Below are 57,671 nucleotides of genomic sequence, written 5' to 3' on the forward strand. Positions count from 1 at the left end.
CTGCGAAGGTTACATGATATCAGCCAGACTTGGAAACTATCTCATCAAATTAGTCCCCCCATAGAACCCCCTTGAGCCATCTTGCACACTTTTCTCTTTTTGTCAAATTTTATGTTAAGAAAGATGTGACTAATGGATAGCCTTATCAAGGGGGGCAGGGGGGATCGAACCTAAAATCCATTTTTAATTTATTAATTATAACCAGCTACTTATCATGAAAAATATCACAGTCTGACAAACTACCTTTAATCATACCATAGCCTTGATCAATAAACCTTTTGAGAATACCAAATCATCAGACCTCTTGTAAAAATCAACAATTGTCTTAGTTGGTTAGGAGGCAGGAGTCAGTAGTCAGGAGAATTAAGAATGAATAAGAATCAATTAAATGGTCTATTTAGATATTTTATGCCATTTAATCCTTATTTTTGACGTTTTTGAACCCTCAACAATTAACTATGCAAGAGATATTATCTAAATTACTTGTTAATACTGCACACTTAAAACTCAAATATGATAACTGATAACTGATAACTGATAACTGTTTTACTCAGCTTTTACCAAACCCTGAGAGCGAATACAGGCCTGTTCCCAGCGACAATCGGGATTAACTTCCACCGGTTTGAGCTGCGCCCAGATTTCGCCTTGATCATCGGCATAAAAACTATCGATAATAGCAGGAATACGAGTACCGAAAGGTTCGGTAATCAGGACAGAATCGGTCAGATTAAATACTTCGCCATTAGCTCCCGTCGCTTTTTCGATGACGGGAATTTCTGCTTTGGGAATCGGTTTTCGGAATGGAGGAGCCGAATCGAAACGGGGACGGAGAGGAGATTTTATCTCACTACTGACTGATTTTACCGTTTCCTCGGCTGGTTTTTCCTCAATTATTTCTGGAGGGGTTTCTGGGGGTTTGGGGGGTACTGCAGCCCTAGAACCCTTTTTAATAATTTGTAGAGGTTGTAGGGGAGGAGTGGTTTTAATTGGCTCTTCGGGAGGTTCAGGGGTGCTAGGGGTTTTCTTCGGGGGACGTGGCATAGTAGGACAAGGAAAATAAAAACTATAGGATTATTGAAGCATATCGAGCCGCTAACCCGCTCGACCAGTGCTTGTGTCAATTTTGCTGTGGCTAATTCTTCCCTGGCCCCGGGCCAGATACCCCGCACTATAACTATCTGGGAATTAGTCGATTCCCCTCTCCTCTCCAACTTATTGAAAAAACTTCTCATTAAGTATTGACAAAAATTCCTAATAAGCTTATGGTTATTTATAGTGTTCTCCTCTTAAGGATCGGCAGTGGAACCGCGCGGCAGTCTCTAACAATGCGGTTCCCATTTTTTTTTGGAACGATAGAAGGCTTTTAACGTCTCTAAACTTCTAGGTTTCCTCATCCTTTGGCTTTTATGAACGATAATTCCGACCTGTACCTCGATCATCTCACCCATGCGGATACTGTCATCACTGCTGAAATTGTCGAGCATGAGAGTCAATCAACAGATGAGACAGATTGGGCAGCTCTATCCTCTCATTTACGTCAACAAAATCAAGAATTACAAGCGGAGATCTGGCGACGGGAGCAAGCTCTCGCCGAACTGCGATCGCGGTTAGCCGAGCAACATCGTCGCTGGCAAAGTTGCGATACCCTAATCCAGCAGCAAAACGAGGAACTGCAATACGAAAAGCAACAATTACAGCGAGCTTTAGGGGAAATTGAACAGTATCGTCAAGCAGAACAACGGCAACCGATGATTATTGCCAATTTGACCGCAGAATTGACCCGCACGCGCCAACAATTAGCCCGTTTAGAGCGAGAATGTGCCTTAATTCAGGAAAGTTATCAGGAAAAAAGCCAAAAACTGTGCAACTATGACCAGCAATTGCAGGAATTACGCACCCGTCTCCAACGTCAGCAGCGCTACACCCTCCAGTATAAAGCGGCCTTGGCCCAGTATTTCCAGCGCGGTAGCGATCGCAATTCTCCCCCAGATTTAGCCATTGTCGCCAAGTCAGCTGCGATCGAGCCTTGGTCTCAGACAGAGAATCAAGAAAGCGATGAAGTGGCTCCCATCGATGAGTTTGTAGCGGAATTAGAGACAATTGAGCCAGTAGAATCCTTAAATAAGAAAGACAGGGATTGGCCCGCACCTATCATCTCTACTTCCCCGAAATATTCCTCTTTTCGGGTTGATTTGCCCACTTTTATTAAATATCGCCAAGAAAAAAATAATTCCTGAACAACAGAAAGAGAGCCGGCGACTGTCCATGTTTCGTCTCGGCTCTCTATTCTGGTTCGCTCCTCACACTAATTAAAATCTATCATAAGCTGGTGATTTTATCTACTAAATTCACAAAAGTTGATATTTTTATAGTTCCGTCATCGGCAGCAGTTGCCATTTTTGACGGAGAAGACGGTTAAGTAGTTTTTGACTGACGCTAATCAGGATTAATCTCGATCGCTGAATTGGGGCTGATTCTCCGATAATGCGACAGTTACGCTCAAAATTGAGCATCGCTTCGCACAAATTCGCAGTTAGGGGATAGAGTTTCTGGCCTTCCCAACAATCGCAAACGGTTAAAATTTGCAGGATTAAGGCTATTTCGGCGGGATGATGCCATGATAATAGTTCAGACTCGGTTAATCTAATTTTTTCCCGATTGAGCAGTTGTAACAAACTAGAATAGCGAGCGTGGGTATATTGAAATAAAAAGAAAAATTCTCCTTCGGGATGGAGAGGAAGCTGATCGGAGAAAAATTTATCAATTAAATCGTTTAGTTTCAGTAACCAAAAGGACAAAAATTGCTGATCTAATAATAATTCTAGCCATCCTTCCCTAAGCTGAATTTGTGGAAAAAGGGCGATTAAATGGTTAAATATGGTTTGACATTGAGCGGGTGTAAAATAATAAAACAGAGGTGAACGATAGAGGATACTATCAGTTTTTTGGCAACGATAGAAAGTTAATTTATGGTTGTTTTCTGGAAAAAGATTAATTAATTGTTGTTTTAAACAATGCTCGATCGAGGGGTGATTGCAGATAAAATTCATACTCAGAAGGGTAAACGTAGTTGCGTACGCCCAAAACGTCCTCTAGATATTTCCACCAAATTGAGATGCACCCAAATTATCCCTATTCTTCTTCCTTCCACACAAACACCAGAAGAGCCCTCTCCATAGAAAATTACTTAAATGGCTTTCTAAGTAGGTAGGTGTTAAAAGTTCTCAGAAACCCCCCTTATCAAGGGGGGCAGGGGGGATCGAACCCACAATCCATCTTTAATTTAATTATAACCAGCTACTTATCTAGGGTTAGCTGAATAAATCTACTTTTCTTGCACAGGAGAATTACGGTCAGGAAATTCTAGCAAATATACTCCATCCCCGTCTATTAAGAAATATTACAAAAAACATGAGTAGATTAAGAAAGGTTAATGGGTGTATCCATTGATAGATAGGGGGTTCTGGTTTTTGTAGTATATATGCACTAAGCAAATTCAGACATATAGAAAAACTGGCGATTACGATTCACGACGGTTATAGTAATGTATAATGTAATGTATATAATTAAACTGGCTATGGTCAGCAAAATCCGCAAGCAAATTTATATCGAAGCCGAGCAGAATAATTTACTGAAAGAGAAAGCCCGACAGACGGGACTGAGCGAGGCCGAGATCATCCGACAGGCGATCGACCAACACATAATTTCCGTCAACGTTGACCCTGAGCGAAGCCGAAGGGTCAACTCTCCCACCCCGAACTTGAGCGCTTGGGAGCGAGAAAAGGCCTTTATCGCCAGTCTCGAAAACCGCCCATCACAACCGGGTAAAAGGGATTGGCAAAGGGAGGATCTCTATGAACGATAGAGTCCTGCTCGATACCAATATTCTGGTCTATCTCTACGATATCGCCGAGAAAAGCAAACGGGAACGGGCATTAACCGTTGTCGATGACCTGATCCGCACCACCCGCGCCGTCATCAGCCCGCAGGTGATGGGAGAATTCTTTCAGGCCGTCACCAGCAGCCGTCGCCCCCTGCTAACCCAGGAAGAAGCTCTGGCCTGCATCCGTCAATATCTAATAGCCTGTGAGGTAGTTCCGATTACCGAGTTGATCGTTCTGGAAGCCACCCGTGGAGTAGAAAGTTACCAGTTTTCCTACTGGGATGCCCAGATCTGGGCGACCGCTCGCTTAAATCAAATCACCACGGTCTATAGCGAGGATTTTAATTCCGGGGCTACCATTGAGGGAATTCATTTCGTCAACCCCCTGAACGATGGCGGCAGACTTTCTTTTGGGTAAGATAGCTGTAGTTTCGCCAAGATTCCCAAGAAGGCGAGGGCGGCGGCTTCTTAACGAAGGCAGGAGGCGGTCGGCCGTTTTTGTAACGGGGATTTATGCCCCGCTCCCAAAACTTTTCGCCTTGTTGCTGTGCCAAATCCTTTAGCCATAAACAATCACCCTCAAGATAACAAATCGATGGCAATTGTCGATGATAGCTGAGATTCTATCACTTGATGACCGAGATTAACTGGTCGAGCATTTCCCTCTACCGGCGCGCAATAACGGGGAATTGGACTAGAAACGAGGCTAATATGACGGTCACTCACCGCTAATCCATGGGTGGGATCATAGCCCTTCCAGCCGCCCCCCGGCAAATACACCTCTACCCAAGCGTGTAAATGTCTTTCTCCTTGGTCTAAATCTCCTTCTTGATAGCCACTGACAAAACGGGAAGCTAATCCCACACAGCGACACACATCCATAAATAAAACCACAAAATCGCGACAGGAACCCTGCTTATTTTTCCAAGTGTTTCCGGGTAGATAGGGTTCTCCAGTAAGACGAATAATTTGCTGACAATTGCGGTAAATTTTGTCATTAAGATTAAACAGGAAAGATAGCACCTGTCCCTCAGTTTCCTGCATAATTTCTTGGGCTAATGCTGCCATATCAGGGTCATTATTTAACCCATAGAATTGTCTGTAGGGTTGTAATTGACTGTGGAGAGAAATAGGATAATCAAAGGGTAAACAGGTCGCCCAAGGTTCCAACAAATACTGAAAAGGATTAACCCCATGGGTTTCCACTTCACTGACCACATCAATCAATAATTCTTCCGTCGGTTGATTAAACCAAATTTGTAAACAAGAATTACCATCGAGGTCAATAATATTAGTTATCGTTAAAGGTTCCGGGTTAATTTTGAGTGTGAACTCTCGCAAAGTTTGCCCACCATCGGATTTTGGTCGCAAGCGCAGCAGATGGGGTGATAAAATCACGGGTTGATTATAGAAATAGTTAGTTTGATGCCGAATGTGATAACGCATTAAGTTGTTAATTGGGATTGATATTGAAAGTTATTTACTGGCAGAGGTGAGGCAAGTTCGGGATTAAAAACAAAGAAAGTTTCTGTCATTTTTATTCCCACATCATTAACTCTTTTTTGAATATGGTCGAGGAATTCATGCAATCCCATTTCAATAACATCCTCGATAGTTAGATAACTCATTTCGGCACAAAGTCGCCCTAAACTTCTTTCTACTGAATTGCCCCAAGTTCCTATAGGAGTCCCTGTAACTTGATGTAAACAGTGGTCTAATTCCCGCAGACAAAAGTGAATTGAGCGAGGAAATTCTCGATTAAGAATTAAAAATTCGGCCACGTCACTAGGAGTAATCCGTCGTTGACATTTACGATACATTTCGTAGGCACTCACCGACCGCAGTAAAGCAATCCATTGAATTTGGTCTAGAGAAGTTCCTACCCATTGAGCGGAAGGTAAGAGATAATAGTATTTAACATCAAGAATTCTGGCGGTTTTATCGGCGCGTTCCTGTAATCTTCCCATAACGCCAAAATGCCAACCTTCATTATGAGTCATCGTTGCATCCATTACCCCCGCAAAACGGTGACTAGCCAATTTAACTTGGGTAAAAAAGTTCGGTAAAGTAGTTTGAGGATGGTAAGAGGAAGCATCTTTTACCATCAAGAAAAAACCATTAACCTGTTCCCACATTTCCGAAGAAATAATCTCGCGAACTGACCGAGCATTTTCTCTGGCCCAGCGCAAACAAGAGATAATTGAGTTACTATATTCCGTGTCAAATGTCAAGAAATTGATCACATTTTCTGCGGTGGCTGTGCCGTAACGTTTCTTGAATTGTTCTAAATCTCCCGTGGTTAAAACCAAAGGTTCCCACTGTTGCAAAACGCTGGTAGGTACATCTAACATTAAATTAAGATTAACATCCATAAACCGGGCGACATTTTCTGCCCGTTCAATATAGCGATTTAACCAATAAATTGAATCAGCAACTCTACTAAGCATAATTAACTGGGAAAAAGTGAAAAGGAAAAAGAAAAGGGTAGGGTGGGTTAGTAACCCACCAAAATTTTGATTATTGTCCTGATTACTTGGTTAAAACCCAAGTGTCTTTACTGCCACCACCTTGAGAGGAATTAACCACTAAAGAACCCTTTTTCAAAGCTACGCGAGTTAACCCCCCTGGATGCACATAAATTTCATCACCCCGATGGAGAATATAGGGACGTAAATCCACATGACGACCTTCAACTTCCGTGTCAATTAAAGTGGGAACCCTAGAAAGACTTAACACCGGTTGAGCGATATAATTGCGGGGATTAGCAGCAATGCGTGGGGCAAATTCTGCCCTTTGTTCGGGGGTAGCTTGAGAACCGACTAACATCCCATAACCTCCCGACTCATTAGCGGCTTTCACAACTAATTTATCGAGATTATTTAAGACATAATCTAAGTCCTTTTCTCGCCAACAAAGATAGGTAGGAACGTTATTTAAAATCGCTTCTTCTCCCAGATAATAACGAATCATATCGGGGACAAAAGCATAAATAACCTTATCATCGGCGACTCCTGTACCCGGGGCATTAGCTAAAGCGACGCGACCTTCCTGGAAAACTTTTAATAATCCGGGTACACCTAACATCGAATCGGGACGAAAAACCGCCGGATCTAAAAAGTCATCATCGAGGCGACGATAGACCACATCTACCCGTCTTAATCCCTTGGTGGTTTTCATTTGTAGATAACCATCAAAGACAACTAAATCACGCCCTTCCACTAATTCTACCCCCATTTGTTGGGCAATAAAAGAATGTTCAAAGTAGGCAGAATTATAGGTTCCGGGGGTTAAAACCACCACGGTGGGATTAGGTAATTGGGCTGGGGCTAAATTGAGGAGAGTTTCCAACAGATGGGAAGGATAATCATCCACCGGTTTAACATTCATTGTCTGGAAAATATCGGGGAAAGTGCTTTTCATTACCCGACGATTTTCGAGGACATAGGAAATACCGGAAGGAACCCGCAAATTATCCTCTAAAACGTACCATTGACCATCTTTATCGCGGACTAAATCGGTTCCCGTGATGTGACACCAGATACCTCCGGCGGGTTTCAGTCCCACACAGGGTTTCAGAAATCCCGTCGCCGAGGCGATTAATTCGGGGGGAATAATGCCATCTTTAATGATTAACTGGTCATTGTAGATATCGGAGAGAAAAAGATTGAGAGCTTTGATGCGTTGTTTCAGTCCTCTTTCTAAATAATCCCAGTCCTCAGCCGAGACAATTCGGGGAATAATATCAAAAGGAAAGATTTTTTCCACCCCTTGATTGTCGCTATAGACATTGAAAGTCACCCCCAATTCAAACAGGGCCGACTGAGCCGTTTCCCGGTGTTGTTGAAGTTCTCGGGGCGGCAGATTCTGCAACCATTTGATTAAAGGGGACGAGTGGGGACGAGGTTGACCATCATCTAAGAATAGTTCGTCGTAGAAGCCTTCGGGATCGTAGGTATTTAATAGCACGCTGACCTCATTTCATACCTTACCTATTCCCAGTGTCGGACAATTGGCCTGATTTTTTGTAGTCTAGGAGACATTTTAAGGGAAATTTTAGGAAGTTAGCCGTTTTTCGTCCCTAGCGATCGCCAATCGATCCCCACCGGTGGAGAAACCTGACCGGAGCGAGAATTAGACCTGAAAACTGTGTTACATTTTTTAAAGGTCACACATTAAATCTTTCATTTTTCTTACTGGTTACGCGATGTTTACCAAACAAGTAACGGATTCTAAAGCCTATCAATGGTTTGAGGAACGCTTAGAAATTCAAGGGATCGCTGATGATATCAGCACCAAATACGTTCCCCCTCACGTCAATATCTTCTACTGTCTGGGTGGCATCACCCTTGTGTGCTTCGTGATCCAGTTTGCCACTGGTTTCGCCATGACCTTCTACTACAAACCCACTGTAGCAGAGGCCCTCTCCTCCGTACAGTACATCATGAACGAAGTTAACTTTGGCTGGTTAATTCGTTCTATCCATCGCTGGTCCGCCAGTATGATGGTCTTAATGATGATCCTGCACGTTTTCCGCGTTTACCTGACCGGTGGATTCAAAAAACCTCGCGAATTAACCTGGGTAACTGGGGTTGTCCTGGCCGTAATCACCGTTAGCTTCGGTGTCACCGGTTACTCCTTACCCTGGGATCAGGTGGGTTACTGGGCGGTTAAAATCGTTTCTGGTGTACCTGCTGCTATTCCCGTCGTCGGTGATCAACTCGTCACCCTGATGCGCGGTAGCGAAAGCGTCGGTCAAGCAACTTTAACCCGTTTCTACAGCTTACATACCTTTGTACTACCCTGGTCGATCGCGGTCTTCATGTTGCTACATTTCTTGATGATCCGTAAACAAGGCATTTCTGGGCCTCTATAATTCAGAAAAATATCTCTGTCGATCCGAAATCATTTTTAGGAGACATTATCCATGTCCACATTAAAAAAGCCCGATCTCAGCGATCCCGCTCTGCGCGCTAAGTTGGCTAAAGGGATGGGTCACAACTACTACGGTGAACCCGCTTGGCCTAACGATCTGCTCTATGTCTTCCCGGTGGTTATCTTTGGTACGATCGGACTCTGCACCGGTTTAGCGATTATGGATCCCACCATGATCGGTGAACCTGCCGATCCTTTCGCTACTCCCTTAGAAATTCTGCCAGAGTGGTATCTTTATCCCGTTTTCCAAATTCTCCGTATTCTTCCTAACAAACTCTTAGGTATCGCTTGCATGGCCGGCGTTCCCCTAGGCTTGATGTTAGTTCCTTTTATTGAAAGCGTCAATAAATTCCAAAATCCCTTCCGTCGTCCCGTCGCTACCGCTATCTTCCTATTTGGTACTGTGGTCACGATTTGGTTAGGTATTGGTGCCACTTTCCCCATCGATATATCTTTAACTCTCGGTTTGTTCTAAGTTACTGAACTTCACCGGTTTTTTGCCCACGCTTGTGATTCCTGACTTTGGAAGAGCGATCGTGGGCAATTTTAATTGGGGTTTGCGGCAAAAAGTTTTTCTTGGGGGCAGGGTGTGGGGTGTGGGGTGTAGGGTTTTACCGATTTTCAGGTGGTCAACTACCTAATTTTCAGGGAAAAAGTCCAGGAATTTTCCCCCTGATCACTCCCAGTCCGGTACTTTTTGATTGACAAAAAGTCTAAAAGTCTTACCCAACAAGGTTTTTAGATTTATTCAGCCAACCCTAATTGTGATTTCCTCTAACGGGTAATTTGTTGTACCAAAGCGATGACATCGCTGCGGCTGAGTTTTTCCTTACCTAACGCTAGGACTTCGAGAGTGCCATGGGCTAAAGCGAGGGGAATCTTACAAAAATCGAGTGCCGGCCCTTTCGGCAGCGATTGAGTGTAATAATCGGCTAATTTCAGATTACGACGGGCATAATTATGAATATCACTAATTGTCCAACCCTGGGGCAGAAAACTTACCCCCCGGCGCAGATCCTCGCCATGGTTGCGGGCAATATTAACCGCTTGTAAACCCCGACCAAAACCGATGGCATAACTGCGATTAGTTTGAGTGCCGTCGTACCAATTCCAGAGGTCAGACAGCAATAAACCCACAGCACCGGCCACACTAAAGGTATATTGATCTAATTCCACTTCTGTGCGAATATCCCAGTTATTCCCGGCCCAGTAGGCCATGCGATCGGCCATGGCCGCCGTGGCATCCCAAACCCGGGGGGCGATCGAATCCGGTGCTAACATTGCCCATTCGCCAATTCTCAGGGTGACTTCCGGCAAAATCTCCCGATGGACTAAGCCAAAAGTAAAATCCTCTTTGGTAGAATTTTGGGTACCTGCTTGTAAATTCAGGCTAATTTGTCTTAATATCTGGGCTTTACTGAAGTTATCTAGGTCTGGATGGTCTTCTACTTCATCGATCGCCCTCATACAGAGATAAGCTGAGGCTACTGCCTCGAGCAGACGATCCGGTAAACGACTTATGGGAATATAAAAAGTTCGACTCGTTTCTTGCAGAATCGTTAAAGCATTATCGCGCAAATTCATTCAGTCCACTCCTCACGCCAACTTAGGTAACTACGAGTTAAACCAATCAGATAGATCGGTTTAGGTGATTCCGATGTTCCTAAGACAAAGTTGCTGTCTATTGTAGTATGATTATTCAAAATTTCCCGATTATTCTCGAAAAAATCAACCATTAGGGTCTTCTTGACAATTTTTCTTTCTCGTATAGCTGAGGGACAATTACGGCAATTTTTCGAGATTACAGGCTTAAAAAGCGGTTTTTGCCCGTTTTTAAACGGTATTTTGCGGCTTCATGGCAGGGATTGAAAGGAGGTCACTTGTAAAATTGGCCCGATCATGGCCAGAGTCATCACATCCGAGCGAATTTGACCTATAACTGTCACTTTTGCCCTTGTTTGAATTAATTCGGCGGTCGGTTCCATTAATTCGTAGGTTTGACCGTTATCGGCAATTAATGCCCAAGTTCCCGTGCCTATTTCGATTCTTTTTACCTGACCGGTTACACTAACACTCATGCTTTAATTTCCCCGATCGAGGCGATCGCAATTGCCGCCCCTGTTACAAGCATTGTATCGATATCTTTCCTCGGCATTGATTGCCAATTTTGCCAGACTTTAACCCCGTAAATCAGTTTTTTTTATCTAAAAAGCGATCGCTACTTCCGCCACCACCGCTAAGAGGGAGGCCACAGCCGCTAAAATCATTATTTCTCGATCGGATTGTCTCATAGCTATCTGAGTATAAATTACTAATCCTAGTCTATACCACATCTAACCTAGAGTTAAATTGATCTAAATTATTTTATCCATAGATAAAAAGCTATAAAAGTTATCGGCAAGAAGGGCGAAATCTTTTTCTGAATTACCCTGTATTATTTGTTCAGGAACCCTAATTAAGCCTAACTGTTAATAGCGTAATCATAGGCAATAACATTAGACTCCATAGGTATAAACCAATGGGAAATATTTTCTAGTTTTTGACGGATTTGATCGAGATGATCCTGCACGGGTTGCAGGAAAGTTTGGTACTGTTGTATCTGAGTTTTTAAACGCACTAATGCCAGATTAGCATCGCGCCATTGTCGCTCCTGTTCTTCAAATTCACGAGTTTTTTGCTCTAAATCTGACCATTGCTCGTCAATAGTATCTCTGTTTTTTTGTAAATCCTCTTGTATTCGCTTGATTTCTGCTGCTAAACGTTGACTTTCTTGGAGATTATTTTGATAACTATCCTCCAGGAGAATTAACACTGGTTCAAAGCTACATTTTTGGGCATCTTCTGGGGATAAAATTCCCTGTCTCCGGTGCAGAATTTTCCGATGTTGAGAGCGAATAGCTTGCCTTTCTCGAAGATTACGTCTCTGTCCGATCAAGGTTTCCGCCAGCATTCCTTTTCTCTCCTGTTCCTCGGCTAATTCTTCTGCTAAATTAGCTCGCTGGGATTCATCTATTGTGGTCATTCTTGCTTCTAATTCTTCCACGGTTTGGGATTGGAGAGTTAATTCTTCCTCTTGGTCGTTGACAAAAATTTCCAAGCGATCGAGGTCTGTTTGTAGATTGTTAACTAAGCTCTCCAATTCTTCCAAAGGCATTTTTTCAAGAGCTTCTAGATCGATTTTACCATCAAAATCTAGGTCTGCTGCTTGGGCGAGACGAAAAAGCATTTGTCGAGTAGAATCAGTGGTTTGTAGGGTGAGGTTAAGGCGATCAAATAATTCCTGTTTTTGACTCAGAACAGTTTCTTGTATTTGTAGTTGTATTTTCTTTGTTTCCAAAGCACTGCGACTTATCTGTAATTCCCTAGCTCTTTGTTCAAGATGATTGAGTATTTGTTCGTTGGCGACCTGACGATTTTCTACAGCTTTTTTCTGCTCCTCTAAACTCTGCCAACAACTATTTAAAATTGTCTGTTGTCCCTGCACAGATTCAAGAGTTGAATAGAGAATTTGTGAGGGAGAATTGCCCGGATCGTGATTATTAGCTAAACTCTCCGCTAGAGAGCGAATAAATTGTTGTTGTTCTGGGGAAAGATTGGGGGAGGAGTTGAAATTTATTTGTTCTTCTTCCAGGTGTCGCTGTTGCTCTTGTAATTGTTGTTTTAGGTTTTCCAGTTCTTGTCTTTTGCCCTCTAAATAATCGAATTCTGCTTCTATTCGCTCAATTTGCTCAATTCTTGCCTCCATTTCCATTTTCTGGCGGTTGAGAATCTCGCTTTGATAGGTGAGGGATTGTTTCCACTGATCGATTTTCTCTTGATCTTCCTTATTGCGCTCCATCAAACGGGAAATCTTTTGCAGTTGCCGCACCATCTCCGCTCCCGCTAATTCTGGGTTTCCTTGCAGTTGACGATTATCGCTCAAATTCACCAAGAGAAGCGCACCTTCTCCTCTGGAGTTAGTTTCGTCGTAGGTTAAGATATCGTTCCCCACTATGGCACTCCACGTCTGATCTTTATGCTGACAGGCCAATAGTTTCAATTCGATTTTGTAACCGCTGATAAAACCTTTAGTCTGTTTTTTTACTTCTGCAAGGTATAGCACGAGTAGTCTTCCTGTGTGATGAAAGTTTTTGTAATTGGTTTTAGAGAGAGTTGATGATCGAGGCTGGGAGCGGCCTGTCTATAGTTTCAGTGTAACCATCGGCTGCCAAAAAATTTTTAATTTCTATCATTCGAGTTTTTCTTTTTGAGACATACATTTGTTCTCAATTTTTCCTCTTACCCACTGGAAAATTTTTAATTTTTGAAGATTTTTCAGCATCAATTTACTGACCTAGTCTCAAAAAATTCGGCAGTCAATCTCATAAATCGGCTGATGTTTTCTGACCCCTTTTACCTCTGGCTGCAGTTTGAATAAGCTGACCACACATCTAAATTATCGGTTAAGACGGCGTGAAAGCGAGAGGCAAGGATAGAAAGCTAGACCTTTTGTACTGAAAATTGCCAAGGCTAGTTTAAATGCAGCAAAGCTTACTGAAAAATATCTTACATAATTAGCTTATCAGATTTATTATTAGTGACAAGAGGAAGGAAGACAGCGTTTCTCCTCAAGATGAAGTATGACGAGATTTGGCATCATCTGCAGACTAACACCTCAAACCAGAGACTTCCTACCTCACCATTAAGATAACTGCTCTAGGTTATTCTAGACTAAAAGAAATAGCGTCTAGTGGGGGAGATTCCGAGAAATTATGCAAGGAAGCTTCAATGAGATTGACATTCCCAGTATTTTACAATTGATTGAATTAGGACAAAGAACAGGAGAACTATTGATGACGATCTGAGTATTGGTGAAAAAGTCGAGAGTATTTTAGAAAATTCCAACTATTCCTGGGGTCTTTTTCGTGAGAAGCTCTCGCTCAGGCTATAGAGATCGAAGCTGCTCTCATTCTCTGGGATATCGCCCTACCAAAACTCGACGATTTAACCAGTCAAGGGGGGGGCTGCTGGCAAGGGTAACAGCCAAAATGGTGGGGGCAACCGATTATTTAAGCAAACCTTTGAGCGAAAATGAGTTATGACTGCTGGTTGAGAGGGAAACCCCCTGATAAATTTCAGATTGCGTTGGAGGCAAAAAATGGGAGCAATTTCGGAGCATCGGGTCAACGGGAACTATTATCGCGCCTCTTTTTCCATTGTTATCCTTGGTGGCCTAGCTAGGTAGGGAGTTATGAGAGAAATATTGCTGGTAGAAGACAGCCAAACGCAACGGGAACTGATCTGTGATCTACTCCGCAATAGCGGCATTAAGGTCACGATCGCCAAAGATGGGTTGGAGGCCCTCGAACATATTCAGAGAGCCGATCCCGATCTCGTTGTCCTCGATATCGTCATACCCGGCATGAATGGTTATGAGGTGTGTCGTCGTCTCAAGTCGGATCCAAAAACCAAAAATATCCCCGTGGTCATTTGTTCTTTGAAAGGGGAAGTCTTTGATCGCTATTGGGGCAGGAAAATCCGAGCCGATGCCTATATTGTCAAACCCTTTGAACCGATTGAGTTCATTTGCACTGTTAAACAACTGCTGCGCCGATAAAATCGCCTTCACCGGGGACAGTCTAGTCATGGTATAGGTCGAGACAGCTAAAAACGCCGCCCCAAATATTACTTACAAGAGAACAAAACAAATGCTTAACAACGCCGATTTTTTTACTGGTGACGCTCAAAATATCGCCCCTAACCATCAGGAATTACAAACTCCCGTCGGTGAACTGCACTTGCGATTTTATCTACCCTCTCAGGACGAGTTTGCCCTTAGTGCTGTGGGCATTCGCGAGGTGATGCAGCAACCACTCGATCGCATTACCCCAATTCCCAATGCTTCACCCTTGCTCCTCGGTGCGATCAATCTTCGGGGTCAAGTGATCTGGGTGGCGGATCTCGGTCAATTTTTGGGGGATAACAGCAACAGCCGTTTAAATACTGATCGATCCGAAATTCCCGTAATTGTGATTGAAGAACAGGAAACGATCCTCGGTTTAGCGGTGCAACGTTTGGGAGATATGAAATGGCTCGACCCAGATAAACTAGGTAGTGCCGTCAGTATTCCCGATCAGATCGCCCCCTATGTGCAGGGAGAGTGGATTCTGGGCCAAGAATTAAAAAAAACCTTAAGACTACTCGATCATCTAGCCATACTCCGTTCTGCCCGTTGGGCGGCTTAAAACCTCAAAAAAATAGCAGAATAGCATTTATAGTAATTATTTCTTGAAACCACTAACTACTTGATCACTTTATCTTTACTAGGGGAGGGGCAAATGCCGTCAGGGAAAGAATACGCGAAACTCTATGGAAAGGCTAACACCGCCTATTGCCAGGGCAACCTTGAGGGTGCCGCCGTCATTGTCAAAGAAATGATCAGCAAGTATCCCGATGATCCCAATGTCCTGCTTTTACAGGGACACATTTATGTAGGACTACAACAATACAGCTTGGCCGAGGGACGTTACGAAAAAGTGCTGGAATTGGCTAAAAATTCTGCCAATTTCTTTGATCTGGTAGATTATGCTCGACGGGGTCTCGAGCAGATTCAGCAATTGCGTTTTGAAGCCGAGAATGGAGATTTTATGATCGCTGCTGCGGAAAGCATTGCCTACAGCGAGGCAGCTTTCGATCCTAGTCAAGGTTTCAGCAATTCTTTGTCTAGGGGGTCGCAAGCGGCTGGTATCGAGCGGCAACAGGAGGTAATGGACTGGGATAGTGGTCTTTTCAATGACGAGGATTTCGGAGAGCCTACGGCGGGTACAGTCCATTCCTATGGCGATGATTTTGGGGAATCGGAGGAAACCGCCTTTAGTTCCCTTATCCTGGCCAGTTCCGGCTCTTACGGTTCCCATTTGTCCGGCGATTCTGGGGATGGAGAACTCCCTTTCCCCTTTTTAGAAGCAGAGGAGATTGACTCGCTGCAGGAAGGGTGGGGCGGTGGGTTAGGGTCAACGGGAGAAGCCGCTTTTACGGCTTCCTCTGACTGGCGGGAAAATCCCGTCACTGGGAGAGATCAGGAGTTATCCTATGCCGATACCCTAGAAGCAAGCACTTTTACCATTGATCCGCACCCGAACCACCGACAAGCGGCGAAAACTGACCTTAATCAGGGCATAGTCACTCAAAAAAGATACGAGGAGAAAGAAACCGGAGATTTTAGGGAACCAAAACTCAATAATGAGGATTTAGACGGTTTTTCCCAACTGCATCTGACGGATATAGGCGAAGAACTGGGGGAATCGGAGCTATTTACCCGTTCGGGAGAGGAAGCTTTAACTGCTGGTTTTGTCCCCGAACCCAGTGCGCGCCTTAATGCCAGTTCTGCTCTGGGAGAGCCTAGTTTTAATCCTTCTCGTTTAAAAATCCCCGATGACAAAAAAGATAGTCATCTTGGCCCTGTTTCCGAGCGCCTGCTCGGGCCAGTGGTGGAAGTCAATCCGGGCAAATTAGCCTTTTTTGTCAATGCTTCTTTAGGCAAAAAACAACTAATCCTAGCGGCTTTAGCGGGTATTACCCCTGTAATCTTAATTTTTGCCGTTAGTACCACCTCTTGGCTATTTTCTCTATCGGCTGCCAAACCGGGCCCGAATAGCAAGGAAAAAACCGAAAAAGTTGCCCCGAAACCAGCCCCAGCCAGCCTTTCCCCTTTCAGTCAACCGGTACTAACCGAGATGTTATTAACTGGACTGGGAGCTTTTGCCCTAACTTGGCTAGGTTTACAGTTGCTCATTAGTCAAATTAAGCGCAGTCTCGACGATTTACAAAGCCAATTCGATCATTTCTCGCAAGGCAATTTTAACGCTAAAGCGACGATCTACTCGGAAGATGAATTCGGTCAACTGGCCAATCGTTTCAATCAGATGGCCCGGGTGGTGGCAACTACCACCACGGAGACCCAACGCCGCGCCGCCGAAACGGAACAGGAACGGGAAGATCTACAAAGGCAAGTGATTCGACTTCTCGATGATGTGGAAGGAGCGGCTCGGGGAGATCTGACCGTGGAAGCGGAGGTAAGTGCCGATCTTTTAGGGGCGGTGGCCGATGCTTTTAATTTGACTATCCAAAACCTGCGCGAAATTGTCCGACAGGTGAAAAAAGCGGCAAAACAGGTGAATCAAGCCAGTACCAATAGTGAATCTTTCGCCCGCAATCAGTCTAGCGATGCCCTGCGGATGGCGGAGGAATTAGCAGTCACCCTTAATTCGGTACAGATGATGACCGACTCAATTCAACGGGTGGCAGAAAACGCCAGAGAAGCCGAAGAAGTCGCCCGCACTTCCTCGATTACCGCCCTAAAGGGGGGTGATTCCGTGGAAAGAACCGTGGCGGGAATTCTGCAAATCCGCGACACGGTATCAGAAACGGCGCGAAAAGTCAAGCGTTTGGCGGTAGCTTCCCAGGAAATCTCGAAAATTGTCGCGGTAGTCTCTCAGATTGCCTCGCGGACTAATTTATTGGCTCTTAATGCCTCGATTCAAGCGGCGCGAGCGGGAGAGGCGGGCCGCGGTTTTGCGGTTGTGGCCGATGAGGTGCGTCAGTTGGCCGATAGAGCTGCTAAATCTCTTAAGGAAATTGAACAGATCGTTGTACAGATTCAATCAGAAACGGGTTCGGTAATGATGGCGATGGAGGAAGGGATTCAACAGGTTATCGATGTCACCGAGCGCTCGGAACAGGCCAAGAAGTCCTTAGAAGATATTATCCAAGTTTCTAACCGCATTGATACGCTGGTGCGATCGATTACCGCCGATACGGTCAAACAACGGGAAAATTCCCTCAATGTCGCCCAGGTTATGCAGTCGGTGGAGTTAACCGCTCAGGAAACTTCCCAAGAATCCCAACGGGTGGCGGGTTCTCTGCAAAAATTGGTGAGTATCTCCCGGGAGCTGCTTTCTTCGGTAGAACGGTTTAAGATAGACTCGGAAGATAATTAATAATCGATGAGTGGTAATCAGTGGGTTATTGATTAGCCGCTATCCCTCAAGATTGACCGCTAGAGTGAGTAAAGTTATGCCTAAACTTAGTCTCTGCATGATTGTCAAAAATGAAGCCGAAAATCTCCGGCGCTGTTTGGATAGCGTTAAAGGGGTGGTGGATGAGATGATCGTTATGGATACGGGTTCGACCGATGATACGATTGCTATTGCTAAAAGTTACGGTGCCATAGTTCCTAGCTACGATTGGCGGGGGAATTTTTCCGATGCCAGAAATGAGGCTTTAAAATATGTTACTGGCGATTGGATTTTAGTCCTTGATGCTGATGAGGAATTAAATCCCGCTATCGTACCGAAAATGCGTCGGGCAATGGAAAAAGAGGAAAATTTAGTGATTAATTTAATCCGCCATGAAATCGGAGCCGTACAATCACCCTATTCTCTAATTTCGCGGCTATTTCGCCGACATCCTCAAGTTACTTTTACCCGACCCTATCACTCAATTATTGATGATAATGTGGCTATTTTATTAAAAAAAGAGCCTGATTGGAAAATAGTTGAACTGCCAGAAATTGCTATCTTTCACTACGGTTACACCATCGATAAAATAGCCAGCTTAGATAAGTTTGAACGGGCAAGAAAAGCCATGGAGGGCTTTTATCAGCAGCATCCCCACGATCCCTATGTGTGTAGTAAATTGGGAGGGTTATATCTAAAGATTGGCAGGGATAAAGAGGGTTTTAAGCTGCTCAAACACGGTTTAAAATGCCATGGCTCTAATCCGCATATTTTATATGAGTTATATTATCATCTCGCTAATTATTATTATTCAGTGGAGGAATTTAAGCAATCAGCCGATAATTTTATTAAAGCGATTAAGCAGCCAATTTTAGATAAATTAAAACTGGGGGCCTATAATAATTTAGGTGGGTTATTATACGAAGCAGAAAAATACGAAACTGCTTTATCTATCTTTGAGAAAACCGTAGAAATTGATTCTATTTATGCCGATGGTTACTATAATTTAGGACTGGTTCTCAAACAACTGCACCGGCTACCAGAATCGATTAAAGCTTATAAAAAAGCTCTCAAGTTAAACCCCGATAATCCCGCTATTTACCAAAATCTAGGGGTGGCTTATATAGCTTTCGGTAGTTATAATGAGGCGATCGAGATTTGGCAAAAAGGGCTACAATTATTGCAAGATCAGGGTAATGTATCTCGCGCTGAAATGCTGCAAGAAACCCTAGAAGCTCTGGGAGCAAGTGTATTGAGGGATGAACAGTAACTGTTCACCGTTGTCGCGAAGATTGGGAGCAGCCACTGTACTAAAATTCTCAATAGGCAGTTGAAATGCAGTACATCTGATTGCTAAAACCCTGTCTAGTCAACTCCTGTGAGGATTTTTCCGAATTAATTCTTAATAGGATTATCGAGGGGTTAGACGCTGAAGACTTAGGGGGTTTTGATAGAAATTATCAAGAGATAATTGCTGCCGTGTAATTGACCTTGACAAGAAATGCTATAATTTCCTAGTAAGGGGAGGGAATTAATCCCTCTCGGTGTTGCCGTCGCACAATTTTGTCGGTTGCCAGTTCTCGTCAGCTTGTTTGTCAAATATACCAATTCTAGTTTGAATCGGTGCTGTTATGTCAAGATTCAGGGTTTCTGGCTGCAACGGAACTGAAAAATCAAATAATCTATTCCATCAAATCTTCTTACCTTGGACAAAAATAATGAAATTCGAGGAAATCCAAGAGATTCTTAATCGGCAACTGCTCAAGCTTGAGAATCGCTGTCTCAATGACACAGAACAATTATTATTGCGAGGACTTTGGCAGAAAAAGAACTATCAAGAAATTGCCCAAGAAAACGGTTATAGTAGCAGCTATCTTGCCAATGTAGTTGCCCCAGGACTCTATGATAGACTCTCGCAACTGATCGGAGAACCGATCAATAAGAAAAATTTTTTACCTAGACTACAATCTCATTTTAGCAACTCCACATCGCTTCAGTATTACGGTAATGAATATCCCGAGAATGAGCGTCCAGAATACCCAGATGCTCCTGTTCCCTATAATTCTTATTATTATCTAAAACGAACAAAACTTGAAGCAAAAATTATCGAGGAAATCGGACAATCTGGGGCGTTAGTACGCATTAAAGCTCCCAACAAATGGGGGAAAACGTCTTTATTATTAACAGTTTTAGAGGCTTGTCAACAGCAATTCGGTTATCAAATTGTTAGTTTAGATTTACAAAAAGCAGACCAAGACATCATAGCAAATTTTAACAAGTTCTTACGCTGGATCTGCCGTAATTGCGCTCGGCAGTTGAATTTAGAAGCCAAATTAGATGATTATTGGGATGAAGATATAGGAATTAAAATGAGTTGGACAATTTATTTTGAAGAGTATATTTTACGAGAGATAAAACAGCCACTGGTATTGGCTTTAGACGAAGTGCATCGAGTCTTTGAACATCCGAAAGTAGCGGAAGATTTTTTACCTTTAATCCGAGCTTGTTATGAAGAATCTAAGCGATCTCCCCTGTGGCAGAAATTACGTTTAATTATTGTTCAATCCACAGAATCTTATGTTTCTCTGCGATTAGAACAGTCTCCTTTTAATGTGGGATTACCCATAGAGTTACAGGGTTTTGGTCAAGAACAAGTGGCAGAATTAGCCAAAAAATATCAATTAAATGAATTAGCAACCAACGAAATTCAACAGTTGATCGACTTAGTGGGGGGACATCCTGCCTTGATTCATTTAGCGATTTATCATCTTAGCCAAGAGCAAATCACGATGCCAGATTTAATCAAATCAGCAACTACATCAACGGGAATTTATTCCTCTCATTTACAGCTGCACTGGGTCACTTTACAAAAACAACCCGAACTTGCCGGTATTTTTCAACAGATTTGTCAAGGGAATCAACCAATGATAGTCGATCCAATTATTGCTTATAAACTTAATAGTATGGGTTTAATTAAACTCAGAGAAAATCAAGCAATTGTCAGCTGTCAGTTGTATCAAAAGTACTTTATAAGCCAATATACTGGTTCAGTATAAATAAATTTTTGAACCATGGTATTAAGACAGTGATCGCTCAAGCCAATCATTATTAAATATCGTCTGATAAATCCGATTATGAACGTCCATTTTTCCATGGCGTTTTACCACTAATCCAGATAAAAATAACTCAGGTAAATAGGGATTGTTATCAATCTGTATTGCTTCTTGATGGAGGATTTGTCGATACAAGGTTAATAACTGGGGTCGGTTTGGACTTTGAAGAAGGCGATCTTGAATGGTTTTTAAATGTTCAGGTTGATCCTGCATCTCCCAATCTTGAATAATTTTTTCTGCTACTAAGTTGGCCAACCATTGTTCTTCTTGATTAGAGGGGATTGGTTGCTCACTATCCCGCATCAGTTGACAGAGTTTTTGAGTTAAGAAAGGTTGCCCTCCCGTCCAGCTTAAGACTTGTTTGAGCATTGTCTGAAGATTACTGACTTTTTCTGTTAACCCATATAATAAAGGTTGAGCTTCGTGTTCTTTAAAACTTGCTAATTCAATAGCGTTACCAATATTAAAAGGTGTTTTCTGGGGGTCAGTAATTAAAGCTGAAGGTGTGGTAGCACCAAAAAAGGCAAAAGTTAGCTCTTGAAATTGAGGTTGAATCGCTCTCTGGTTATAAAAAGAACGAATTAAAGCAAAAAAGTCAGAGACATCAAATTTTAACCCTAAAATGCTATCAATTTCATCAATAAATATAACAGTCGATTTGCCAGATTGCCGCTGATTAAAATCGTCATTAACTAGAAGAAACTCTTCCATAAATTGTCCTAATCGTTGTACAGGAGGCAGGTCTAATTGTTCACTCCACCAAGCTTTAAAAGTTTTCAATTCTTTGATTAATCCAAAACTGCGGAGCAGATCAACGGCTAATCCTTTATACCATTGTTCGGGGGTAATATTGTCTGTTCCTAGCCGAGTTAAGTCAATTACTGCACATCTAATTCCCTCCTTTTGTAATTGGCTCATCATCCGTACCATTAAGCTAGATTTTCCCATTTGACGTGCATTTAAAACATAGCAAAATAGACCTTGTTTGAGAGCTTTATAAAGATTGCGATCAGCTTGTCGCACCACATAATTCGGTGCATCCATCGGTAAACTGCCCCCCACTTGATAGACAAATTTGGGAGGTTGTTCAGCACTTTTAAGTAGGTCATTTTCAAAGATAAGTTCTGCTTGGGTTGCTTTCAGTACCTCTAAAGTGTTTGTGAGTTCTTTTGTCCGTTCTTCTACTCTTTGTTCTAAGGTTTGATAGAGTCTGGAGTTATCAATAGAGATAGCAGCTTGAGCTGCTAGAATATTTAATAGTTCAACTCTTTCTGAGGTAAATGCGCTGGTTGTTAAATTATTTTCTAAATAAACAATTCCTTTTAATTGACCTTGATTGAGTAAAGGAGTACAAAGAATGGATTTAGTTTTTTTAGCCACAATATAATAATCATTGGTAAATTGACCTGATGAAGTGGCATCATTTAAAACGATAGTTTCTTTTGTCCGAGCCACATAGTAAATAATACTGGTGGGTAAGATAGGAATTGAGTTATCATGGTCGATAGATTCTATGGGAATCGGCTGTAAGATATTAAGCGTTTCTTGATCAATTGTTCCTTGAGCTTCAATGACCCAATTTCCTTCCTGTTCTAAAATCAGACAACTTTTCTGCGCTCCTGCATTTTCAATGACAATTTTCATTAAATTTGTTAGGAGATTTTCTAGTTTAATTTCTCCAGAAATCGCTTGCCAGGCTTTAAGAATAGTGGTTAAATCAAGAACTGCTCCATCATTACCAGTAGTTGAAATAGTGGTACTCAGTCCTTTAGATTTGTTTTGATTGCTGATGCCTAATAAATATTGAGGGTATTCTTCTTCTAATTGTTTAACTTTGGCCTTTGCACCCCAACGAATGTAACAATGATAAGCATTTCTGAGGTATAATTTCCCGATTTCTTCTCTACCTAAAGTAAAATAAAATTCAGAGGCACGCTCATACGCTAAAGCCTCTTCATGGATAAATTCATATTTTTTTGCTCCTTGAATGGCTTTTTCATAAAATTCTTGAGCTTTCCAGTTTTGACCTAAGACTCTCGCTTTTTCTGCTTCAACTAGATCATATTTATGTTGAAAATTTGCTGGACAATGACTAGACCATATTGCCATCTTCTGCTGATTGTTATCTACTTGTTGTAGTAATTTTCTTTGATCATTTTGCTCTGTGTCATGATAATAAGCTAGAAAACTCAAAGATGAATAGAAATTATGTTGAGGAGAAATCAAAAATGAGTTTATAGTTGGGTTTGAAATATATTTAAGTCCTCTTTCTCCATAAGTAACTGCCGACTTGTAAATCTTAAGAAGATAAAATAATAATAGTTTAGCAAAGTAAATCAGAAAAAGTAACCATTCATTGTTAGTCTGATTTAATTGGTCTAAAACTGCATTTTCTTCTTCAGTGGATTTACCGACAAATAAAGCAATTTCTTTTTTTAAGCTTTTTTGTAAATTATTGACTATATTATAAGAAATTTCTTGGTAAAAAGAGGAAAAAGTTTGCTTGAGTTTTTTAATAACTCGATTATACTTGATATATTCCTGTTCAACTTCTTCCAAATGATAACCTCCCAACAGTCTATAAATACAATAGTCTATAGCTACATAAGAGGCAAACTGGTTATCCCCTACATCTAAACCGATTTGAAAACTCTTTAGTAACTCGTTATCGATCTCTTTATTTCTCAGATACTCTTTCCAGTGATATATACATCCATAATGTGTCTGTATAATAAGAGCTTGTACTTGACGAATATTATATTTATCGAGCAATTTAAGGGCTAATTTACCAAATTCATATCCTAAATTATAATTATTGATAGAGCCACATAATATCATTCCATAGTAGCTATATGTTGCTGCTGATTCAGGAGAATTTCCATGGTTGATAAATAAATCAATCTGTTTGAGGATTATTTTTATATGTAATAGGGGATCAGTAGTTGCCGTCGAAGACATTATTTGTTGTAAGATTTGAATGGCTTTAAGCTTATAGGGATCAGTCATAACAGGAAGGCTTTCTAAATCGTCAATTTTCCTTTTTTGTAGAATTAAATTTAAGGACTTATTAATGCTTTGATTAATATTACTTTTGCCATTTCTTCTATAAATTGAAATTCCCAGTTCTTTCAAAGTTTTTAAAGCGGTATCAATCGCCTGATCAGGTTGAAAATTTGCATAATAAAATTCAATCTTTATCTGATATGTTTTGACTTTATCTAAGATCGATTTAGCTTGGTTAATAATGATATTTGAATAAAATAAAATTTGCTGAAATTCTGTATTAAGAAAGAGAGAATGTAATTTTTCTTCATGAAGTTCTAAAGTCAATTGATACTGCTCACTCCAACTATTAGTTGTTAATAAACTGAGACCAGAATCTAAATACTTTAATGCTGTTTCATAAGCAGTTGATGCTTTAGCTTTTTTAGCAGCTTTAAGATTTAATTCTGCCAAATTATCTTTTTCTTGTTGCTCAGTAATTAGCTCAGAACCTTCATTAAGTTGATTAACAATTTCAAAAATATTGTTTAATAATTCATCGTCTGTAATGTTTTTTAGCAGTAGGCGACCAATTTGTAGATGAGTCCTTTTCTTTTCTTCCTCTGGAATTAAAGAATAAACTGCTTGCTGCACTCTGTCGTGTAAAAATTTATAGGAAACACAGTTAGAATACCCACCCAAAGTTTCAGTTTCTAAGAGTTGTCTCGATAATTCTTTTGAATCCCAGAGTAGAGCTAGTTTATAGTTATTATCTAATGGTATTACTAACCCTTTATCAAGGGCTAATTGTAGTTGTTGAGCCGTAATATGTTGAGATGTATTATTTACAATAGAAAGAGCTTCTAGACTAAATTGATTACCAATACAAGCGGCTAATTTTAGAATATTTTGAGTTTTTTGAGCTATTTTTTTTATTTTATGGGTCATTAAATCAACGACATTATCGGTAATTGATAGACTTTTAATTTCGGTAAGATCCCATTGCCAATAACTTTGCTTATTATTTTCCAATTTAGTAGAGGAAGGATTAAATATTATGAAACCATCTTGGTATAAAGAATAGAGAAACTGAGCGATAAAAAAGGGGTTTCCACCTGTTTTCTGTGTCACCAAATCTGCCAAAGGCATAGTAACTTCTATCGAACAACTTAAGGTATCAGCAATTAATTGATTAATGTGCTTCATCTGCAAAGGAGCAAGAGTAATTTTCGATACAGAAACTTGTGATTGCTGAATTTTCTCTAAAGTATTCATTAAAGGATGAATCGAACTAACTTCATTATCTCGATAGGCTCCAATTATCAGAAAATATTTAATGTCAGAATCTGATATTAATTGTTCAATTAAGTTTAAAGAGGGTAAATCTGCCCATTGTAAATCATCGATAAATATCACTAATGGATTTTCTTTTTGAGAAAAAACATTGACAAATCGTTTAAAAAATAAATGAAATCTATTTTGACTTTCACTTCCTCCTAATAGTTCAACAGGTTGCTGTTTGCCAATAATTTTTTCAACTTCGGGAATAACATCGATAATAATTTGACTGTTCTTACCCAATGCTTCCAAAATTTTCTCTTTCCAAGCTTGCAGGATATTTTCTGGCTCACCTAGAAGTTGACGGATTAAGATTTGAAAGGCTTGAGAAATAGCTGAATAAGGAGTATCTCTTTGTAATTGATCAAATTTTCCTCTAATTAATCGCCCTTGTTTATATGTAACTTGTTGGTAAATTTCATGAACTAAAGCTGATTTCCCAATCCCTGAATAGCCAGAAATGAGGATCATTTCAGTGGTTCCTTGGCTAACCCGATCAAAAGCCTTCAAAAGTTGAGTAACTTCCCGTTTTCGACCATATATTTTTTGAGAAATCTGAAATTTCTCAGTCAGATCCTGACCACCTAAAGAAAACTGAGCAATCTGTCCTAACGTCCTTAATTGGTGAAGACAGATTTCTAAGTCAGCTTTAATACCCAAGGCAGTTTGATATCTTTTTTCTGGGGTTTTTGCGAGCAGTTTGTTAATGATATTAGAGAGAGTTAAGGGAATCTCTGGAATGAGTTGATGAACAGGTAAAGGTTGTTGGGCAATATGACAATGAACTAACTCCATAGGATCGGTGGTTTCAAAGGGCAATTGATTGGTTAAAAGTTCATATAAAGTAACTCCAAGGGAATAAAAATCACTACGGTAATCTAGACCTCGGTTCATTCTCCCTGTTTGTTCTGGGGCAATATAAGCTAAAGTCCCTTCTAATTGGTTAGGAGGACAAGCTGTGAAAAATTCTTGGGATAAACGGGTGGAAATACCAAAATCAATGATTTTCAGTTGTTCGCTTTCAGGGTTATAGACAATATTAGATGGGTTAATGTCTTTGTGAATAATATTAGCCTGATGAATAGCAGCTAACCCCTCAGTTATTTTAATAGCGATCAAAAGAAAGTTTTCCAAATTTAACTTATCTTGAGATAGTAATAACTCTAAAGATCGACCTCCAAAATCTTCTAAAAACATTATCAAACTATTATAGTGTCGCTGTAAATCATAAGCTTTAACAACACTGTCTATGTTCAAAGAACGGATAATTTCATATTCCTGTCGATAACGGGTAATCTCTGAAGGAGTTGGATAATTTTCTTTAAGAATTTTAAGAATAATCGGTTGAGCATTTGCCTTAAAAATACCTCGATAGACTAGAGAACTAGAACTTTCATAAATTTTTGTGATTAGTTGATAATCTTTCATAACTCACTTTTTAATAACGTTTTTACTTATTTTCTACCATTTGAGCGGAAAAATGTCCATTAAACTCTTAGATCAGACTTGAGAATAAATTTCTGTCACCGTTGTGGTTAGCACTGAGTATCCATCTTTTAGTTCTTGATGAATTATTTGCGATTTCCACATCTCACAGTCTTGACAAGCTCTTCTTTTTTCTAATTGATTAAGAATTAAATCTTGTCGTAGTTGCTGGAATAACTCTCCCGACCAAATATCTTGTAAAGTTTGTTGATTATAATCCCCTAAACTTTCAATCTCTTGATCAAAACCTAGTCTAAATAAGGTTTCTATACAGTAGTAGATTTTGCCATTGGGTAAAACTGCCATTTCCAGAAAAGGGAATAAACAAGTCCAGCGCCCTTGCGCTTTTTGTTGATAATATTGGAGAGATTTTTCTACCCCTTGATTGTGTTTTTTTAGTCGCATATTATTTTCTTGATATTCAGCAATATTAAGGATAAAAACACTATTAACTTTTGATAACCAACGATTTAAAAATGCTTCTTCTTCCTCAAGATTAACATTGTAATTTCTGACAAAAGAGGTTCTAATTTCGCAGTCAATACCCAACTGATCTCTAATTCTTAACAGATCAATTGTATTGGATTCGACCTGACTTAAATCTCCACCTCGAATTCTTAAATAAGTCTCTGGAGTCGCCGCATCAAGACTAATATCAATACTGGTTAAACCCGATTTTAACAGAGCTTTAATATAAGTTTTATTCAGAAGTTGACCATTAGTAGTTAGATGAACTTTTGGAACACCTTGCTGTCGGCAAAGTTGAATAAAGTCTATAAGTTTAGGATGAAGTAATGGTTCTTCAACACTACCTATTACAATGGTAGTTGCTGCTTTTCCACAGTCTGCTGCTAGTTTTTCCATCATCTCCCAAGACATGACTTTTTTCTTTTGAAAAAAATCTGTAGTATGATTAGACTTTATCGAAGAACTATGATAGGGACACATAACACACTTAAGATTACAAGTGTTACCAACAACAACTCTGACATAAGAAGGTGCGATCGCTTTTCCATAATGACAACTAAAATAATGTAACTGCTCATCTCTATCTATTGCCGATAGTAAAACTAATGGAATAGGCTGAGGTTGAATAGTTTGGCTTGTTAGGAATGTCTCTATGTGGGGTTGTAATTGATGCCAAATATCACTTAATTCTTGGGGATATAAATACGCTAGTATAGGATAACTAGGCAAACCCAAATCTGAAAGAATGGGTAAAGTTGGCTGAAAAACAACAACCGCATATTTATCCTTAGTCGTCATTAGCAATTTTTTGATACTATGAGGATGCAAAGGAATATTATGGGAGGGAATCTCAAGAATTCTATCTGAAAAGATAGAAGTATTTATTGTCAGATCGGATAAAAGGTTCTGAGGATCTTTAATAATCATTTTTTGACCAATTTAACGATAAAATCCCCACCCTTTAGGTGAGGCGAGCAATTCTTATTTTTGTTCAATTAGTTTGCAAGGCTTCTAGGAACAAGTTGTCGGAATATAAGGATTGTCGGCAAAATATTTCCCTGGTTTTCGGTTTGATATCCAGTCGGACAAATCATCTGCATTTAAAGTGGCATTTCCCCATGACGGCTCAGGTGGATAGGGAATAATCATTTTAAACAACTCTGGTGCATTGTTATCTGCATCCAATATTTGACCAATAAAGCTACTATACGTCACTTCAAATAAGTAACCCAAGCTTGGGTTTTGCTCTCCCAGTTCATATTCATCAAAGATTGGAAAAATATATTCATCGGGTGGTTTACCTTGTGGAAAGAAGACTTGTTTCAGTAAATAAGCTGGATCAGATTCATCAACGGTTTCTAGTGGTTGTTTGGGATTAGCTCCAAACAATTTTTTGAGGTGATCAGCATTCTTTCCTTTTTTCAATCCCTGGTCTGAGGTCGGATGTTCAAAATAAGTCCTTAAGAGATTGGCCACTCTCTTTTGCTCGGCGTATTTCTCTTCATTTTCATCAGCCCATCGCCAAATATAAGCAATAATTTGAGAAACTTGTTTTGACTGTTGATAAAGACGCTGTAAAAAATTAATGTGTGGGGATTTATGTTTCATTTGATGAGCGGCTTCATTAACTTTTTCTGCCTTGTAGAATAAGCTACGAGTTTCAAACATAAGTGTGCTTCCTTTTTGAGAAATTAAATTGGACAATAAAATCGCTGAGGATTTTCCCAAACGATTTTTTTGACTATCTCCTGAGATAAGTTGTCTTCAAGTCCTATAACTTTTTTTACCGCATCAGCCTGATGATCCATGTGAGGATAATCAGACCCGAAGATTAAGTTATCAGAACCGATAAAATCAATGACCTGAGCCAAACAAGGTTCAGAGGGTTCCCCTGCAATGTAACACTGACGGCGGAAATACTCCGATGGTAGTAATTTTACCCGATCTTGGACTTCCCAATGTAAATTTTTATACTCCTCGTCAAGCTTCCATAACCAATAGGGAAGCCAACCACACCCTGACTCTAGAAACGCCACCCTCAGCCTCCGATGACGTTCTAAAACCCCCCCTTCAATTAAGGCTAACAGTGCCATCATTTGTTCCATCGGGTGAGAACAAGCATGAAGCGCAAACCGACTATTAAACCGCTCTGCACCAGTGGTGGGTAAGCGGCTATGAGTGCCTTCATGAATTCCTACAGCCATGTCCAAATCCTCGCAGGCCGCCCAAAAGTGTTCATAGGCTCGATCGCTCAAAATTCTGCCTTTAACGGGATTAGGGCGCAAAAAAACCGCCTTCCAGCCCAAGTTTGCCATGCGGTGTAGCTCTTTGACCATATCTTCGGGATCATGTTGATTGACTGCAGCGACTCCTTTCAGTCTAGCCGGGTCATAGCTACAATATTCTTCATATAACCATCTATTATAGGCACGGACAAAAGCCCCCATCACTTCGGCAGGTAGGCTATCAATGGCAAATAACCACAGTCCATAGGTAGGATAAATAAAGGCCCTATCTACCCCCATTTGTACCATTGCTTGAACATGGGACTCTGGGTTATAGCGATTGAGATAAGCGTGGGGATGAGCTTGCATCATCTGCTTATTCCCTTCTGCTTGGACTTGTGGGGAGATTTTTTGACTAATCGGTTCTCCTTTGATTTTCATGTCACCAGAAGGAGCAAATTCCCTAAATTTAGGGTCTAGGTATTGGCCCCACATTGCGGGGGGTTCAATGACGTGGGAATCAGCATCAATAATTTTGTACCCGTTGAGCATAGCGATTTTTCGGCAATTTTCTACCTAAATTATATTTGATTGGGAAAAAGCGATCGCTTTTTTTAGGCTTTTTTTTCATCCCCTAAAACTCCATGGATTGATTGGGTTAAACTTGATACAACACTTTATTAAACTTAACGAATGGAAGCGATTGAATTTAAAATGATTCTTCATCATGGCACAGTTGTCATTCCCCCTGAATACCCCTCTAAGTGGGAAGGTAAGGCGATCCGTGTGATACTCTGAAGGGGTTTTGAGCTTGACTCAACCTTCTAAGATACATATAATGTATGTATGACATTTGAATATGATCCCAGAAAAGCAAAAACCAACTGGCAAAAGCACGGTGTTTCCTTTGCAGAAGCTGAAATGGTGTTTTTTGATCCCCTCGCTATTCATGATCTTGATCCCGATTGTATAACAGAAGAACGTTTTATTGCAGTGGGGATGGGAAACATGGGATCACTATTAGTGGTTATTTATACTTTGCGGGGTGAAGTCATTCGCTTGATTTCCGCTCGTCGTGCTACAAAACAAGAGAGAAAAACTTATGAGAAAGGAATATGATTTTTCTAAAGGAAAACGAGGGGCGCTCATTTCCTCTCAGGGAAAAACACGCATTACCATTTATCTAGATGATGAGATTCTAGCTTATTTTCGAGAACAGGCTGAAACCGCAGGAATGGGTTATCAAACCCTAATTAATGAGGCTTTAAAACAATATATCCAATCTCCTTCTGAGCGATCGCTCACTCAGTCCGATTTACGTCGTATTCTTCGGGAAGAATTATCAGCCCTCCAATAATGTTGCTTATGATAGTTACAAGTTAGCCGATCGCTGTCTGTTTTCAAGGATTGCGATCGCTTTTTAATTTTTTCTTGTCAAAGTTTAGTTAAACGGTAAGAGGGGTAATTTTGTAAAGATGTGCTAAATTGGAAGCTTTTTGTAGATCACCTTGACGAAGGGCTTCTCGGACATCATCTAATTTTTGAGCGTCTTCTAATGATAAATAGGGCGACCATCCTTCGGGAGTCTCAATCAGTTCTACTTCCACTTCAGCCATGTACTCTCCAATGTGGATGAGTTTAATGTGAGGCTTTTTTGTCATGGTTTTCTCCTTGTAAAATCACTTGACCAACGTGCTGGATCAGGTCTATAGGCAGTGACTAGAACAGCAGGCGATTCGGTATTCTTGGCTATACCCCAAACCACATGAACGGGTTTACCCTGACTATCTTTCTGTAAGACTAGCACACAACGCCCTTGAGGATATTCCGGGTAATCTTCGAGAATGACAGCTTCTCTAATACCTGTTATCACATCCCTTACCAGAATACCGTCATTTGCTAGTTCATCGTAGCCATGGGCTGATATTTTGACTTGCCCACGGGAAAGTAAAGCCAGAACTAATTGGAAGGTTATACTCATCATCTAATCATAGCATCTCTTTATTCAAGGAAGAAGGTGATCGCTGTCTGTTTTCAAGAATTGCGATCGCTTTTTTGCTGCCTTCTTTTCATCCCCTAAAACCGCTACAAGTCAGAGGGTAAAAGGGTTTTGAGGATTTTAGCCGAATGATTAATTCATTAGTTCTACTTTCAGGGATGAGGGAGTCATACCATAAAGTGACCCTTTGAATCTAATATAAATCTAATATAAATCTCATATAAAAGTTAATATTCTGCTCAAAAAAACCTATTAGAAAAGTATTAACTTTAGAGATTGCCATTACTCAAAATAAAACTTATTCTGGTATCAAAGGTGATTGAAGAAATCACTTTTAACTCAAAAGACAACACATTTTGCTTTATAGCATTATGTCTAACTCGAAGACTTCAGCAATGGATTTTTGAGAGTGTCTTAGGAGTGTACAAGGCTAACTCAATTAGTTATCTATATCATAAGGAGTCATTTTCATGCAAGTAACCACAACACAAGCCGATTTACTGCCTCACATTTCTACTGAGCAAGGCGTTCCTCAAGCTGCAACTATGGAAGTTCCCACATCCGCAACTGTTGCCCAAGAAGCTGTATCAGGTAGTTATACCTTTTTTGGTTTTCTTGAAGTAGATTATTCTCTGTCTATTTCTCCTCCCCAAATTAAAGTTGACCTTTTTATTAATGCTTTAGGTCAAAAAATCAGAATTGCTGGGGTTGATCTTAATCCTAATCACCCCACAGCCAAAATTGGTGGTAGTGCTTTAGGCTTCAAAGCAGAAGTTGAGTTAAGCTTTGACTTTAATACTTATATATTAACAATTAAAGCCACTGGCTGCGCTCCTTTTGTTGGTTGCAAAACAGGTTCTACTACTATTCATCTTTAAAAACAAATAAGGTGATTGAACTCAATCACCTTTAACCTAACCCAAAAGACCAGACATTTTCCTTTATCGGTCTCCAATCAAATCTTAAATCAACAAAAACAACACAAGAGGTAAAAATAATGGCTAATACAATTCAACCTAGCGAGTGTAGCATTTTTATTCAAATTTGGGTGGATACCAATGCTCTTCAAAACGGCTCTACAAAAGGTGTCTATCTAGTAGATAGCAATCACAACAATGGCAGTTCACAAGAAGGAACAACCTTTCTTAAAACTAATGCTACAACTAACAGCAAAATTTGTTGGACAATTCTAAATACTAACATTAACTCTGATGTTCAACTTAGCATTGCCAATCTTTCAAATGCAAGTGTTTTTGGAGCGGGAGGTACGCCGCAACAATATCAGCCTAATATTTGGACTGGACAAGTACAAGCTAATGGAGAGGCTCAGTATTCAATAACCTTCAATGCTGAAAAAGGTGTAGGAATTACCACGACTGTTAATCCAACTCTGTCAGTGCACTCCTAAACATTCCGCATGGGGTTTCAAAAACTTTGGGCATTCAATTCTAATCAACACAATTAAACCAGAGAGACAAACCATGATTACTTTACATCCAGATCGTACTGTTATTCGCGTAGCCGAGAAACCACAATTTAATCCGACAACGGCGATTACGATTGCTGTTGACACAGCCTATGTTGCTGCACAGCAAGGTCGAAATATTAATCAAGGTATTTATATGATGGACAATATGGTAGCTAACGGTAGCTCTGGGGAAGGAACACTAGAATTACATACTAAGTGTCCTGTGGGTAGCTTAATCGGCTTTAATACAGTACCAATTAATGGTGAAGGAGCATCAGGAGATCAAGTTATTATTACTGGGTTTACAGTATCTCAGGGAAATGTTTTTACTGCTGCTGGTCAACCCCGAAAACAGCCTTCTCCTAATAAAGAACCTGATGGCAGCTATTGGATTGGACAAGCGTTAAATACAGGATCACAAACCTATCAGATACAGATCAAAGTGACAGTTGGTCAACTTCAACCTGTTTCTTATTTCATTAACTGGGATCCATTTATTACAGCCCAATAACTAAAATGTGATCGCCCCTTCTTCTCGATTAGGTTGAAACAACGAAAATCAACACTAATAAAGGTGTGTTACTGCGGTGACACACCTTTTACTATCAGCGGCGATCGCTTATATATCTCTCTATTAATCAAACTTTGGCAAGACGCGATCGCACAGGAAAAATTGTTATTCCGCCCTCAGGATATGCTACAATGCGGGATATTTCAGTTGACAAAGTGGCAATGATTTGGAACTAGCATTTGAATGGGATAAACAGAAAGCAAAAATAAATCAAAGAAAACATAACATTTCTTTTGAAGAAGCATCCACCGTATTTGATGATCCCTTAGCTGTAAATTTCGATGATCCTGACCATTCTACAGGGGAGAATCGCTATCTTATAATAGGTTTATCAGATCAAAGTAAATTTCTATTTGTTTCTTATACGGATCGTGATCATAAAATTCGTTTAATTAGTGCAAGATTAGTTACACCCAAAGAAAGGAGATATTATGAACGAGAAAATCCAAGATGAATTAGAAGATGACTTGCGAGAAGAATATGATTTAAGTCAACTTAAAAATCCTGTTCGCGGAAAATATTACCAACAGTATCGGGAAGGTCATAGCGTTACTATTCATCATGAAGATGGAACAAAAACGATTGAACATTTTCCAGCGCAAAATGATGTAATTATTCTTGATCCTGATGTTAAAAAGTATTTTCCTAATTCGGAATCCGTTAATGCTACTTTAAGAAGTTTAATTAAATTAATTCCTCAATAATAGTGCGATGCCTACGGCACTGCATAGCAGCACGCCGCTCTTGTAGGTTGGATTGAAATAACGAAACCCAACACTAATAAAGGTGTGTTACTTCGGTGACATACCTTTTACCTATCAGTTATAATGGAAAGGTTTGAAGCCTAGACTTTCATCAAATGATGCTCATCTCTCTGAAAAATCTGGGTATCGTATCGTACATAGTGTAATGTCGTTGTCACTACATTATGTTAAAATAATTAAGTTTGGAATTACACACCCATCTTATGAGTAGTAAAACAAAAAGTAAGACTCCGCGTAATACCCTAAATTTGCGAATTAAGCCAGAAGAACGCAATTTGATCGATATGGCAGCCAAAGTGCAAGGTAAGAATAGAACTGATTTTATTTTGGAAGCCGCGCGGAATGCTGCGGAGGAAACTTTGCTCGAACGTACTATTTTTTTGGCTAGTCCAGAGGCTTATGCAGAATTTATCGCACTTCTAGATGCACCACCTCAACCTAATGAACGTTTACGCAAAACCATGCAGACGCTCGCACCTTGGGAGAAGGAATGAATTTGACACCACCTGAACCTCTGGCTAGTTATCACTCAATCACTGATTTTTCCTGCGGAATTACTTCTCTTGATGATTGGTTGAAGCGTCGAGCTTATGCTAATCAAGCCAGTGGTGCAACTAGAACTTTTGTTACCTGCGTTGACAATAGGGTAGTTGGGTATTACGCCTTTGCTTCCGGGGCGATTAGTATACAATCAGCTAATGGTAAATTTCGGCGGAATATGCCTAACCCAATTCCAGTGGTAATTTTGGCACGATTGGCAGTAGATACTTCTTACCAAGGTCAAGGTTTAGGATGCGGTTTATTTCGTGATGGTGCGCTACGGGTTGTTAAAGCGGCTGATACCATTGGTATTCGGGGAATTATTGTTCATGCTATTTCAGAAGAAGCTAAGAATTTTTATTTGGCTTTAGGTTTTGATGTGTCTCCTCTTGAACCGATGACGTTGATGATTACTCTTAATGATTTACGCGCTTGTATTGCTTAGTGCGCTACAGGGGCAACACGGGGTCAACCACAGGGGGTTTGCCCCTACAGGTACGTTTAAGTCCAGAATAACTAAGATTCTGGGACTAAATAACGACGAGAGTTAACAAACACAGTGCGATCGCCGACGAGGGTAGGTTGGATTGAGGCAACGAAACCCAACGCTATAAATCAACAGGTGTTTTTATCATTTGTCACCTCCCTAATTACCGTAAAAGTTGCATCACTTTTTCCTAAGCAGCCATATTATTCCGCCAACAGAATAATATGGCTGCTTGTTGTAGATTAATTTTTGCCTTTTCGGTTTGTTTTAATCCAGCATATAAAAGACCACGACTACGGACTACAGTAATCATAACAATTGTCGTCGGTTGGGTTGACCCAAGGAAACCCAACAAAAAGCAATGGGAGGAGGGGAATAGCGAGCGCTCATTCAGACAGATTTAGGTGTTGGGTGTTGGGTTTCGTTCCGAGGTCTCAATCTACAAAACGATGCGGCGCTCGCCCTGAAGTTCTTTCCCAATCATCGTCGTCTATTCCGTATTTCTCTCTTAAGTGCTTCTCATCCATAGCTTTCATGCCATCATACCTTTACCCTCCTGAACGGTTACGCTTTAGGAGTTAGTATATGCTAGGATCACTGTCAACTCAGTATAAATAAGAGTAAGTAAATAAACATGAGGCTCTTCTGGTACTGACAGTTTCTTCCGCCAAATAGCCCTAAAAGTCTTGCCCGATAAGCATTTCACGATTCTATAAGCAAAAATTATCACACAAAGTCGAGAGGAGCCAACATATGAGTTTAAAACCTCAATCTCTAAGAACAAAAAAACATTTTAGCATAAATGTATTACTAATCATCGTCATTCTTTCACTAAGTATTTTTTTGAGGTTTTTTGAATTATCCCAAAAACCCTATACAACAGACGAGGTAAGAACGCTGCTTAGTTCTTCAGGATATACCAGCCAAGAGCTTATCTCTCAATCTTTTAATGGACAAATTCTTACTGTTAAAGACCTAAACAAGTATCAAGACTTTGCCAGTGAGAAAACTGACAAAGATACTATTTACGCCGTAACTAAACAAGATTCCAATCCGCCTCTTTACTTTATCCTACTTCGCTACTGGATGAAATTTTGGGGTAATTCGGTTCTAGTGACTCGCGGTTTATCTGTGTTGATAGGCTTATTACTATTACCTGTGGTTTACTGGTTATCTTTAGAATTATTTTCATCAAGTATAGTAGGTTGGATGACAGTTTGCTTAATTGCTGTTTCTCCTTTCCATATGATTAATTCTCAGGAAATTCGTTTCTATAGTCTATTTTCGTTAGCAATTATATTATCTAGTTTGGCACTACTACGCAGCCTGAGAAGTAACAATAATTTTAACTGGTTAGGTTATGGATTAACTCTTGCATTAGGTATTTATTCACACGTTAATTTTATCTTTGTCTATTTTGCACAAACAGTTTATGTAATTGTTACTCAAAAATTTAAGTTTAATAAATTAATACTAAACCATATACTGGCTTCTACCATTTTATTTGTTTCCTTTCTTCCTTGGGCTTTATTTATTATTATAAATTGGAGCAACCTCACATCTGGGCTAGGCTGGATGACTAACTTTCAAATTAGTGTCCTTGAAAGAATATTAACAATTATTTTTAATACATCCACAGTTTTAGTGGATTTTAACAACCAGTTCAATTTTAAAAACCCCTTACCGTATCTAATATTTATTATCATTATATATTCCTTTTGGTTTATGTATCGCAAGGCTCCATTTCATACTTTCTTATTTATAGCTCTATTAGTTATCATACCTGGTCTATCCCAGATTATTCCCGACTTTTTGCAAGGTGGTAGAAGAACTATATACTCTCGCTATCTTACTCCAAGCTATATAGGGGTTAGTCTGTCTGTTGCTTATTTACTTGCTTCTAAAGCTTTTCATGGTGTTGAAAAGCCTCTCAAAAGAAGGTTATGGCAATTGATCAGCATAGCCATAATTTCTCTAGGAATATTTTCCTCTCTTGCTATTGCTAAATCTCCTACGGGAAGAACTCAAGGAATTGTACCTATTATGAACTTACAGATTGCTGAAGTAATTAACAAATCACCTAATGTCTTAGTAATTACTGATGATATGTACCATCGAGTTCTGGCTTTAACTCACTTACTAAATTCAGATGTTTATCTACAGGTTGTCTATGGGGAAAATCAAAAGGAACTAGAAGAAAAACTATCTAAATTAGAGCAAATAGGTAGTAAATTTGACAATATATTTCTATACATCCCCTCTGATCAATTAATTCAGCAAATCGAGACTAATGGTTACAATACTCAGCTTATAGTCAGTGATAAGGATAAAAAGCGATATTGGCTTTATAAAATAACTAAGTAGGGTCTGGATTTGCCCAATACATGAATGCTAAAAAATTAACAAAACCTTGATTGACAAGCTGCCACTGGGTACACTTTCCCCTTGAAAATGGCTGTACCGTTGGCTGTATCTAGACTAGAGCGATTCCGTAGAGTTGGCTGTATAGTGATCGCTAACCTTATTAACACAGATGATGTCATTAATCTCTAGAGTCAGCGATTCCTTCTGTAGCCATGTTTTTGATGGTTTTCTCCCCTGAAACAAGCTATAATGGCAAAAAGGTCAAATTTGAAAAATTTTGGGCGTTGCTGAATCAAAATATGAATGCCAACTGTGCAGGTTCCCGTGCAAAAGTTAGTTTGGGTCTAGGTTTTAAAAATCCCAGACAAGAAGATTCCTATCTCAAATCAGCAACCCCAGGATTTCATGGGTATTTCCTCGGTTTGGGTGATTTGAGCTTCTATCAAGAGTTGGCTGAATATCGGTGTAAGTCTTGCTATCAAAGAGTTTTGGGCTTTTTTGACCAGAAAGTGGCAGAAACAAAGGTTGGGAAATCAAAATAAGCTAAGAGGTTTATCCTTTTACAATGTGATCACTAAACTGTTCCGCAGTTCCGTCGTTCCCGAAAAGAAAAACTTTGTACTTCACCATTAAGATAACTGCTATAGTATCGAGGAAAACTAGAATTGTCTATGAACACATTTACTCCCCATCAAATTGTTAGTTTATTCTGCAAAAATCGAACTTTATACGGAGAAGTAATTCAGGTTATCGAAAGTCGTTCGGCTCTTTGGGTGCGTCCTCTTTGGTTAATTATAGCCGATAATTTTGAGACCATTGATGTGCGGGAATGTTCCGATTTAATCCTGCCGATGGAATTATTTAACCCCGCCTTAGATACGGAAGTTTTACCCCTATTTTCTCAAGCAATTAAAGATAATTATATCACTAATATCTCCTATCCTCTCCAGGAATTTGTGCGGAAAGTGTGTCAAAATTATCCCGAATATTTTTAGAAAAATTTATGATTGATGAAGGTTACGTTAAATACAATTGTACTTGGATTCCTGACCGTCCCTTAATAAGCTCAGAGATTGCAGAATTAAATTATTGGCGCAATCGCCTCTATCGACTGGGATTAATCGGTCAATACGATAACGGAATCGGTTTTGGGAATGTGAGTCAACGAGGGAAAATAGACAAAGAAATCATTATTTCTGGCACTAACACTGGGGGAATCCCAGTATTAAATGAATCCCATTACACCACAGTTATAGACTACGATTGGAGAGAAAATCGGGTCACTTGTCGGGGAACAATCGCCGCTTCTTCGGAAACTCTCACCCATGGAGCAATTTATGAAGCGAATCCCCAGATTAATGGGGTGATTCATATTCATCATCGCCCCCTGTGGCAAAATTTAATGTATCGAGTGCCGACCACTCAAGAAAATATCGCCTATGGAACCCCAGAAATGGCCGCAGAAATTATCCGTTTATGTCAAGAAGATCATCTAGAGGAGCAACAAATTTTAGTGATGAGTGGTCATGAAGAAGGAATTATCGCCTTTGGGCAAGATTTAGCAAAAGCGGGCAATTTATTATTATCCTATTACCAGCAATCTCAATCATCTTGAAAGTGACCTCCTTTCCAACTCACCGCCGGGGAGACAAAAGTGGTTTTGATTTAGTCGTTTTCATGTTAACTTATTCTGTAGATTTTCGTTTTTAAGGAATGCCATCGTGATCGACACCTTCCATCATCTATCTGTCTCGATCGACTTTTCGCCTCTTACCAATGTCTTGATGACTATTTCCGAGCAAGACGTGGATATCATCGGCAATGTCCAGAAAGCCTTCTCAAATTTTGTCAAAACTGGGCAAGCATGGGCCCTATTAACCGGTTTGATTGTCGGTTATATGTTCCGAGGTTTTACTTCTTATTAGCTTTTCGCCTATCGGCCTTCAGCCAGAGCGAGCAATTCTTGCTATTCTTATGTTTGTAGGGTTGGAGATTTTTCTAACCTGAAGCGGTAATGCTATCAGCACCGGATTATTCCCCAAAATTGTCCAGCATATTTTGGTTAACTTTATCCACAATCATCTAACGAAAACAGTGACAGCAAAGAAAACTTGGAGCGATCGCTTTGAAGGTAGTCTCCATCCTACGATCGTAGAATTTAACGCCAGTATTGGCTTTGATATCGAATTAATCGAGTACGATCTCACCGGATCGATCGCTCACGCCAAAATGCTCGCCTATACGGGTATTATCAGCCCCGAAGAAGCAGATAGTCTCGTCTCTGGATTGGAACAAATTCGTCAAGAATACCGCACCGGCAACTTTAACCCCGGCATCGATCAAGAGGACGTGCATTTTGCCGTGGAACGTCGTTTAACCGAGATCGTGGGAGATGTGGGCAAAAAACTGCACACGGCCCGTTCGCGCAACGATCAGGTAGGGACGGATATACGTCTGTATCTTAGACAACAAATCGATGATATTAGGCAAGAAATTCGCAATTTTCAGCAAGCTTTAGTCAATCACGCTGAAAACCATCTGGAAACCCTGATCCCCGGTTACACCCACCTACAGCGCGCTCAACCGATTAGTTTAGCCCATCATCTCCTCGCTTATTTTCAAATGGCCGAACGGGATCACCAAAGATTAGGGCAAATTCGCGCCAGGACTAATATTTCGCCCCTAGGATGTGGCGCTTTAGCGGGGACGACTTTTCCGATTGATCGTCATTACAGCGCCAATTTACTCGATTTTGAGCAGGTGTATAACAATAGTCTCGATGGAGTTAGCGATCGAGATTTTGCCATTGAATTTATGACAGCCGCTAGTCTGATTATGGTCCACCTGAGCCGTTTGAGCGAAGAAATGATTCTCTGGGCTTCCCAAGAATTTAGTTTTATCACTCTCACCGATAGTTGTGCCACGGGATCTAGCATTATGCCCCAGAAAAAAAACCCCGATGTTCCCGAATTAGTGCGCGGCAAAACAGGGCGGGTTTTTGGGCATTTACAAGCGTTATTGACCTTAATGAAGGGTTTACCCCTAGCCTATAACAAAGACTTGCAGGAGGACAAGGAAGCGTTATTTGATGGCGTTAAAACCGTGCGGATTTGTTTACAAGCGATGACGGTACTTTTAGCCACCGGGATTCAATTTAAAACCGACCGATTAGCTAATGCGGTGGCGGAAGATTTTTCTAATGCGACGGATGTGGCGGATTATTTAGCCAGTAAGGGAATTCCCTTCCGAGAAGCTTATAATTTAGTCGGGAAAGTCGTTAAAAGCAGTTTGGCAGCGGGTAAGTTATTAAAAGATTTAACCCTGACGGAATGGCAAGAATTACATCCAGCTTTTGAGGCCGATATCTACGACGCGATCGCTCCTCGTCAGGTGGTGGCGGCCCGTAATAGCTATGGTGGCACAGGTTTTGAACAAGTGCGATCGGCTTTAATTCAAGCTAAAGCCATTCTCGATCATGATTGATATTGTTAGGGGTTGGGGGATAGGTGTTAGGCAAAAGTCCTGACTTGAAAGAGGGTGTAGGGTGTGGGGTGTGGGGTGTAGGGAAGGAAACCTCTTTCTTCTGACAATTAGCCGAACCTCCCCCAATCCTTTTACTGTTGCCTTTTGCCTTTTGCCGTTCGGCTGAGCTCACGGCCGAAGCCTTTTGCCTCGTCTCAACAAGCAATTTAAATTACGAACAGCTTATATATGGGTCGTGTTTGGCATTTTATTAAAAGTGTGATGGGAATTATCTTTCGTCATCCTGTAACTGGGGTGACAATGATTCCGCTGCTTGCTGATGGTACAATTGTTTTAATCCGACGCAGAGACACCGGCAAATGGGCCCTACCGGGAGGGATGGTCGATTGGGGGGAAGATATTTTTAATACTGCTCAAAGGGAATTAAAAGAGGAAACAGGATTAAATTTAGTCAGTTTAGGGCGTTTAGTCGGGGTTTATTCCTCTTTTGAGCGTGATCCGCGTATTCACTCCATTTCAGTGTTAATTGAAGTTACGGCCGCGGGGAATTTTCAGATCAAAGATACATTAGAAGTTAGCGAGGTGAGAGCTTTTAGCGTCGAAACTTTACCTCTAGGCAATCTCAGTCACGATAATGGTCGCCAACTAGAAGATTATCTCAGGGGTGCCACTGTAGTGGCTTGATTTTTTTCTAGTATCGGCTCTCCCAGGTTTGGTGGGTAAAATGTATTCTAGGATACAGTCCTGCTGGCGAGTGAGTGGAACGAACCACAAAGACACAAAGGACACAAAGATTGATCGATCATATTGTAAGTTAAACTGATCACACAGAACCTAGAAGAGCCAAATAACTGGAAGGTTGATACTTGGCTATGGATTTGGTAGCATGGCGGCGGAAAAAATGTGCTTATTATGGGCAAACCACAAATCTCTATCGGAATTCCCCTAGTTCCTCACCAGACCAAACCTCTAACCCCTAGAATCTGCTAAGTTACCTAGTAAATCAGTAGCGACTACACTGGTAGAAACCAAAGTGAAGAAGAAGTCAGAGATCCAAATTTTCCTAGCTCACGCTAGTGAGGATAAACCAGCAGTTTTGGCACTGTATAACCGCCTCAAGCAAGCGGGGTATAAACCTTGGTTGGATGAAGAAGACCTGATTCCGGGTCAAATTTGGCGAGATGAAATTCCGAAAGCGATTAAAGCTAGTCAGATTTTTCTCGCCTGTCTGTCAGCGAAATCGGCTAAACAGGGATACATCCAACGGGAGTTGAGGATTGCACTTGATACCTTGGGACAGATGCTACCGGGGACAATTTTTTTTATTCCTATGAGGTTAGAAGAATGCGAAATTCCTGATCTGCGAAGTGCAGAAGTTGGCTTGAATCTGCGAGATATTCACCGGCTTGATTATTGGAAAGAAAACGGATTTGAGCAACTAGAAAGAGCAATTACCTATCAATTCAAGCTTGAACCAGAAGAGCCAAAAAAACCGGTAATCGTTCCAGAAGAGCCAAAACAACTGTTATCAGTATTTAACTTTGAGATCGTGGGAGTAAATGCTAAGGGTGAGCAAATTAGAAAAGAGTCGAAACAGTCCCAATATTTCAGCGAAGATCTGGGCAACGACATCACCTTAGAAATGGTCGCCATCCCGGGGGGAACTTTCCTGATGGGAACAGAAGACGAGGAAATCGAAAGACTGGTGAAAAAATTTAACTGGGACGGATTTAGAAGTGAAAGACCTCAACATCAAGTAACTGTCCCACCCTTCTTTATAGGTAAATATCCCATCACCCAGGCCCAGTGGAAAGCGATCGCCTCTCGCACCGATTTAAAAGTAGAAAAAGACCTTGATCCTGATCCTTCCTACTTTAAAGATCCCCCCAAACCCCCCTTTTTAAGGGGGGCTTCCGATTCCCCCCCTTTTGAAGGGGGGGCTAGGGGGGGATCGCCCACACGCTGGGATAGACCCGTGGAACAAGTCAACTGGTACGATGCGATCGAGTTCTGTGCAAGATTATCAAAACTAACGGTTCGGGAATACCGACTACCGAGTGAAGCGGAATGGGAATACGCTTGTCGTGCTGGAACCACCACCCCGTTTTACTTTGGGGAAACCATTACCGGGGAATTGGCCAACTACGGTGCCAGTAATACCTACGCAGAAGAAGCGAAGGGAGAATATCGAAGCGAAACAACTCCCGTGGGACAATTTCCCCCCAATGCCTTCGGACTATACGATATGCACGGCAATGTCTGGGAATGGTGCGCCGATACTTGGCATAATAATTATGATGGTGCGCCGACGGATGGCAGTGTCTGGATAGAAAATGGTAATGATAATCGTTCTCATCTGCGGGGCGGTTCCTGGGGCTTCAATCCTAATGACTGCCGTTCCGCGTTTCGCTACTACGACTTCTTCCGCCGCGACCTCCGCATCTACAATTACGGTTTTCGGGTAGTCTGCGTATTCGGGAGAACTCTCTAACCCTTTTTCTCTTTTTTCCCTTTTTACCCTCATTCTCTATTTTTTCTTTTTTCTTTTATTTCCTGCTCTTAGACGGGTCGATTTTTTTGAGAAAATGGCGTTAATGTTAAATTTTATTAAGACAATGAAAGAATTATCGGTTATCAGTTGGGAAGGTGGTGTTATATTATGGGTAGTAAAGTTGCTCAAAAAGCTGGTCAGTTTGCTATTAGAATAGTAAACGCTGATAAATATCTCAGCCCAGAAAAGAAAGAAGTTATCCTGTTATAATAAAGTTAATTGATAAGTAGGTAGGCGTTAAAAATTATCAGATGCCCCCTTATCAAGGGGGATCCCCCCGCCTACCGGCACCCCCCTTATCAAGGGGGGCAGGGGGGATCGAACCTACAGTCCATTTTTCATTTAATTATAACCAGCTACTTATTTGCTTAATTTAAGTTATGAACTTCAACCTTTATCTGGAAGATGAATTAAGTCAGCAACTACAGGCTTTATCTCGCTCTACAGGCAAATCCCAGAATGCTTTGATTCGAGAAGCAATACAGCTTTTAATTACCACAAAAGAACAGTCTCAATGGTCGTCAACTATCCTTAATTTTCAAGGTATAAGTGATGGTATTGTTTTTGAAGCTTATAGAGAGGAACTTTCCCCACCTAGAGAAGATGAGGTGATTTAGTGCTGGTTTTGCTCGATACTTGTACGATTAGTGATTTTGTCAAAGGTGATAGCAACACTCTAGTGCAGATCAAAAATCACTCTCCTAGGGAAATTGCCGTTTCTGCGATAACTTTAATGGAAATCGAATATGGACTATTTCTTAACCCAGCGAAGGCAAAGAAAATAAGACCCATTCTTGACGAATTTCTTGATTCTATCTCAATTCTTGCCTTTGGCAATCAAGAAGCGATTTGCGCCGCTCAAATTAGAGCAGCTCTCAAACAATCCGGCACTCCCATTGGTGCTTACGATCTGTTAATCGGTGCAACGGCGATTACTCATAATCTTAAATTAATTACGGCCAATCCCCAAGAATTTGCTCGTATTCAAGGATTATCGTGGGAGAATTGGCGTTAAAGCTAATCGCCTAACTAATTCGAGAATATATAGGGTTTGCTGAATAAATCTAAAAACCTTGTTGGATAAAGTTTTTAGACTTTTTTTCCCTCAAAAAGTGCCGACCATTGGAGTGATTGGGGGGAAAATTCAGGGACTTTTTCCCTGAAAATTAGGTAATTGACCCCGGCTCGACTGAGCTCGCCGAACGTCCTCAAAATCGGTAAAACCCCACACCCGGCCCCCACAAGAAACTTTTTGCTGCATACCCTAAATATTGGCTTTCTCTCTTTAACGGCTGATTCTGCGAAGTTGCTCCAGAAGTTGCTCAAGAATGTCTTCCATCTCTTCCGGACTGCTGCCCATATTCCTGGCCGGTCCGCGCAGAAACTCTTTAACCGTTATCTTTTTATCGCGGAAGTCACGGACAAAATTATAGACTTTTTCGGTGGATTGAACTTGTAATTTCATCTCCTCTAGCATTTGCTCAATCGGGTCGATGCCATCCTTCTCACAAGCGCGACTGGCCCTCACCATCTCGCCTTCCGGGGTATTTCGCACCGAGCGCAGTTCTCTTTTCAGGTTCTCGTATTGCTTTTTAAGTAGTTCGTTATTGGTTTCAACCTTCTCGCACTGTCGTTTAAGGTCGCTTTCCGATGAGCCTTCAACCGCGAAAGAGTCCCCCATTTGATGCTGTCGTTCGATTTCCAGCAGTCTGGCAATATCTCCCTCTTTATAGGCAAGGTTGACTTCCTTCATGATCTCATTGTGACGCATCCGAGTTTCGGGATCCGTAACCTTGTCGGGGTGAAAAATCTCGGCCATTCTCAGGAAAGTGCGGCGTATTTGTCTAGATTCAGGAGATTTAGGCGAGCTTTCAGGTGATATCTCTGTTCCATCATCGTGACGGCCATAGGAGTCTCCCCCAGAGAAGAAATCCTGCGCGGATTGCTCCGATGCTCCTTCTGGTTCTTCGTCTCCGAAAAGTTCGTCTAGTTCTTCATCTCCATCGTCAAATTTTGGGCTAATCACCCCCGTTAACTGAAGTGTCTCGTAAATTCCGAGAATGCTTTTCTTTGTCTGCTGCCCCATTTTTCTAGCAGTGAGGATTTCGTCAAAAAGGGCGTGTATTTCGCGGTCGAGGTCGGTAAGTTTTTCATAGAGGGGTTGCCCTCTCTGGAAAATCTCCGTCGCCAGGGAACGCATCTGGTCGAGGAATTTCTTCAGTTCGGTGCGTTTTCTGCCAATCTGCTTGAGGAGCCACTGATGCTCCTCCTCTAAAGCTTGGAGACGAAAATGTAGGGAAGAGAGAGCCAAGGCAGGAGAGGTGGGCGAATCAGAGGAGTTCGGTGATTTCGGCTTTTTAGATCTGGTCATTACTTTGGGGTGAAAGCATATTGTCCATTCTACCAAGCCGCAAGGAACCGCATTCCTAAAACTCACCCTTGGCTCATTTTGTTGTTTCTCCCTACTCCCATCACCCCATCACCCCTGCGCCGGCGCTCCTGCGGAAACCTTTTTAAGTGGCTAGAAGCTAGATATATCAATGGTCTTAATTAATTCTTATCAATCGAATTAAATTTTTGTAAATAAAATTCTCGCTCGGATTAATTATTTTTTCCAAATTCCGCTAGACTTATTTAGTAAGTTCAATCGAGATTCAATATTCCATAGCTAAATTTCTATAGCACGGGCTAGAAGGGAAGTTTAGCGAGGGATTCCTTTACCCATAATTCAGCACACATATTTGCTTTAGCAGCAGGTAGGAGATTCTATGTCAAATTTTTCGAGACGGAAATTTTTAACCACGGCGGCAGTTTCAGCGGCAGGGGCCGTTGTCCTGAAAGGTTGTGTGGGTAATCCCCCCGACAGTACGGGTGGAACCAGCACCACCGCGCCCGCTGCCCCGGTTGCTTCTCCCGTCGCCATCGCCCCGGAACAAGCTCCTGAAACCACCAAAATTAAATTAGGTTATATTCCTATCGTTGAGGCCGCACCCTTAATTATTGCCAAGGAAAAAGGCTTTTTCGCTAAATACGGGATGGCCGATGTGGAAGTCTCCAAACAAGCAAACTGGGGATCTGCTAGAGATAACGTGGAAATTGGGGCAGATGCGGGCGGAATTGACGGAGGACAGTGGCAAATGCCCATGCCTTACCTAATTTCCGAGGGACTAATCACCAAAAATAACGTTAAAGTCCCCATGTATGTGTTAGCGCAGTTAAACACCCAGGGTAACGGAATTGCGATCGCAGGTAAACACGAGGGCAAAAATATCGGTTTAGACCTGAAACCCGCCAAAGATTACATCCTCGGCATGAAAACGACGGGAACTCCCTTCAAAGCCGCCTATACCTTCCCGAAAGCTAACCAAGACTTCTGGATTCGTTACTGGTTAGCCGCCGGTGGTATTAACCCCGATACGGATATTAATCTAATTGCCGTACCCGCAGCCCAAACCGTGGCCAACATGAAAACGGGAACCATGGATGCGTTTAGTACCGGTGATCCTTGGCCGGCGCGCATTGTGGCTGATCAGATCGGTTTTATGTCAGCTTTAACCGCAGAAATCTGGCCTTACCACCCGGAAGAATACCTCGCTATCCGCGCCGATTGGGTGGATAAAAACCCGAAAGCCACCAAGGCCTTATTAAAAGGAATTATGGAAGCGCAGCAATGGCTCGATCAAGAGGCAAATCGGGCAGAAGCGGCGGCAATTCTCGCTAAACCGGCTTATTTCAACCTCAAAGAAGAAATTATCGCCAGTCCCCTCAAAGGAATGCAGAAAATGGGTGACGGTAAACCGGAAATCACCGACAAAAATAAAGGGGTTTTCTACTGGAAAGATCCCGCCGGTAGCGTTTCCTATCCCTATAAGAGTCATGATCTCTGGTTTTTAACCGAAAGTGTTCGTTGGGGTTTCTTGCCGAAAGAAACTTTAACCACTGCCTCAGCATTAATCGACAAGGTTAACCGCGAGGATCTTTGGAAAGCGGCAGCTACAGAATTAGGAGTTCCCGCAGCTGATATTCCCACCAGTACCTCCCGCGGTGTCGAAAAATTCTTTGATGGCAAGACTTTTGATCCTGCCAATCCCCAAGCTTATCTCGATAGTTTGGCAATTAAAAAATAGCGAGCTTTTCTCGATAGGCTAGGTGCATAAAAAATCTAGTCTATCAATCCCAAAAATGTTTTCTTCTCTTCCCAATCAAGTAACTTTATTTTCAACAAAGGAAAACGGCAAAATGGCAAGTAGCGTCAGCAGAAAAAGTAACGGTGGTTTCAACTTCAGTAAATTCTGGAAAAAGCATTCCCAAGACATTCTTCCCCCGATTATCGGTACCTTGGGTTTTCTGATTGTTTGGCAATTAGTCTCGATGGTGGGATTAATCAAATTACCCCCCCCATCCGACCTAATCACCAATGAGCGTACCCGTACTTATTTAATGTACCCTTTCTTTGATCGTGGGGGCATTGATAAGGGACTATTCTGGCAAACTTTAGCCAGTCTGCAACGGGTATTAATCGGTTATTCTTTTGCCGCAGTGGTGGGTATTGGTGTTGGGATTATGGTCGGTTTAAATTCCTTCTTAAATAAGGCCCTCGATCCCCTTTTCCAATTCCTGAGAACAGTTCCTCCTCTTGCTTGGGTTCCCCTATCTTTGGCCGCTTTACAACAAAACCAACCGGCCGCTTTATTCGTTATCTTTATTACCGCAGTTTGGCCGATTTTGATTAATACCACCGTCGGTGTCCAACAAATTCCCCAAGACTATATCAACGTTAAACAAGTCTTGCAATTGTCCAGCAAAAAATTCTTCTTCAAGATATTAATTCCCTCGGCTCTTCCCTACATATTCACTGGTTTGAGAATTGCGATCGGTTTAGCTTGGTTAGCGATTATCGCGGCGGAAATCGTTATGTCGGGTATCGTCGGTATCGGTTTCTTTATCTGGGATGCCTACCAAAATAACTACATCAGCGATATTATTCTCGCTCTGTTTTATATCGGTGGTGTGGGTTTATTACTCGATCGCTTTATGGCTTGGTTGCAAAATCAAATCGTTCGTCAATAGGGAATTTATGGGGAAACTTTCCCCATTTTTCAAATAACTGAAACTTGAGCAAATTTAAGGAGAAAAAAACTATGAGTTTGTTTGTCGCTGTCGATAACATCGATAAAGTATTCCCCCTCAGTGGTGGCGGTGAATATGTGGCCTTAAAAGGGATCGATTTACAGATCAAAAAAGGGGAATTTATCTCCCTTATCGGTCACTCCGGTTGCGGAAAATCCACCCTCTTAAACATGATCGCTGGTTTAGATTTGCCCACGGAAGGGGTGGTGACTTTGCAAGGTCAAAGCATTAAAAAACCAGGGCCAGATCGCATGGTAGTCTTCCAAAACTATTCCCTTTTACCCTGGTTAACCGTCAAAGAAAATATTACTCTGGCCGTCGATCAAGTTCTCGCCCAACTATCAGAAGACGAAAGAAAAGCTGAAGTCGAAAAATATATCGATCTGGTCAATCTTCGTCATGCAGTGGATAAACGTCCCAACGAATTATCGGGGGGGATGAAACAACGGGTAGCGATCGCTCGCGCCCTAGCCATCCGTCCGAAAGTCCTCCTTTTAGATGAACCCTTTGGGGCGTTAGATGCCCTGACTAGAGGTAATCTACAGGAACAGTTAATGCAGCTGTGCGAAGAATACCAAATGACCTCGGTAATGGTGACGCACGATGTGGATGAAGCGGTGCTATTATCCGATCGCATCGTCATGCTCACCAACGGTCCCGGCTCAAAAATTGGCGGTATTTTGGAAGTGGATATCCCCCGTCCCCGCAAACGCATGGAAGTGGTGGAACACCCCAGTTACTACAGTCTCCGGAGTGAAATTATCTATTTCCTCAACCAACAAAAACGGATCAAAAAACTGCGCGCCCGCAAAGTCGAAGTTATTGCCCGTCACGGTTTAGAAAAAGTCAATCTAGAAATCGGTTTTGTTCCCCTCACCGCTTGCGCGCCCCTAGCAGTGGCCAAAGAAAAGGGATTCTTTACTAAACATGGTCTAGATGAGGTGAATTTGGTCCGGGAAACCAGTTGGCGAGGGGTTGTGGATGGGATCGCAGGGGGATTCCTCGACGGGGCGCAAATGCCTTCGGGAATGCCCACCTGGTTAACCGTCGGTGGTTATCAGGAGCAACCTTTGCCGATTGTCAGCGCCCTGACGATGACTCGTAACGGTAACGGTGTCACCCTCGCTAAACGCTTCTATGACGAGGGAGTGATTGACGGTAACGCCTTAAGACAGATGCTATTGGAATCGAAGGAGCAGCGCCATATTTTTGGCATTGTTCACCCCTCCTCGATGCACAATTTGCTCCTACGTTACTGGTTAGCGGCAGCGGGAATTGACCCCGATAAAGATGTTCACCTCGAAACTATTCCCCCGGCCCAAATGGTAGCCGACCTGAAAACTGGTAGCATTGACGGTTACTGTGTCGGTGAACCCTGGAATCTCAGGTCCGCCATGGAGGGTATCGGTTACACCGTCGCCACCGACTTAGAAATCTGGCAGGGCCACCCGGGTAAGGCCCTGGGAGTCCGGGAAGATTGGGCCAATAAATACCCTAATACCCATGTCGCTTTAGTCAAAGCACTGCTGGAAGGTTGTCGCTACTGTGCCGAGGAAGGGAATCAGGAAGAAATTCGTCAAATCCTCGCCAGTCGTCAGTATCTTAGTACCAATATCGATTATATCCAACTGGGTGATCCCAACTCCTATGCGTGCAGTCTCGATCGACCGATGAAAGAATATGCACACCATCTGTTCTATGGAGATGGGGTAAATCGTCCCAGTCGTACCGAACACCTCTGGATGATGACCCAAATGGCACGCTGGGGCCACATTCCTTTCCCGCGTAACTGGGTAGAAATTCTCGAACGCGTCTGTCGGGTGGGTGTTTTTAGTACCGCGGCCCGGGAATTGGGTCTAGGGGATATTAAATATCGTCGCACACCGATCCTTTTATTCGATGGTATCGAGTTTGATGCCGAGGATCCGATCGGTTATCTCAATAGTTTAGAGATCAAACAAAACGTCACCATGGCCGAAGTGGCTATTGATGCTCGTCCTGGTGCCAGTGAATCTCGCAAAATTGCCTAAAAATCGACTAAGGGGATAATTCCTAGCCAATTATCCCCGGCCATTGCCCCTATTAACTAATTTCCCCCAAAGACTAATCATGTACACCACCACCGACACAGTTAACCGAGCAACCCAGGCCCCCAGTAAAGAAGCTTTTGTCACCATTGAAGGAGTTTCTAAGGTTTATCCCACTCCTAGAGGCCCCTACACCGTCCTCAAGGATGTTAATCTCAGCATCGATGAAGGTGAATTTATCTGTGTGATCGGTCACTCCGGTTGCGGTAAATCGACCCTATTAAATATGGTGTCGGGTTTTTCTTCTCCCACCGATGGGATCGTTAAAGTTAACGGTAAGAAAATTACTAAACCCGGGCCCGATCGCATGGTAGTGTTTCAAAACTATGCTTTATTGCCTTGGTTAAGCGTTTTTGAAAATGTCTATCTCGCGGTAGATGCGGTGTCTCCCAATGCTCCGGAAGCACAAAAACGCTCGATCGTGCGGGAACATTTAGCTATGGTGGGTTTAACCGAAGCTATGGATAAAACCCCTCCCCAAATCTCCGGGGGGATGAAACAACGGGTTTCGATCGCTCGCGCTCTTTCTATCCGTCCGGAGGTGTTGATTCTTGATGAACCTTTCGGTGCGTTGGATGCGATTACCAAAGAGGAATTACAGGAAGAATTGCTGAAAATCTGGCAAGATAAACGCTGTACGGTGTTGATGATTACCCACGATATCGATGAGGCTCTTTTCCTCGCTGATAAGCTGGTAATGATGACCAATGGACCGGAAGCGAAAATCGGCGAAGTGATGAATATTCATTTCCCCCGTCCCCGCGATCGGGAGAGAATTATGGAGGATCCGGAATATTATCGTCTGCGTAACTATGCCCTCGACTTCCTCTATAATCGTTTCGCTCACGATGATGTTAGCTAGATGTGAGCATTTGTATTAGTTTTGGGTGCGGTTGACTTAATAGCGATCGCACCTAGATTTTTTTTTTAGGGAAGCCTTCTTCAAGTAAGATTATTTCTAAGTAGGTAGATTTTAAAAATTGTCAGACACCCCCCTTATTAAGGGGGGATCAAGGGGGGATCAGCACCCCCCTTATCAAGGGGGGATCAAGGGGGGATCAGCACCCCCCTTATTAAGGGGGGATTAAGGGGGGATCAGCTTACTTGTTAGCTAAATAGAACAATTAGCAATAAAATACAATAATAATTTTTACTTTTTACTTAATCGATCATGCTCAAACAGATACGGAAACTACTTATCAATTTTGGTCAACAATGGCGCGATGAAGATTTCATGAAGTCGATTCATCTCATTGAAAACATAGTTTCTAAGGTTTTATCCGTAGCCTTAATTGTTGTTATTATTGTTTCTCTTTATGACCTAGTAGTTATCTTAATCCAAGATTTATTTACTACGGAACCCGTCGGTTTTTTTAGTAAAACTTTAATTGAAATCTTCGGATTATTTCTCAATATTTTGATCGCTTTAGAGTTATTAGAAAACGTCACTGCTTACTTAAGAAAACACATCGTACAGGTTGAATTAGTCGTAGTTACGGCTTTAATTGCCATCTCTCGAAAAATTATTATTTTCGACCCCAATAAATACAGTAAAGATGATTTAATTGCCCTCACTGTGGGAACCTTAGCTTTAGCGGCAAGTTATTGGTTAATCAGGAAAGTTAATCGCGATAATCGTTCTTGAAGTAGTGATTAAGTACCCAGACAGAATTAATCACAGATATTTTTTACTTCTGGAGTTGAGCAGTTCCGGGGTTCTCTCCTGCCAGAGTGTGAATTTAACTTTGTCCAATTACTGATTAGGGAAAGGGGTAGATTTAGAAAACCTAACCCTTCTAAATATTTACTCGACTCTGGAAATATTACCCGCTTTAATCCAACCTTCGCGACCATCGGACAGACGCACACGATGCCATTGGCCATCGCTGCTGGTTCCCACCACACTGACTTTAGTATTATAATCCAGACCGCCGAGACGAGTCGATTCACTGGTAGGTTCAGAGCGCAAACTTAAACCGCTTTGCCATGTCACCCGCGCTTGATAACCCTCGGATTTGGTTTCTCTTTTTGTTGCTTCGGGACTGGGTTTCGGGGAAGCTTTTGGTGTTGGGGTATTAGGAGACTCTTTCACCTCAGCTTGGGGTTTAGCAGCTTTTTCCTCCTTAGTTTCCTCTTTTTTCTCCTCGGTAAAGACGGGTTTAGGAGGATTAGAATTCATGCCAGAGAGAAGCATATAGGCGACAGCAGTGGCCCCACCGACCAGAATCGCCACTCCCATGACAAAACCGACCATAAATTGCAATAAACCAGATAAACGCTTCATATTGGTGCTAAATTAACTGTTAGGATTGACATTAAAACGATCATCGCGAGAGGCTAGACGAGCTTTACCGGACTTAGCCCAATCCTGTAGAAATTGAATCTGTTCTTGGGCAGTGCGGGCCAGGGGTATAATCTGACTAGCGGCCTCAAGCACATCATCGGTGCTAAAGTCACGATTTTGACTAAACCCGATGTGCATCGCTTCCACGATGGTTTGTTCGATTTCTGCCCCCGAAAAATCGGGAGTTTCGTAGGCTAATCGCTTTATATCATAACTTTTCAGATTATGGGGCCGGACTTTCCCTAAATGAACGCTAAAAATCTCCTCGCGGGACTTTTGGCTAGGTAGTCCGACAAAAAATATCTCATCGAAGCGTCCTTTTCGCAACATTTCCGGGGGCAAAGATTGGATGTTATTAGCCGTAGCGACGACAAAAACGGGCGATTGTTTCTCCGCTAACCAAGTGATAAAAGTCCCGAAAACCCGCCCGGTGGTTCCTCCGTCGCCTTTCCCATCCACTCCGGCGAAAGCTTTATCGATTTCGTCTATCCACAGCACACAGGGAGCTAAAGCTTCCGCGAGATTAATCATCTGACGGGTGCGCGATTCCGATTCTCCCACCAATCCGCCAAATAAACGCCCCACGTCTAGACGCAGTAGGGGTAAGTGCCAATGATGGGAAATAGCTTTCGCTGTCAGGGATTTACCCGTCCCTTGAATTCCCACCAATAGTAAACCCCGGGGATTGGGTAAACCGTAGGCGCGGGCGCGTTCACTAAAAGCACCACCGCGACGAATCAGCCAATCTTTGAGGTTATCTAGGCCGCCGATGTCAGAAATCTGCTCTGTGGCGGGATAAAAGTCTAATATCTGGGTTTGACGAATCGATTGGCGTTTTTCTGCCAAAATTAATTCCACGTCCTCTGGCTCAATTTTGCCGTGACTGGCTAAACATTTGGCTAAAACCCGACGAATTCTCTCTAGGGATAATCCTTGGGCAGAAAGCACTAATTCATCGAGGAGTGGTTCTTTGACGGGTTGTCCGGTGGCAGCGATTAATCGCTGGATTTCCTGTTTAATTTCTTCGCCACTGGGGAGGGGAAAATCGACGACGGTGATTACTTCGGTTAGATCCGAGGGGATAGACAGTTCGGGAGCGACGATAATTAGGTTTTTGGGCTGAGATTTCAGAGAACGGGCCAGATTTCGCAATTTTCTGGCGATGGCAATATCTTCTAAAAAGCGCTGGAAATCGCGTAAAATTATGATCGCGGCGATGTTAGACGGCAGCTTTTCGACGAATTCAAGAGCTTGCAGGGGATTACGCCGAGCAAAGTTCTCATTATTGGGATTATCTTGATAACCATCCACAAAATCCCAGACATAGACAGCACGGTTATTGCTCTGTTTGGCAATATCGGCGATCGCTTTTTCGAGACGTTCTTCTTCTAGGGTGGTAACATAAATGAGAGGATAACGGGCCCGCAGCAGTAATTGAAATTCTTCACCAAAGCTCATAGCTATTCGTCTATAGTTTTTGCTATTTAGGGCTTGCTGAATAAATCTAAAAACCTTGCTGGATAAGACTTTTAGACTTTTTGTCAATCCAAAAGTACCGGACCTGGGAGTGAGCGGGGGGAAAATTCAGGTACTTTTTCCCTGAAAATTAGGTAATTGACCAGATGAAAATCGGTAAAACCCTACACCCCACACCCCACACCCCACACCCTGCCCCCACGAAAAACTTTTTCAGCAAACCCTATTTATATCGTCATCAGAAAATATAGCAGTTAGCCGTCTATTAGATATTTTAGTACAAATGCTCGGACTTGTGTTCTAAATGTTCCACAAGTGCTTCGCCATCGTTCCGCTTATCTTCATGAGACCCCTGTTTAATTCTATTTTTTTACCCTTAAGTATTTCTACTTATTTCTAAAGTTAGATGCTCCCGTGTTTTCTTAAATGTATGGTAGAGGCATCTTGCCTTAGTCGGGATTAACCTTCTGTTAACTAAATTAACAGAAGGTTAATTAGATTAAGCTTTAGCTAATTAAATTAAATTAGCCTACCAGGGGTGACAAAAGTTAGTCACTGGTTCGCCCCTTCTTTGCTGTCAATTAATTTCAGCCTTTCTCACAACCATTCCCTAGGGGGGTTAAATTCATGTTTAAACTAGCTTCAGACTTTTTATCTTTAGATTTTCTCCGCCAACAAAATCAGAAAAATAAGCCAGAAAGTCAATTTAACTCTTTGCCAATTTCTCAAATCACGAAAGAGGGTAAAGTTTTAGCGATAATTCTCCGACGAGAGTTTAACCAAGAGGGGATTCATTTCCTAACTCCCGATGATTTTTCCCAACAGTTGGCCTATATGAGACACCCGACGGGAAAAAGTATTATGCCCCACGTTCATAACAAAGTACAACGGGAAGTATTTTTTACCCAGGAAGTCTTAATTATCAAAAGAGGAAAACTGCGGGTAGATTTCTATGATGACGACCAACAATATCTAGAAAGTCATATATTGAGAGATGGGGATGTGGTTTTGTTGATCCAAGGTGGTCATGGTTTCCAAGTCTTAGAAGAAGTAGAAATGATTGAAGTAAAACAAGGTCCCTACGTTGGTAATCAGGATAAAACTCGCTTTACAGGAATTGAGGAAACTGTGGTTAAAATGGCGGGAGCAGAGATAGCATGAGTAGCTTTATTCCCGTCAATGAGCCACTACTTGCGGGCAAGGAAAAACAGTATCTTAACGAATGTATTGATAGCGGTTGGATTTCTTCCGAAGGGCCCTTCGTTCAGAAATTTGAAGAAAATTTTGCCCTCGCTGTTGGGCGAAAGTATGCCGTTTCCGTGTGCAATGGTTCTATGGCCTTAGAAGCGGCCATCGTCGCTTTAGGAATTGGTTCGGGGGATGAAGTGATTCTCCCCACTTTTACCATCATTTCCTGCGGAGCTGCCATTGTCAAAGCCGGGGCGATTCCCGTGGTCGTGGACTGCGAAGCGCAGACTTGGAACATGGATATCGGACAGATAGAGGCAAAAATCACGCCCCGCACTAAAGCGATAATGGTGGTTCATATCTACGGATTACCGGTGGCAATGACTCCAGTTTTAGAATTAGCTCAAAAATACGGTTTAAAAATTATTGAAGATGCGGCGGAAATGCACGGTCAAACCTATCAAGGTAAACCCTGTGGCAGTTTCGGTGATATCAGCATCTTTAGTTTCTATTCCAACAAACATATTACCACTGGGGAAGGGGGCATGATTGTCACCAACCAAGAGGATATTTTTGAGCGTTGTCGTTCCCTGAGAAATTTATATTTTCAGCCCCAACGACGTTTTATTCACGAAGAACTGGGCTGGAATCTGAGGATGACTAATCTGCAAGCGGCAGTGGGTTTAGCACAATTAGAACAGCTAGAAACTTTTGTCCAGCGCAAGAGAAAAATGGGCAGACGCTACAGGGAATTATTGCAAAATATCCCCTGTCTAGAATTGCCCCTACCTCAAACTGATTATGCCGAAAATATTTATTGGGTTTATGGTATTGTTCTCAAAGATGAGGTTAACTTTGATGCTATGGAAGCGATGAAACGCCTCAAAGAACATCAGATTGGTACGCGTCCTTTTTTCTGGTGTATGCACGAACAACCGGTATTTCACAAAATGGGATTATTGCAAAATGTTGCCTGTCCCGTGGCTGAAAGACTGGCGCGCAGAGGTTTTTATCTGCCTAGCGGTTTAGCTCTCACGGACGAGCAAATTGAGCGAGTAGCCCAAGCAGTTCAGCAAGTTTTTGCTGAGGCTGGGTAGGGATGAAAAATTGATGAAAAATTTTTTGAATAAAAACCGACTTTTATGATAATTGGCACAGAATTTTTATCTTGGGTAGTAATTGCCGCTGGTTGCTTTTATTCCCTATATCTATGTATTTCAGTTCCCAAGGATGTTTTTTTTAATGGCGATGGGGCGCTGAAAGCTTTACTAGCTCGTCAGTTAAGTAATGGTCTATGGCGATTTGACTTAGTTGAGCGCGCAGAAGCTTGGGTTACTCGTCTTTGGCAAGAGGGTTTATACACTTATCGCCCCCCTTTTGTTTACTACTTAAATCAACGTTATTATATCTCTTTTCCTTTTCCATTCTCTTTGCTAACTTCCCTTTTTTATAAACTTTGGGGTTATCGTGGGTTTTACTTGATTCCCCTCCTATCAATTTGGGTATTGTGGCTCAGTTTTTCAAGAGCAATTCCCGCTTTTTCCCTAGACAGTTGGGGGAGTCTTTTGGGATTAGTTATTTTGATTTTTGCTTCTCCCTTAACTCTATACAGTGCCATATATTGTGAACATACCCTCGCTGTTACTTTAGGATTTTTGGGAATTGTTATCGCTTTTTTTCTACCCGATACAGCTAATAGTGGCTGGCTGCCCAATTTATTAGGCGGATTTCTAGTGGGTTTATCAGTATGGTTCCGCTCCGAATGTCTGGCCCTAGTGGCAACTTTAACTTTATTAG

The 57,671-nt window shown here is 41.7% G+C and carries 58 protein-coding genes (1 of these 58 running past the window's edge); 38 read left to right on the forward strand and 20 right to left on the reverse strand.

The window, feature by feature from the left end:
• Positions 1-546 precede the first annotated feature (546 nt).
• A complete protein-coding gene (locus ACOCD9_RS03945; protein WP_419546448.1) occupies positions 547-1,041 on the reverse strand; it encodes a hypothetical protein in 495 nt (164 codons plus the stop codon).
• Between the two features lie 365 nt (positions 1,042-1,406).
• Here ACOCD9_RS03945 and ACOCD9_RS03950 point away from each other — a divergent pair, with 365 nt between their 5' ends.
• A complete protein-coding gene (locus ACOCD9_RS03950) occupies positions 1,407-2,237 on the forward strand; it encodes a hypothetical protein (RefSeq protein WP_419546449.1) in 831 nt (276 codons plus the stop codon).
• 129 nt (positions 2,238-2,366) lie between these two features.
• Here the strand turns inward: ACOCD9_RS03950 and ACOCD9_RS03955 are convergent, their stop codons facing one another.
• Complete coding sequence (locus ACOCD9_RS03955; RefSeq protein WP_149106829.1) at positions 2,367-3,050, reverse strand: DALR anticodon-binding domain-containing protein; 684 nt, start codon at positions 3,048-3,050, stop codon at positions 2,367-2,369.
• Positions 3,051-3,556: 506 nt separating this feature from the next.
• On the opposite strand from ACOCD9_RS03955, the gene ACOCD9_RS03960 reads away from it, so the two are divergent.
• A complete protein-coding gene (locus ACOCD9_RS03960; RefSeq protein WP_419546450.1) occupies positions 3,557-3,865 on the forward strand; it encodes a CopG family transcriptional regulator in 309 nt (102 codons plus the stop codon).
• Positions 3,855-4,301, forward strand: a complete 447-nt coding sequence (locus ACOCD9_RS03965; RefSeq protein WP_419546452.1) for a PIN domain-containing protein — start codon at positions 3,855-3,857, stop codon at positions 4,299-4,301. The genes ACOCD9_RS03960 and ACOCD9_RS03965 overlap by 11 nt, the downstream gene beginning before the upstream one ends.
• A 161-nt stretch (positions 4,302-4,462) precedes the next feature.
• Here the strand turns inward: ACOCD9_RS03965 and ACOCD9_RS03970 are convergent, their stop codons facing one another.
• The 3 genes from ACOCD9_RS03970 to ACOCD9_RS03980 form a co-directional block, all read right to left on the reverse strand.
• Positions 4,463-5,329, reverse strand: a complete 867-nt coding sequence (locus tag ACOCD9_RS03970) for a transglutaminase family protein (protein WP_419546454.1) — start codon at positions 5,327-5,329, stop codon at positions 4,463-4,465.
• Entirely contained in the window at positions 5,329-6,330 is a 1,002-nt protein-coding gene (locus tag ACOCD9_RS03975; RefSeq protein WP_002794787.1) for an alpha-E domain-containing protein, read from the reverse strand. The genes ACOCD9_RS03970 and ACOCD9_RS03975 overlap by 1 nt, the downstream gene beginning before the upstream one ends.
• 82 nt (positions 6,331-6,412) lie before the next feature.
• Positions 6,413-7,849: a circularly permuted type 2 ATP-grasp protein gene (locus ACOCD9_RS03980; protein ID WP_016516520.1), complete on the reverse strand. Its 1,437-nt coding sequence runs from the start codon at positions 7,847-7,849 to the stop codon at positions 6,413-6,415.
• A 238-nt stretch (positions 7,850-8,087) separates the two neighbouring features.
• Here ACOCD9_RS03980 and petB point away from each other — a divergent pair, with 238 nt between their 5' ends.
• Positions 8,088-8,756, forward strand: coding sequence for a cytochrome b6 (petB, locus tag ACOCD9_RS03985; RefSeq protein ID WP_002738970.1), 669 nt, complete (start codon positions 8,088-8,090; stop codon positions 8,754-8,756).
• Positions 8,757-8,807: 51 nt separating this feature from the next.
• A complete protein-coding gene (gene petD, locus ACOCD9_RS03990; RefSeq protein WP_002738373.1) occupies positions 8,808-9,290 on the forward strand; it encodes a cytochrome b6-f complex subunit IV in 483 nt (160 codons plus the stop codon).
• A gap of 299 nt (positions 9,291-9,589) precedes the next feature.
• On the opposite strand, the gene ACOCD9_RS03995 is transcribed toward petD, so the two are convergent.
• The 4 genes from ACOCD9_RS03995 to hmpF all read right to left on the reverse strand — a co-directional run bounded on the left by ACOCD9_RS03995 (position 9,590) and on the right by hmpF (position 12,917).
• Positions 9,590-10,399: a squalene/phytoene synthase family protein gene (locus ACOCD9_RS03995; protein WP_069475044.1), complete on the reverse strand. Its 810-nt coding sequence runs from the start codon at positions 10,397-10,399 to the stop codon at positions 9,590-9,592.
• Positions 10,400-10,668: 269 nt separating this feature from the next.
• A complete protein-coding gene (locus ACOCD9_RS04000; protein WP_002738436.1) occupies positions 10,669-10,893 on the reverse strand; it encodes a hypothetical protein in 225 nt (74 codons plus the stop codon).
• 126 nt (positions 10,894-11,019) lie between these two features.
• Complete coding sequence (locus tag ACOCD9_RS04005) at positions 11,020-11,148, reverse strand: hypothetical protein (protein ID WP_409880263.1); 129 nt, start codon at positions 11,146-11,148, stop codon at positions 11,020-11,022.
• Between the two features lie 128 nt (positions 11,149-11,276).
• On the reverse strand, positions 11,277-12,917 hold the full coding sequence (gene hmpF, locus ACOCD9_RS04010; protein WP_419546456.1) for a pilus motility taxis protein HmpF: 1,641 nt from the start codon (positions 12,915-12,917) through the stop codon (positions 11,277-11,279).
• Positions 12,918-13,566: 649 nt separating this feature from the next.
• Between hmpF and ACOCD9_RS04015 the strand changes: the two genes are divergently transcribed.
• From ACOCD9_RS04015 to ACOCD9_RS04035, 5 genes are all read left to right on the forward strand, one after another.
• Entirely contained in the window at positions 13,567-13,659 is a 93-nt protein-coding gene (locus ACOCD9_RS04015) for a DUF4388 domain-containing protein (protein WP_228009813.1), read from the forward strand.
• Between the two features lie 386 nt (positions 13,660-14,045).
• Positions 14,046-14,411 carry a response regulator transcription factor gene (locus ACOCD9_RS04020; RefSeq protein ID WP_287703159.1) on the forward strand — a complete coding sequence of 122 codons (366 nt, stop codon included), beginning with the start codon at positions 14,046-14,048 and terminating at the stop codon, positions 14,409-14,411.
• Between the two features lie 91 nt (positions 14,412-14,502).
• Entirely contained in the window at positions 14,503-15,039 is a 537-nt protein-coding gene (locus tag ACOCD9_RS04025; protein WP_287703158.1) for a chemotaxis protein CheW, read from the forward strand.
• Between the two features lie 93 nt (positions 15,040-15,132).
• Entirely contained in the window at positions 15,133-17,793 is a 2,661-nt protein-coding gene (locus ACOCD9_RS04030; protein WP_419546458.1) for a methyl-accepting chemotaxis protein, read from the forward strand.
• A gap of 76 nt (positions 17,794-17,869) precedes the next feature.
• Positions 17,870-19,081, forward strand: coding sequence for a glycosyltransferase (locus ACOCD9_RS04035; RefSeq protein ID WP_419546460.1), 1,212 nt, complete (start codon positions 17,870-17,872; stop codon positions 19,079-19,081).
• Positions 19,082-19,342: 261 nt separating this feature from the next.
• Here ACOCD9_RS04035 and ACOCD9_RS04040 read toward each other — a convergent pair whose 3' ends face one another.
• Complete coding sequence (locus ACOCD9_RS04040) at positions 19,343-19,471, reverse strand: hypothetical protein (protein WP_419546462.1); 129 nt, start codon at positions 19,469-19,471, stop codon at positions 19,343-19,345.
• Positions 19,472-19,529: 58 nt separating this feature from the next.
• On the opposite strand from ACOCD9_RS04040, the gene ACOCD9_RS04045 reads away from it, so the two are divergent.
• Positions 19,530-20,867: an AAA-like domain-containing protein gene (locus tag ACOCD9_RS04045; protein WP_287703152.1), complete on the forward strand. Its 1,338-nt coding sequence runs from the start codon at positions 19,530-19,532 to the stop codon at positions 20,865-20,867.
• Between the two features lie 21 nt (positions 20,868-20,888).
• Here the strand turns inward: ACOCD9_RS04045 and ACOCD9_RS04050 are convergent, their stop codons facing one another.
• The 4 genes from ACOCD9_RS04050 to ACOCD9_RS04065 form a co-directional block, all read right to left on the reverse strand.
• Positions 20,889-26,672: an AAA family ATPase gene (locus ACOCD9_RS04050; RefSeq protein ID WP_419546464.1), complete on the reverse strand. Its 5,784-nt coding sequence runs from the start codon at positions 26,670-26,672 to the stop codon at positions 20,889-20,891.
• 72 nt (positions 26,673-26,744) lie between these two features.
• Positions 26,745-28,124 carry a radical SAM protein gene (locus tag ACOCD9_RS04055; protein ID WP_287703148.1) on the reverse strand — a complete coding sequence of 460 codons (1,380 nt, stop codon included), beginning with the start codon at positions 28,122-28,124 and terminating at the stop codon, positions 26,745-26,747.
• A gap of 84 nt (positions 28,125-28,208) precedes the next feature.
• Positions 28,209-28,865 carry a hypothetical protein gene (locus tag ACOCD9_RS04060; RefSeq protein ID WP_052278461.1) on the reverse strand — a complete coding sequence of 219 codons (657 nt, stop codon included), beginning with the start codon at positions 28,863-28,865 and terminating at the stop codon, positions 28,209-28,211.
• Positions 28,866-28,888: 23 nt separating this feature from the next.
• Positions 28,889-29,974, reverse strand: a complete 1,086-nt coding sequence (locus ACOCD9_RS04065; RefSeq protein WP_419546466.1) for an amidohydrolase family protein — start codon at positions 29,972-29,974, stop codon at positions 28,889-28,891.
• 294 nt (positions 29,975-30,268) lie between these two features.
• On the opposite strand from ACOCD9_RS04065, the gene ACOCD9_RS04070 reads away from it, so the two are divergent.
• Together ACOCD9_RS04070 and ACOCD9_RS04075 are read left to right on the forward strand one after the other, a co-directional pair.
• On the forward strand, positions 30,269-30,541 hold the full coding sequence (locus tag ACOCD9_RS04070; RefSeq protein ID WP_045357897.1) for a BrnT family toxin: 273 nt from the start codon (positions 30,269-30,271) through the stop codon (positions 30,539-30,541).
• Entirely contained in the window at positions 30,525-30,779 is a 255-nt protein-coding gene (locus ACOCD9_RS04075) for a BrnA antitoxin family protein (RefSeq protein WP_002738362.1), read from the forward strand. Before ACOCD9_RS04070 ends, ACOCD9_RS04075 begins: the two co-directional genes overlap by 17 nt.
• Positions 30,780-30,867: 88 nt before the next feature.
• Here ACOCD9_RS04075 and ACOCD9_RS04080 read toward each other — a convergent pair whose 3' ends face one another.
• Together ACOCD9_RS04080 and ACOCD9_RS04085 are read right to left on the reverse strand one after the other, a co-directional pair.
• Entirely contained in the window at positions 30,868-31,083 is a 216-nt protein-coding gene (locus tag ACOCD9_RS04080) for a hypothetical protein (protein ID WP_002757627.1), read from the reverse strand.
• The gene (locus tag ACOCD9_RS04085) at positions 31,080-31,406 is read right to left on the reverse strand and encodes a DUF4258 domain-containing protein (protein WP_199328840.1); all 327 of its coding nucleotides are present in this window, start codon (positions 31,404-31,406) and stop codon (positions 31,080-31,082) included. Before ACOCD9_RS04085 ends, ACOCD9_RS04080 begins: the two co-directional genes overlap by 4 nt.
• 485 nt (positions 31,407-31,891) lie before the next feature.
• Here ACOCD9_RS04085 and ACOCD9_RS04090 point away from each other — a divergent pair, with 485 nt between their 5' ends.
• The 7 genes from ACOCD9_RS04090 (at position 31,892) to ACOCD9_RS04120 (ending at position 35,209) form a co-directional block, all read left to right on the forward strand.
• Positions 31,892-32,299, forward strand: a complete 408-nt coding sequence (locus ACOCD9_RS04090; protein WP_002798105.1) for a hypothetical protein — start codon at positions 31,892-31,894, stop codon at positions 32,297-32,299.
• Positions 32,300-32,418: 119 nt separating this feature from the next.
• On the forward strand, positions 32,419-32,829 hold the full coding sequence (locus ACOCD9_RS04095) for a hypothetical protein (RefSeq protein WP_002798103.1): 411 nt from the start codon (positions 32,419-32,421) through the stop codon (positions 32,827-32,829).
• A 73-nt stretch (positions 32,830-32,902) separates the two neighbouring features.
• Positions 32,903-33,400: an AidA/PixA family protein gene (locus ACOCD9_RS04100; RefSeq protein ID WP_002798101.1), complete on the forward strand. Its 498-nt coding sequence runs from the start codon at positions 32,903-32,905 to the stop codon at positions 33,398-33,400.
• A 226-nt stretch (positions 33,401-33,626) separates the two neighbouring features.
• A complete protein-coding gene (locus tag ACOCD9_RS04105) occupies positions 33,627-33,914 on the forward strand; it encodes a BrnT family toxin (RefSeq protein ID WP_012266238.1) in 288 nt (95 codons plus the stop codon).
• Positions 33,892-34,164: a hypothetical protein gene (locus ACOCD9_RS04110; protein ID WP_419546469.1), complete on the forward strand. Its 273-nt coding sequence runs from the start codon at positions 33,892-33,894 to the stop codon at positions 34,162-34,164. Before ACOCD9_RS04105 ends, ACOCD9_RS04110 begins: the two co-directional genes overlap by 23 nt.
• Before the next feature lie 263 nt (positions 34,165-34,427).
• Entirely contained in the window at positions 34,428-34,718 is a 291-nt protein-coding gene (locus ACOCD9_RS04115; RefSeq protein ID WP_002799472.1) for a DUF1778 domain-containing protein, read from the forward strand.
• Complete coding sequence (locus ACOCD9_RS04120) at positions 34,715-35,209, forward strand: GNAT family N-acetyltransferase (RefSeq protein WP_104396702.1); 495 nt, start codon at positions 34,715-34,717, stop codon at positions 35,207-35,209. Before ACOCD9_RS04115 ends, ACOCD9_RS04120 begins: the two co-directional genes overlap by 4 nt.
• A 232-nt stretch (positions 35,210-35,441) precedes the next feature.
• Here the strand turns inward: ACOCD9_RS04120 and ACOCD9_RS04125 are convergent, their stop codons facing one another.
• On the reverse strand, positions 35,442-35,564 hold the full coding sequence (locus ACOCD9_RS04125) for a hypothetical protein (protein ID WP_287703141.1): 123 nt from the start codon (positions 35,562-35,564) through the stop codon (positions 35,442-35,444).
• A 440-nt stretch (positions 35,565-36,004) separates the two neighbouring features.
• Here ACOCD9_RS04125 and ACOCD9_RS04130 point away from each other — a divergent pair, with 440 nt between their 5' ends.
• From ACOCD9_RS04130 to ACOCD9_RS04175, 10 genes are all read left to right on the forward strand, one after another.
• Entirely contained in the window at positions 36,005-37,615 is a 1,611-nt protein-coding gene (locus ACOCD9_RS04130) for a glycosyltransferase family 39 protein (RefSeq protein ID WP_012265239.1), read from the forward strand.
• Between the two features lie 212 nt (positions 37,616-37,827).
• Positions 37,828-38,157, forward strand: a complete 330-nt coding sequence (locus ACOCD9_RS04135) for a hypothetical protein (protein ID WP_070108816.1) — start codon at positions 37,828-37,830, stop codon at positions 38,155-38,157.
• 129 nt (positions 38,158-38,286) lie between these two features.
• The gene (locus tag ACOCD9_RS04140; RefSeq protein WP_419546471.1) at positions 38,287-38,610 is read left to right on the forward strand and encodes a hypothetical protein; all 324 of its coding nucleotides are present in this window, start codon (positions 38,287-38,289) and stop codon (positions 38,608-38,610) included.
• A gap of 8 nt (positions 38,611-38,618) precedes the next feature.
• On the forward strand, positions 38,619-39,230 hold the full coding sequence (locus ACOCD9_RS04145; protein ID WP_419546473.1) for a class II aldolase/adducin family protein: 612 nt from the start codon (positions 38,619-38,621) through the stop codon (positions 39,228-39,230).
• A 106-nt stretch (positions 39,231-39,336) separates the two neighbouring features.
• Positions 39,337-39,540, forward strand: a complete 204-nt coding sequence (locus ACOCD9_RS04150) for a hypothetical protein (RefSeq protein ID WP_419546475.1) — start codon at positions 39,337-39,339, stop codon at positions 39,538-39,540.
• A gap of 169 nt (positions 39,541-39,709) precedes the next feature.
• On the forward strand, positions 39,710-41,098 hold the full coding sequence (argH, locus tag ACOCD9_RS04155) for an argininosuccinate lyase (RefSeq protein ID WP_311131281.1): 1,389 nt from the start codon (positions 39,710-39,712) through the stop codon (positions 41,096-41,098).
• A gap of 228 nt (positions 41,099-41,326) precedes the next feature.
• The gene (locus ACOCD9_RS04160) at positions 41,327-41,782 is read left to right on the forward strand and encodes an NUDIX hydrolase (RefSeq protein ID WP_079209690.1); all 456 of its coding nucleotides are present in this window, start codon (positions 41,327-41,329) and stop codon (positions 41,780-41,782) included.
• A 349-nt stretch (positions 41,783-42,131) separates the two neighbouring features.
• Positions 42,132-43,589, forward strand: a complete 1,458-nt coding sequence (locus ACOCD9_RS04165) for an SUMF1/EgtB/PvdO family nonheme iron enzyme (RefSeq protein ID WP_419546477.1) — start codon at positions 42,132-42,134, stop codon at positions 43,587-43,589.
• Between the two features lie 440 nt (positions 43,590-44,029).
• The gene (locus tag ACOCD9_RS04170) at positions 44,030-44,266 is read left to right on the forward strand and encodes a CopG family transcriptional regulator (protein ID WP_287703124.1); all 237 of its coding nucleotides are present in this window, start codon (positions 44,030-44,032) and stop codon (positions 44,264-44,266) included.
• Positions 44,266-44,664: a type II toxin-antitoxin system VapC family toxin gene (locus ACOCD9_RS04175; protein ID WP_287703122.1), complete on the forward strand. Its 399-nt coding sequence runs from the start codon at positions 44,266-44,268 to the stop codon at positions 44,662-44,664. Before ACOCD9_RS04170 ends, ACOCD9_RS04175 begins: the two co-directional genes overlap by 1 nt.
• 270 nt (positions 44,665-44,934) lie before the next feature.
• Here the strand turns inward: ACOCD9_RS04175 and ACOCD9_RS04180 are convergent, their stop codons facing one another.
• Positions 44,935-46,020, reverse strand: a complete 1,086-nt coding sequence (locus tag ACOCD9_RS04180; RefSeq protein WP_419546479.1) for a molecular chaperone DnaJ — start codon at positions 46,018-46,020, stop codon at positions 44,935-44,937.
• Between the two features lie 397 nt (positions 46,021-46,417).
• On the opposite strand from ACOCD9_RS04180, the gene ACOCD9_RS04185 reads away from it, so the two are divergent.
• From ACOCD9_RS04185 to ACOCD9_RS04205, 5 genes are all read left to right on the forward strand, one after another.
• The gene (locus tag ACOCD9_RS04185; protein ID WP_419546481.1) at positions 46,418-47,776 is read left to right on the forward strand and encodes a CmpA/NrtA family ABC transporter substrate-binding protein; all 1,359 of its coding nucleotides are present in this window, start codon (positions 46,418-46,420) and stop codon (positions 47,774-47,776) included.
• 112 nt (positions 47,777-47,888) lie between these two features.
• The gene (ntrB, locus tag ACOCD9_RS04190; protein WP_287703116.1) at positions 47,889-48,719 is read left to right on the forward strand and encodes a nitrate ABC transporter permease; all 831 of its coding nucleotides are present in this window, start codon (positions 47,889-47,891) and stop codon (positions 48,717-48,719) included.
• A 71-nt stretch (positions 48,720-48,790) separates the two neighbouring features.
• Positions 48,791-50,809, forward strand: coding sequence for a nitrate ABC transporter ATP-binding protein (locus ACOCD9_RS04195; protein WP_419546483.1), 2,019 nt, complete (start codon positions 48,791-48,793; stop codon positions 50,807-50,809).
• Between the two features lie 79 nt (positions 50,810-50,888).
• The gene (locus ACOCD9_RS04200) at positions 50,889-51,728 is read left to right on the forward strand and encodes a nitrate ABC transporter ATP-binding protein (protein WP_419546484.1); all 840 of its coding nucleotides are present in this window, start codon (positions 50,889-50,891) and stop codon (positions 51,726-51,728) included.
• A 309-nt stretch (positions 51,729-52,037) separates the two neighbouring features.
• On the forward strand, positions 52,038-52,511 hold the full coding sequence (locus tag ACOCD9_RS04205; RefSeq protein ID WP_287700041.1) for a phosphate-starvation-inducible PsiE family protein: 474 nt from the start codon (positions 52,038-52,040) through the stop codon (positions 52,509-52,511).
• A 159-nt stretch (positions 52,512-52,670) separates the two neighbouring features.
• Here the strand turns inward: ACOCD9_RS04205 and ACOCD9_RS04210 are convergent, their stop codons facing one another.
• Positions 52,671-53,150: an SH3 domain-containing protein gene (locus tag ACOCD9_RS04210; protein WP_287700042.1), complete on the reverse strand. Its 480-nt coding sequence runs from the start codon at positions 53,148-53,150 to the stop codon at positions 52,671-52,673.
• A gap of 12 nt (positions 53,151-53,162) precedes the next feature.
• Positions 53,163-54,668: an AAA family ATPase gene (locus ACOCD9_RS04215; RefSeq protein ID WP_419546486.1), complete on the reverse strand. Its 1,506-nt coding sequence runs from the start codon at positions 54,666-54,668 to the stop codon at positions 53,163-53,165.
• Positions 54,669-55,313: 645 nt separating this feature from the next.
• Here ACOCD9_RS04215 and ACOCD9_RS04220 point away from each other — a divergent pair.
• The 3 genes in view from ACOCD9_RS04220 to ACOCD9_RS04230 are tightly spaced (at most 45 nt apart) and all read left to right on the forward strand, a layout consistent with a single transcriptional unit that may run on beyond the window.
• On the forward strand, positions 55,314-55,847 hold the full coding sequence (locus ACOCD9_RS04220; RefSeq protein WP_002759194.1) for a hypothetical protein: 534 nt from the start codon (positions 55,314-55,316) through the stop codon (positions 55,845-55,847).
• Positions 55,844-56,971: a DegT/DnrJ/EryC1/StrS family aminotransferase gene (locus tag ACOCD9_RS04225; protein WP_419546488.1), complete on the forward strand. Its 1,128-nt coding sequence runs from the start codon at positions 55,844-55,846 to the stop codon at positions 56,969-56,971. Before ACOCD9_RS04220 ends, ACOCD9_RS04225 begins: the two co-directional genes overlap by 4 nt.
• A gap of 45 nt (positions 56,972-57,016) precedes the next feature.
• Positions 57,017-57,671 carry the 5' end (the start) of a polyprenol monophosphomannose synthase gene (locus tag ACOCD9_RS04230; protein WP_419546489.1) on the forward strand. It continues 1,970 nt past the right edge of the window, so only the first 655 of its 2,625 coding nucleotides appear in the window; it begins with the start codon at positions 57,017-57,019; its stop codon lies off the right edge, out of view.

The sequence above is a fragment of the Microcystis sp. genome (genome assembly GCF_048564745.1).
Lineage (GTDB): Bacteria > Cyanobacteriota > Cyanobacteriia > Cyanobacteriales > Microcystaceae > Microcystis > Microcystis ichthyoblabe_A.

Excerpts from the sequence above, each read along its gene's own strand:
- ACOCD9_RS03945 (WP_419546448.1), bottom strand. The coding sequence starts at position 1,041 with ATGCCACGTCCCCCGAAGAAAACCCCTAGCACCCCTGAACCTCCCGAA.
- ACOCD9_RS03950 (WP_419546449.1), top strand. The coding sequence starts at position 1,407 with ATGAACGATAATTCCGACCTGTACCTCGATCATCTCACCCATGCGGAT.
- ACOCD9_RS03955 (WP_149106829.1), bottom strand. The coding sequence starts at position 3,050 with ATGAATTTTATCTGCAATCACCCCTCGATCGAGCATTGTTTAAAACAA.
- ACOCD9_RS03960 (WP_419546450.1), top strand. The coding sequence starts at position 3,557 with ATGTATATAATTAAACTGGCTATGGTCAGCAAAATCCGCAAGCAAATT.
- ACOCD9_RS03965 (WP_419546452.1), top strand. The coding sequence starts at position 3,855 with ATGAACGATAGAGTCCTGCTCGATACCAATATTCTGGTCTATCTCTAC.
- ACOCD9_RS03970 (WP_419546454.1), bottom strand. The coding sequence starts at position 5,329 with ATGCGTTATCACATTCGGCATCAAACTAACTATTTCTATAATCAACCC.
- ACOCD9_RS03975 (WP_002794787.1), bottom strand. The coding sequence starts at position 6,330 with ATGCTTAGTAGAGTTGCTGATTCAATTTATTGGTTAAATCGCTATATT.
- petB (WP_002738970.1), top strand. The coding sequence starts at position 8,088 with ATGTTTACCAAACAAGTAACGGATTCTAAAGCCTATCAATGGTTTGAG.
- petD (WP_002738373.1), top strand. The coding sequence starts at position 8,808 with ATGTCCACATTAAAAAAGCCCGATCTCAGCGATCCCGCTCTGCGCGCT.
- ACOCD9_RS03995 (WP_069475044.1), bottom strand. The coding sequence starts at position 10,399 with ATGAATTTGCGCGATAATGCTTTAACGATTCTGCAAGAAACGAGTCGA.
- ACOCD9_RS04000 (WP_002738436.1), bottom strand. The coding sequence starts at position 10,893 with ATGAGTGTTAGTGTAACCGGTCAGGTAAAAAGAATCGAAATAGGCACG.
- ACOCD9_RS04005 (WP_409880263.1), bottom strand. The coding sequence starts at position 11,148 with ATGTGGTATAGACTAGGATTAGTAATTTATACTCAGATAGCTATGAGA.
- ACOCD9_RS04015 (WP_228009813.1), top strand. The coding sequence starts at position 13,567 with ATGCAAGGAAGCTTCAATGAGATTGACATTCCCAGTATTTTACAATTG.
- ACOCD9_RS04020 (WP_287703159.1), top strand. The coding sequence starts at position 14,046 with ATGAGAGAAATATTGCTGGTAGAAGACAGCCAAACGCAACGGGAACTG.
- ACOCD9_RS04025 (WP_287703158.1), top strand. The coding sequence starts at position 14,503 with ATGCTTAACAACGCCGATTTTTTTACTGGTGACGCTCAAAATATCGCC.
- ACOCD9_RS04030 (WP_419546458.1), top strand. The coding sequence starts at position 15,133 with ATGCCGTCAGGGAAAGAATACGCGAAACTCTATGGAAAGGCTAACACC.
- ACOCD9_RS04035 (WP_419546460.1), top strand. The coding sequence starts at position 17,870 with ATGCCTAAACTTAGTCTCTGCATGATTGTCAAAAATGAAGCCGAAAAT.
- ACOCD9_RS04045 (WP_287703152.1), top strand. The coding sequence starts at position 19,530 with ATGAAATTCGAGGAAATCCAAGAGATTCTTAATCGGCAACTGCTCAAG.
- ACOCD9_RS04050 (WP_419546464.1), bottom strand. The coding sequence starts at position 26,672 with ATGAAAGATTATCAACTAATCACAAAAATTTATGAAAGTTCTAGTTCT.
- ACOCD9_RS04055 (WP_287703148.1), bottom strand. The coding sequence starts at position 28,124 with ATGATTATTAAAGATCCTCAGAACCTTTTATCCGATCTGACAATAAAT.
- ACOCD9_RS04060 (WP_052278461.1), bottom strand. The coding sequence starts at position 28,865 with ATGTTTGAAACTCGTAGCTTATTCTACAAGGCAGAAAAAGTTAATGAA.
- ACOCD9_RS04065 (WP_419546466.1), bottom strand. The coding sequence starts at position 29,974 with ATGCTCAACGGGTACAAAATTATTGATGCTGATTCCCACGTCATTGAA.
- ACOCD9_RS04070 (WP_045357897.1), top strand. The coding sequence starts at position 30,269 with ATGACATTTGAATATGATCCCAGAAAAGCAAAAACCAACTGGCAAAAG.
- ACOCD9_RS04075 (WP_002738362.1), top strand. The coding sequence starts at position 30,525 with ATGAGAAAGGAATATGATTTTTCTAAAGGAAAACGAGGGGCGCTCATT.
- ACOCD9_RS04080 (WP_002757627.1), bottom strand. The coding sequence starts at position 31,083 with ATGACAAAAAAGCCTCACATTAAACTCATCCACATTGGAGAGTACATG.
- ACOCD9_RS04085 (WP_199328840.1), bottom strand. The coding sequence starts at position 31,406 with ATGATGAGTATAACCTTCCAATTAGTTCTGGCTTTACTTTCCCGTGGG.
- ACOCD9_RS04090 (WP_002798105.1), top strand. The coding sequence starts at position 31,892 with ATGCAAGTAACCACAACACAAGCCGATTTACTGCCTCACATTTCTACT.
- ACOCD9_RS04095 (WP_002798103.1), top strand. The coding sequence starts at position 32,419 with ATGGCTAATACAATTCAACCTAGCGAGTGTAGCATTTTTATTCAAATT.
- ACOCD9_RS04100 (WP_002798101.1), top strand. The coding sequence starts at position 32,903 with ATGATTACTTTACATCCAGATCGTACTGTTATTCGCGTAGCCGAGAAA.
- ACOCD9_RS04110 (WP_419546469.1), top strand. The coding sequence starts at position 33,892 with ATGAACGAGAAAATCCAAGATGAATTAGAAGATGACTTGCGAGAAGAA.
- ACOCD9_RS04115 (WP_002799472.1), top strand. The coding sequence starts at position 34,428 with ATGAGTAGTAAAACAAAAAGTAAGACTCCGCGTAATACCCTAAATTTG.
- ACOCD9_RS04120 (WP_104396702.1), top strand. The coding sequence starts at position 34,715 with ATGAATTTGACACCACCTGAACCTCTGGCTAGTTATCACTCAATCACT.
- ACOCD9_RS04125 (WP_287703141.1), bottom strand. The coding sequence starts at position 35,564 with ATGATTACTGTAGTCCGTAGTCGTGGTCTTTTATATGCTGGATTAAAA.
- ACOCD9_RS04130 (WP_012265239.1), top strand. The coding sequence starts at position 36,005 with ATGAGTTTAAAACCTCAATCTCTAAGAACAAAAAAACATTTTAGCATA.
- ACOCD9_RS04135 (WP_070108816.1), top strand. The coding sequence starts at position 37,828 with ATGTTTTTGATGGTTTTCTCCCCTGAAACAAGCTATAATGGCAAAAAG.
- ACOCD9_RS04140 (WP_419546471.1), top strand. The coding sequence starts at position 38,287 with ATGAACACATTTACTCCCCATCAAATTGTTAGTTTATTCTGCAAAAAT.
- ACOCD9_RS04145 (WP_419546473.1), top strand. The coding sequence starts at position 38,619 with ATGATTGATGAAGGTTACGTTAAATACAATTGTACTTGGATTCCTGAC.
- ACOCD9_RS04160 (WP_079209690.1), top strand. The coding sequence starts at position 41,327 with ATGGGTCGTGTTTGGCATTTTATTAAAAGTGTGATGGGAATTATCTTT.
- ACOCD9_RS04170 (WP_287703124.1), top strand. The coding sequence starts at position 44,030 with ATGAACTTCAACCTTTATCTGGAAGATGAATTAAGTCAGCAACTACAG.
- ACOCD9_RS04180 (WP_419546479.1), bottom strand. The coding sequence starts at position 46,020 with ATGACCAGATCTAAAAAGCCGAAATCACCGAACTCCTCTGATTCGCCC.
- ACOCD9_RS04185 (WP_419546481.1), top strand. The coding sequence starts at position 46,418 with ATGTCAAATTTTTCGAGACGGAAATTTTTAACCACGGCGGCAGTTTCA.
- ntrB (WP_287703116.1), top strand. The coding sequence starts at position 47,889 with ATGGCAAGTAGCGTCAGCAGAAAAAGTAACGGTGGTTTCAACTTCAGT.
- ACOCD9_RS04195 (WP_419546483.1), top strand. The coding sequence starts at position 48,791 with ATGAGTTTGTTTGTCGCTGTCGATAACATCGATAAAGTATTCCCCCTC.
- ACOCD9_RS04200 (WP_419546484.1), top strand. The coding sequence starts at position 50,889 with ATGTACACCACCACCGACACAGTTAACCGAGCAACCCAGGCCCCCAGT.
- ACOCD9_RS04205 (WP_287700041.1), top strand. The coding sequence starts at position 52,038 with ATGCTCAAACAGATACGGAAACTACTTATCAATTTTGGTCAACAATGG.
- ACOCD9_RS04210 (WP_287700042.1), bottom strand. The coding sequence starts at position 53,150 with ATGAAGCGTTTATCTGGTTTATTGCAATTTATGGTCGGTTTTGTCATG.
- ACOCD9_RS04215 (WP_419546486.1), bottom strand. The coding sequence starts at position 54,668 with ATGAGCTTTGGTGAAGAATTTCAATTACTGCTGCGGGCCCGTTATCCT.
- ACOCD9_RS04220 (WP_002759194.1), top strand. The coding sequence starts at position 55,314 with ATGTTTAAACTAGCTTCAGACTTTTTATCTTTAGATTTTCTCCGCCAA.
- ACOCD9_RS04225 (WP_419546488.1), top strand. The coding sequence starts at position 55,844 with ATGAGTAGCTTTATTCCCGTCAATGAGCCACTACTTGCGGGCAAGGAA.